The sequence below is a fragment of the Mycobacterium sp. IEC1808 genome (assembly GCF_002101935.1).
Lineage (GTDB): Bacteria > Actinomycetota > Actinomycetes > Mycobacteriales > Mycobacteriaceae > Mycobacterium.
Map to the genome: position 1 here is coordinate 1 of NZ_LQPV01000022.1, position 56,850 is coordinate 56,850.

General features: G+C 68.7%; 51 protein-coding genes and 4 pseudogenes (1 of these 55 only partly in view). 31 read left to right on the top strand and 24 right to left on the bottom strand.

Translation table 11 applies throughout. From position 1 onward, the window contains the following. Nucleotides 1-82: 82 nt before the first annotated feature. A pseudogene (locus AWB92_RS13915) lies at nt 83-562 on the top strand (IS481 family transposase); the annotation flags it as partial. On the opposite strand, the gene AWB92_RS13920 reads toward AWB92_RS13915, so the two are convergent. Together AWB92_RS13920 and AWB92_RS13925 are read right to left on the bottom strand one after the other, a co-directional pair. Continuing rightward, nucleotides 559-2,127 (bottom strand): MFS transporter, encoded by a 1,569-nt coding sequence (locus AWB92_RS13920; RefSeq protein WP_085186426.1) that lies wholly within the window; start codon nt 2,125-2,127, stop codon nt 559-561. The pseudogene AWB92_RS13915 and the gene AWB92_RS13920 sit on opposite strands and share 4 nt — an antisense overlap. Next, on the bottom strand, nt 2,124-2,831 hold the full coding sequence (locus AWB92_RS13925; RefSeq protein ID WP_068100604.1) for an LppX_LprAFG lipoprotein: 708 nt from the start codon (nt 2,829-2,831) through the stop codon (nt 2,124-2,126). The genes AWB92_RS13920 and AWB92_RS13925 overlap by 4 nt, the downstream gene beginning before the upstream one ends. Nucleotides 2,832-2,915: 84 nt before the next feature. On the opposite strand from AWB92_RS13925, the gene AWB92_RS13930 reads away from it, so the two are divergent. Continuing rightward, entirely contained in the window at nt 2,916-3,521 is a 606-nt protein-coding gene (locus AWB92_RS13930) for a riboflavin synthase (protein ID WP_085186427.1), read from the top strand. Between the two features lie 60 nt (nt 3,522-3,581). Here the strand turns inward: AWB92_RS13930 and AWB92_RS13935 are convergent, their stop codons facing one another. Next, on the bottom strand, nt 3,582-3,953 hold the full coding sequence (locus AWB92_RS13935) for a hypothetical protein (RefSeq protein WP_085186428.1): 372 nt from the start codon (nt 3,951-3,953) through the stop codon (nt 3,582-3,584). A gap of 192 nt (nt 3,954-4,145) precedes the next feature. Here AWB92_RS13935 and AWB92_RS13940 point away from each other — a divergent pair, with 192 nt between their 5' ends. The 4 genes from AWB92_RS13940 to AWB92_RS13955 are packed head-to-tail and all read left to right on the top strand — an operon-like array spanning nt 4,146 to nt 7,050. Beyond that, entirely contained in the window at nt 4,146-5,423 is a 1,278-nt protein-coding gene (locus AWB92_RS13940; protein ID WP_068100611.1) for a bifunctional 3,4-dihydroxy-2-butanone-4-phosphate synthase/GTP cyclohydrolase II, read from the top strand. Next, the gene (gene ribH / locus AWB92_RS13945) at nt 5,420-5,902 is read left to right on the top strand and encodes a 6,7-dimethyl-8-ribityllumazine synthase (RefSeq protein WP_068126446.1); all 483 of its coding nucleotides are present in this window, start codon (nt 5,420-5,422) and stop codon (nt 5,900-5,902) included. Before AWB92_RS13940 ends, ribH begins: the two co-directional genes overlap by 4 nt. Before the next feature lie 50 nt (nt 5,903-5,952). Further along, nucleotides 5,953-6,363, top strand: coding sequence for a PH domain-containing protein (locus AWB92_RS13950; RefSeq protein WP_085186429.1), 411 nt, complete (start codon nt 5,953-5,955; stop codon nt 6,361-6,363). A gap of 54 nt (nt 6,364-6,417) precedes the next feature. Next, nucleotides 6,418-7,050 carry a hypothetical protein gene (locus tag AWB92_RS13955; RefSeq protein WP_085186549.1) on the top strand — a complete coding sequence of 211 codons (633 nt, stop codon included), beginning with the start codon at nt 6,418-6,420 and terminating at the stop codon, nt 7,048-7,050. 73 nt (nt 7,051-7,123) lie between these two features. Here AWB92_RS13955 and AWB92_RS30525 read toward each other — a convergent pair. After that, a pseudogene (locus AWB92_RS30525) lies at nt 7,124-7,277 on the bottom strand (enoyl-CoA hydratase); the annotation flags it as partial. 1,172 nt (nt 7,278-8,449) lie between these two features. Here AWB92_RS30525 and uvrC point away from each other — a divergent pair. The 5 genes from uvrC to AWB92_RS13985 are packed head-to-tail and all read left to right on the top strand — an operon-like array spanning nt 8,450 to nt 14,700. Further along, the gene (gene uvrC, locus AWB92_RS13965) at nt 8,450-10,393 is read left to right on the top strand and encodes an excinuclease ABC subunit UvrC (RefSeq protein WP_085186430.1); all 1,944 of its coding nucleotides are present in this window, start codon (nt 8,450-8,452) and stop codon (nt 10,391-10,393) included. Continuing rightward, on the top strand, nt 10,390-11,265 hold the full coding sequence (gene rapZ / locus AWB92_RS13970; protein ID WP_068188613.1) for an RNase adapter RapZ: 876 nt from the start codon (nt 10,390-10,392) through the stop codon (nt 11,263-11,265). The genes uvrC and rapZ overlap by 4 nt, the downstream gene beginning before the upstream one ends. Continuing rightward, nucleotides 11,262-12,287 carry a YvcK family protein gene (locus AWB92_RS13975; RefSeq protein ID WP_068126439.1) on the top strand — a complete coding sequence of 342 codons (1,026 nt, stop codon included), beginning with the start codon at nt 11,262-11,264 and terminating at the stop codon, nt 12,285-12,287. Before rapZ ends, AWB92_RS13975 begins: the two co-directional genes overlap by 4 nt. Continuing rightward, a complete protein-coding gene (gene whiA, locus AWB92_RS13980; RefSeq protein WP_068100736.1) occupies nt 12,284-13,261 on the top strand; it encodes a DNA-binding protein WhiA in 978 nt (325 codons plus the stop codon). The genes AWB92_RS13975 and whiA overlap by 4 nt, the downstream gene beginning before the upstream one ends. A gap of 50 nt (nt 13,262-13,311) precedes the next feature. Continuing rightward, the gene (locus AWB92_RS13985) at nt 13,312-14,700 is read left to right on the top strand and encodes a wax ester/triacylglycerol synthase family O-acyltransferase (protein ID WP_085186551.1); all 1,389 of its coding nucleotides are present in this window, start codon (nt 13,312-13,314) and stop codon (nt 14,698-14,700) included. Nucleotides 14,701-14,728: 28 nt separating this feature from the next. Here the strand turns inward: AWB92_RS13985 and AWB92_RS13990 are convergent, their stop codons facing one another. Genes AWB92_RS13990 through AWB92_RS14000 form a run of 3 tightly spaced genes read right to left on the bottom strand, consistent with a single transcriptional unit; the run spans nt 14,729 to nt 18,360 of the window. Continuing rightward, complete coding sequence (locus tag AWB92_RS13990) at nt 14,729-15,997, bottom strand: alpha/beta hydrolase (protein WP_085186432.1); 1,269 nt, start codon at nt 15,995-15,997, stop codon at nt 14,729-14,731. Beyond that, nucleotides 15,997-17,616: an acyl-CoA ligase FadD12 gene (fadD12, locus tag AWB92_RS13995; protein WP_085186434.1), complete on the bottom strand. Its 1,620-nt coding sequence runs from the start codon at nt 17,614-17,616 to the stop codon at nt 15,997-15,999. The genes AWB92_RS13990 and fadD12 overlap by 1 nt, the downstream gene beginning before the upstream one ends. Nucleotides 17,617-17,619: 3 nt before the next feature. After that, entirely contained in the window at nt 17,620-18,360 is a 741-nt protein-coding gene (locus AWB92_RS14000) for a 1-acyl-sn-glycerol-3-phosphate acyltransferase (protein ID WP_142282097.1), read from the bottom strand. Nucleotides 18,361-18,619: 259 nt separating this feature from the next. Here AWB92_RS14000 and AWB92_RS14005 point away from each other — a divergent pair, with 259 nt between their 5' ends. The 3 genes from AWB92_RS14005 to AWB92_RS14015 all read left to right on the top strand — a co-directional run bounded on the left by AWB92_RS14005 (nt 18,620) and on the right by AWB92_RS14015 (nt 21,873). Further along, nucleotides 18,620-19,039, top strand: a complete 420-nt coding sequence (locus AWB92_RS14005) for a hypothetical protein (protein WP_085186437.1) — start codon at nt 18,620-18,622, stop codon at nt 19,037-19,039. 143 nt (nt 19,040-19,182) lie between these two features. Further along, nucleotides 19,183-20,910, top strand: coding sequence for a DUF3556 domain-containing protein (locus AWB92_RS14010; protein ID WP_085186439.1), 1,728 nt, complete (start codon nt 19,183-19,185; stop codon nt 20,908-20,910). Between the two features lie 102 nt (nt 20,911-21,012). Beyond that, the gene (locus AWB92_RS14015) at nt 21,013-21,873 is read left to right on the top strand and encodes a L,D-transpeptidase (RefSeq protein WP_085186441.1); all 861 of its coding nucleotides are present in this window, start codon (nt 21,013-21,015) and stop codon (nt 21,871-21,873) included. 67 nt (nt 21,874-21,940) lie between these two features. Here the strand turns inward: AWB92_RS14015 and AWB92_RS14020 are convergent, their stop codons facing one another. Next, nucleotides 21,941-22,687, bottom strand: coding sequence for a beta-xylosidase (locus tag AWB92_RS14020; RefSeq protein ID WP_085186443.1), 747 nt, complete (start codon nt 22,685-22,687; stop codon nt 21,941-21,943). 268 nt (nt 22,688-22,955) lie between these two features. Here AWB92_RS14020 and gap point away from each other — a divergent pair, with 268 nt between their 5' ends. The 6 genes from gap to AWB92_RS14050 all read left to right on the top strand — a co-directional run bounded on the left by gap (nt 22,956) and on the right by AWB92_RS14050 (nt 30,026). Further along, nucleotides 22,956-23,975: a type I glyceraldehyde-3-phosphate dehydrogenase gene (gap, locus tag AWB92_RS14025; protein WP_085186445.1), complete on the top strand. Its 1,020-nt coding sequence runs from the start codon at nt 22,956-22,958 to the stop codon at nt 23,973-23,975. Between the two features lie 3 nt (nt 23,976-23,978). Continuing rightward, entirely contained in the window at nt 23,979-25,214 is a 1,236-nt protein-coding gene (locus AWB92_RS14030) for a phosphoglycerate kinase (protein WP_085186447.1), read from the top strand. Next, nucleotides 25,211-25,996 carry a triose-phosphate isomerase gene (gene tpiA / locus AWB92_RS14035; RefSeq protein ID WP_085186449.1) on the top strand — a complete coding sequence of 262 codons (786 nt, stop codon included), beginning with the start codon at nt 25,211-25,213 and terminating at the stop codon, nt 25,994-25,996. The genes AWB92_RS14030 and tpiA overlap by 4 nt, the downstream gene beginning before the upstream one ends. A gap of 30 nt (nt 25,997-26,026) precedes the next feature. Continuing rightward, nucleotides 26,027-26,260, top strand: coding sequence for a preprotein translocase subunit SecG (gene secG / locus AWB92_RS14040; protein WP_066929551.1), 234 nt, complete (start codon nt 26,027-26,029; stop codon nt 26,258-26,260). A gap of 153 nt (nt 26,261-26,413) precedes the next feature. Further along, complete coding sequence (gene ppc, locus AWB92_RS14045; protein WP_085186451.1) at nt 26,414-29,221, top strand: phosphoenolpyruvate carboxylase; 2,808 nt, start codon at nt 26,414-26,416, stop codon at nt 29,219-29,221. A gap of 16 nt (nt 29,222-29,237) precedes the next feature. Next, nucleotides 29,238-30,026, top strand: coding sequence for a DUF1206 domain-containing protein (locus tag AWB92_RS14050; RefSeq protein WP_085186453.1), 789 nt, complete (start codon nt 29,238-29,240; stop codon nt 30,024-30,026). An 87-nt stretch (nt 30,027-30,113) separates the two neighbouring features. Here AWB92_RS14050 and AWB92_RS14055 read toward each other — a convergent pair whose 3' ends face one another. The 7 genes from AWB92_RS14055 to tkt form a co-directional block, all read right to left on the bottom strand. Continuing rightward, nucleotides 30,114-31,415, bottom strand: coding sequence for a cytochrome P450 (locus AWB92_RS14055; RefSeq protein WP_241523452.1), 1,302 nt, complete (start codon nt 31,413-31,415; stop codon nt 30,114-30,116). A 21-nt stretch (nt 31,416-31,436) separates the two neighbouring features. Beyond that, a complete protein-coding gene (locus AWB92_RS14060; protein WP_085186457.1) occupies nt 31,437-31,835 on the bottom strand; it encodes an ATPase in 399 nt (132 codons plus the stop codon). Between the two features lie 73 nt (nt 31,836-31,908). Then, complete coding sequence (gene pgl, locus AWB92_RS14065) at nt 31,909-32,652, bottom strand: 6-phosphogluconolactonase (protein WP_085186459.1); 744 nt, start codon at nt 32,650-32,652, stop codon at nt 31,909-31,911. Beyond that, nucleotides 32,649-33,560 carry a glucose-6-phosphate dehydrogenase assembly protein OpcA gene (gene opcA, locus AWB92_RS14070; protein WP_085186461.1) on the bottom strand — a complete coding sequence of 304 codons (912 nt, stop codon included), beginning with the start codon at nt 33,558-33,560 and terminating at the stop codon, nt 32,649-32,651. Before opcA ends, pgl begins: the two co-directional genes overlap by 4 nt. A 58-nt stretch (nt 33,561-33,618) precedes the next feature. Then, nucleotides 33,619-35,181, bottom strand: coding sequence for a glucose-6-phosphate dehydrogenase (gene zwf / locus AWB92_RS14075; RefSeq protein WP_085186463.1), 1,563 nt, complete (start codon nt 35,179-35,181; stop codon nt 33,619-33,621). Then, complete coding sequence (gene tal / locus AWB92_RS14080; RefSeq protein ID WP_085186465.1) at nt 35,178-36,299, bottom strand: transaldolase; 1,122 nt, start codon at nt 36,297-36,299, stop codon at nt 35,178-35,180. Before tal ends, zwf begins: the two co-directional genes overlap by 4 nt. 15 nt (nt 36,300-36,314) lie before the next feature. After that, nucleotides 36,315-38,405: a transketolase gene (tkt, locus tag AWB92_RS14085; RefSeq protein ID WP_085186467.1), complete on the bottom strand. Its 2,091-nt coding sequence runs from the start codon at nt 38,403-38,405 to the stop codon at nt 36,315-36,317. A 253-nt stretch (nt 38,406-38,658) separates the two neighbouring features. Here tkt and AWB92_RS14090 point away from each other — a divergent pair, with 253 nt between their 5' ends. Both AWB92_RS14090 and AWB92_RS14095 read left to right on the top strand, forming a co-directional pair. After that, the gene (locus AWB92_RS14090; protein ID WP_068100659.1) at nt 38,659-39,588 is read left to right on the top strand and encodes a heme o synthase; all 930 of its coding nucleotides are present in this window, start codon (nt 38,659-38,661) and stop codon (nt 39,586-39,588) included. 87 nt (nt 39,589-39,675) lie between these two features. Beyond that, the gene (locus AWB92_RS14095) at nt 39,676-40,017 is read left to right on the top strand and encodes a DUF3024 domain-containing protein (RefSeq protein ID WP_241523453.1); all 342 of its coding nucleotides are present in this window, start codon (nt 39,676-39,678) and stop codon (nt 40,015-40,017) included. A gap of 14 nt (nt 40,018-40,031) precedes the next feature. On the opposite strand, the pseudogene AWB92_RS14100 reads toward AWB92_RS14095, so the two are convergent. After that, nucleotides 40,032-41,037 (bottom strand): annotated as a pseudogene (locus AWB92_RS14100) (IS30 family transposase). 302 nt (nt 41,038-41,339) lie between these two features. Continuing rightward, nucleotides 41,340-42,314 (bottom strand): quinone oxidoreductase, encoded by a 975-nt coding sequence (locus AWB92_RS14105; RefSeq protein ID WP_085186469.1) that lies wholly within the window; start codon nt 42,312-42,314, stop codon nt 41,340-41,342. A gap of 19 nt (nt 42,315-42,333) precedes the next feature. Between AWB92_RS14105 and AWB92_RS14110 the strand changes: the two genes are divergently transcribed. Further along, on the top strand, nt 42,334-42,966 hold the full coding sequence (locus tag AWB92_RS14110) for a hypothetical protein (protein WP_085186471.1): 633 nt from the start codon (nt 42,334-42,336) through the stop codon (nt 42,964-42,966). On the opposite strand, the gene AWB92_RS14115 is transcribed toward AWB92_RS14110, so the two are convergent. The 4 genes from AWB92_RS14115 to mptB all read right to left on the bottom strand — a co-directional run bounded on the left by AWB92_RS14115 (nt 42,925) and on the right by mptB (nt 47,447). Continuing rightward, nucleotides 42,925-43,854, bottom strand: a complete 930-nt coding sequence (locus AWB92_RS14115; protein ID WP_241523457.1) for a heme A synthase — start codon at nt 43,852-43,854, stop codon at nt 42,925-42,927. The genes AWB92_RS14110 and AWB92_RS14115 overlap by 42 nt on opposite strands. A 154-nt stretch (nt 43,855-44,008) precedes the next feature. Continuing rightward, nucleotides 44,009-44,719 (bottom strand): ABC transporter permease, encoded by a 711-nt coding sequence (locus tag AWB92_RS14120; RefSeq protein WP_231981933.1) that lies wholly within the window; start codon nt 44,717-44,719, stop codon nt 44,009-44,011. Between the two features lie 77 nt (nt 44,720-44,796). Then, complete coding sequence (locus AWB92_RS14125) at nt 44,797-45,750, bottom strand: ABC transporter ATP-binding protein (RefSeq protein ID WP_142282095.1); 954 nt, start codon at nt 45,748-45,750, stop codon at nt 44,797-44,799. Continuing rightward, entirely contained in the window at nt 45,747-47,447 is a 1,701-nt protein-coding gene (gene mptB / locus AWB92_RS14130) for a polyprenol phosphomannose-dependent alpha 1,6 mannosyltransferase MptB (protein WP_085186475.1), read from the bottom strand. The genes AWB92_RS14125 and mptB overlap by 4 nt, the downstream gene beginning before the upstream one ends. Nucleotides 47,448-47,503: 56 nt before the next feature. Between mptB and AWB92_RS14135 the strand changes: the two genes are divergently transcribed. From AWB92_RS14135 to AWB92_RS14165, 7 genes and pseudogenes are all read left to right on the top strand, one after another. Beyond that, the gene (locus tag AWB92_RS14135) at nt 47,504-48,295 is read left to right on the top strand and encodes a metalloregulator ArsR/SmtB family transcription factor (RefSeq protein ID WP_085186477.1); all 792 of its coding nucleotides are present in this window, start codon (nt 47,504-47,506) and stop codon (nt 48,293-48,295) included. Then, entirely contained in the window at nt 48,292-49,740 is a 1,449-nt protein-coding gene (gene sufB / locus AWB92_RS14140) for a Fe-S cluster assembly protein SufB (RefSeq protein ID WP_085186479.1), read from the top strand. Before AWB92_RS14135 ends, sufB begins: the two co-directional genes overlap by 4 nt. Further along, nucleotides 49,737-50,894: a Fe-S cluster assembly protein SufD gene (gene sufD, locus AWB92_RS14145; RefSeq protein ID WP_085186482.1), complete on the top strand. Its 1,158-nt coding sequence runs from the start codon at nt 49,737-49,739 to the stop codon at nt 50,892-50,894. Before sufB ends, sufD begins: the two co-directional genes overlap by 4 nt. Then, nucleotides 50,891-51,673: a Fe-S cluster assembly ATPase SufC gene (sufC, locus tag AWB92_RS14150; RefSeq protein WP_085186493.1), complete on the top strand. Its 783-nt coding sequence runs from the start codon at nt 50,891-50,893 to the stop codon at nt 51,671-51,673. The genes sufD and sufC overlap by 4 nt, the downstream gene beginning before the upstream one ends. A gap of 1 nt (nt 51,674) precedes the next feature. After that, a complete protein-coding gene (locus tag AWB92_RS14155) occupies nt 51,675-52,910 on the top strand; it encodes a cysteine desulfurase (protein WP_085186495.1) in 1,236 nt (411 codons plus the stop codon). Next, nucleotides 52,907-53,390 (top strand): annotated as a pseudogene (gene sufU, locus AWB92_RS14160) (Fe-S cluster assembly sulfur transfer protein SufU); the annotation flags it as partial. The gene AWB92_RS14155 and the pseudogene sufU, both read left to right, overlap by 4 nt. Then, a complete protein-coding gene (locus tag AWB92_RS14165; protein WP_066929521.1) occupies nt 53,371-53,718 on the top strand; it encodes a metal-sulfur cluster assembly factor in 348 nt (115 codons plus the stop codon). The pseudogene sufU and the gene AWB92_RS14165, both read left to right, overlap by 20 nt. Here AWB92_RS14165 and AWB92_RS14170 read toward each other — a convergent pair. Beyond that, nucleotides 53,708-54,283: a TetR/AcrR family transcriptional regulator gene (locus AWB92_RS14170; protein ID WP_085186499.1), complete on the bottom strand. Its 576-nt coding sequence runs from the start codon at nt 54,281-54,283 to the stop codon at nt 53,708-53,710. The two genes, AWB92_RS14165 and AWB92_RS14170, sit on opposite strands and share 11 nt — an antisense overlap. Before the next feature lie 87 nt (nt 54,284-54,370). Between AWB92_RS14170 and AWB92_RS14175 the strand changes: the two genes are divergently transcribed. Continuing rightward, nucleotides 54,371-55,525 carry an alpha/beta fold hydrolase gene (locus AWB92_RS14175; RefSeq protein WP_085186501.1) on the top strand — a complete coding sequence of 385 codons (1,155 nt, stop codon included), beginning with the start codon at nt 54,371-54,373 and terminating at the stop codon, nt 55,523-55,525. Here the strand turns inward: AWB92_RS14175 and AWB92_RS14180 are convergent. Continuing rightward, the gene (locus AWB92_RS14180) at nt 55,522-56,268 is read right to left on the bottom strand and encodes a DUF5666 domain-containing protein (RefSeq protein WP_085186503.1); all 747 of its coding nucleotides are present in this window, start codon (nt 56,266-56,268) and stop codon (nt 55,522-55,524) included. The genes AWB92_RS14175 and AWB92_RS14180 overlap by 4 nt on opposite strands. A 78-nt stretch (nt 56,269-56,346) precedes the next feature. Further along, nucleotides 56,347-56,850, bottom strand: partial view of a DUF5666 domain-containing protein gene (locus tag AWB92_RS14185; RefSeq protein ID WP_241523454.1) — the 3' portion only. The gene runs 129 nt beyond the window's last position; the window shows 504 of its 633 coding nt (coding positions 130-633); the start codon falls outside the window, past its right edge; it ends in the stop codon at nt 56,347-56,349.

The window sequence follows — 56,850 nt, forward strand, 5'->3', positions numbered from 1 at the left end:
CCAATTCCCCGACCGACTCCCACTATGACCCAAAGATGAACGGCCGCAACATCTTACACAGTTATCTTGACAGCCCCATCGCAGCACCGGCGTCCTCGACAAGCACTACCGGCCCGTGCGCGGCTATCACTTCCTGCACACCGCTATCGATGCGCACTCGCGGCTGGCCTATAGCGAGCTGCTGACCGATGAGCGCAAAGAGACCGCAGCAGCGTTTTGGCTACGCGCCAACGCCTGGTTCGCACAGTGCGGCATCTGCGTTCGAAAAATATTGACCGACAACGGATCCTGCTATCGATCCTATGTGTTCCGCGACGCTCTTGGCGGGATCGAGCACCGCCGCACCCGACCGTATCGCCCCCAGACGAACGGCAAAGTGGAGAGATTCCACCGCACCCTGGCCGACGAATGGGCCTACGCCCGGCTCTACCGCAGTGACGCTGAACGATGCGCGGAATTCGCCATCTGGCTCCACACCTACAATCACCACCGCGGCCACACCGCACTCGGCGGCCAACCACCCGCCAGCCGCGTACCTAACCTCTCAGGTCAGTACAGCTAGCCCCTAGGGGCGGGCGCCGGGTTGACTTCGGCCGGCTCCTCGGCGACTTCCGGCTCCTCGGCGTGCTCCTGGCGCCCGCTGACCAACAGGCCCAGCAGCGCGCCCACCACACAGATGCCGACCGTGACCAGGAAAATGTCGCCGTACATCGCCGCGAAGGCCTTGATGTACATGGTGCCCTGGGCGAGCACGCGCTCCAGCAGGGTGGCGTCCGGCGGGATCGCCGCCGTCAGGCCGGCGACGATCTGGTTGAACCGGTAGAAACCCCACGCCGTCAGCGCGGCCACACCGATCAGCATGCCCGTCATGCGGGCCACCACCACCGCCGCCGAGGCGATGCCGTGTTGCGCGGCCGGGACCACCCGCAGGGCCGCCGACGACAGCGGCCCGATCACCAGGCCCAGTCCAAGGCCGGCCACCAACAGGTCGGCGTGGATCGTCGGCACGGTGAACAACCCGAAGACGTTGACCTTGTGCCCCAATATGTCTTCGCGCCAGTAGTGAATCAGCCAGTACCCGTAGGCGGCGATGAGCAGACCGACGAAGATCATGATCCGGTCGCCGACGCGGGTGGCGATCCAGCCGCCGAGCACCGCGCCGATCGGCAGGGCGATCAAGAACCACAGCAGCAGCCCGGCCGCCTGGTTCTGATTCATCTGCAGCACGCCCTGCCCGAACAGCTCGACGTCGACCAGCGTCACCATCAGCGCCGCGCCCGCGGTCAACGAGGCGCCCAGCGCCGCGAGGAAGGGGCGGAAGTGCACCCCGGCCGGGTCGATCAACCGGGTGCGGGAGAACCGCTCCCACACCACGAAGGCCACCGCGGCGACGATCGCGCCGATCACCAACGGCAACCCGTAGCTCGGCAGCACCTGCTTACCGTCGGGGTTGGGGTTGTACAGGCCGATCACCGCGAGCCCCAGCGCGACGGCCAACAGCAGCCCGCCGACCAGATCGATCCGTTCCGGCGCCTCGGTGCGATCGCGCGAGGGCAGGCTGAACTGGATCATCACCATCGCGATCAGCGTCAGCGGGACGTTGATCCAGAACACGTATCGCCAGTCGTGAAACAACCAGACGATGAAGATGCCGTACAGCGGGCCCAGCACGCTGCCGAGCTCCTGCGCGGCGCCGATGCCGCCCAGCACGCCGGCGCGGTTGCGTTGCGACCAGAGGTCGGCGCCCAGCGCCAGGGTGACGGGCAACAACGCGCCACTGGCCACGCCCTGGATCGTCCGGCCGGCGATCAGCATGTGGAAGTCGCCGAACTGACCGGCCAGCGCGGTGACCACCGACCCCACGATGAACAGGCCCAGAGCCGCCTGCAGCAGCAGCTTGCGGCCGAACCGGTCGGACGCCCGGCCTAAAAGCGGCATGGCCGCGATGTAGCCCAGCAGGTACATCGTCACGATCCAGGTGATCCGCTGCAGCTGGTTCACCGGGATCCCGACGTCGGACATGATGTCGCGCATGATGGTGACCACGACGTAGGTGTCGAGGGCCCCGAGCAGCACCGCAAGGCTGCCCGCGCTGATCGCGACGCGGCGTCCGGCCCGAACGCTCATGAGATCACCGGCGGCTTGGTGACGTTGACCGGCGCGCCCCAGTTGGACATGTTCATCTGCAGCGAATTGCCCGAGCTCTTTTCCAGGCTGGCCTGAACCAGCTGGTGGTCGCCGTTCTCCTGGATCCACACCGTGCCCGGCACCTGCCCCGACGCGGTGAACTGCGGAACGAGCTTGTTCACCGCGTCCGCGGAGAACTTCCCGCTGATCTTGACGGCGTCCTGCCCGTTGATGTTGTCGCGCCCCTCGGCCTTGGCGTCGGTGAAGTTGTTCAGCGCGTTGGCCAGCCCGGTGTCCGGGTTCAGGATCACCGAGACGTCGTAGATGTCGGACGCCTTCCCGAAATCGCTCCATTTGTTCGGTGTGAGCGTCGCGTACAAGTCGCCGTCGACGACGACGAAGTCGGCTTGAATGTCAGACCCCCCGACGGTGAGCGTGGCGTTTCCGGACGCGGCGGTGGCCGGCGCGTTGGTGAGGTCACCCGTCAGCACCTTGATGGGCAACCCCGGAATCTTTCCGTTCACCTTGATCACGAGGTGGGCGCTCTTAACGTTCTTGGTCGTTGCGGCGGATTGCTTGACCAGGGTCGTGCCGTCGGGGAGCGGCCCGCCGCTCACCTTCGAGCCCGAGGAGCAACCGGCGACCAGAGCGGTGGCGAGAGTCAGGGAAGCGAGGACGGCCAATAGACGGTGGCGAGTCGGCATACCCTGCATCGTAGAGGGTGCCCATGACCGGCTCGGGAAACGCGGGGCCCGCTCGGCCGCCCATCGGCCCGTTAACCTGGTGCAATGTTCACCGGAATTGTCGAGGAGCTCGGGGAGGTGACCGGCCGCGACGTCCTCGACGACGCCGCGCGGCTGACCATCCGCGGGCCGATGGTGACCGGCGACGCCGGGCATGGCGATTCGATCGCCGTCAACGGCGTGTGCCTGACGGTCGCCGAGCTGCTGCCGGACGGCCGATTCACCGCCGACGTGATGGGCGAGACCCTGAACCGGTCCAACCTGGGCGAGTTGCAGGTGGGCAGCCGGGTCAATCTCGAGCGCGCCGCGGCCGTCAACAGCCGGCTCGGCGGACACATCGTGCAGGGGCACGTCGACGGCACCGGCCGGATCGTCGCCCGCACGCCCTCGGAGAACTGGGAGGTCGTGCGGATCGAGGTGCCCGCAGCGGTGGCCCGCTACGTGGTCGAGAAGGGGTCGATCACTGTCGACGGGATCTCCCTCACGGTGTCCGGACTCGGCTCGGAGCCCCGGGACTGGTTCGAGGTATCGCTGATCCCGACGACGCGCGAACTGACCACCCTCGGTGCTGCCCCCGTCGGAACCCAGGTGAACCTCGAGGTCGACGTCATCGCCAAATATGTGGAGCGGCTGATGAAAGCAGGCCGCTAGCAGCGGCCGGGGTGATGCCGCTGCAGCGGCCTGCTCTCGGATCAGGTCGGCTGTGCCTGGTTACAGGCCGCGCCAGTTCGGGCCGTCCCAGTAGCCCCAGTCATTGAACTGGGCATTCCACACGACCTGGGCCCACGGCGCCCACGGCGGCGGCGGGGGCATCGGCCGCGCCCACGGCGGAGGTGCGCCGTAGCCGGCCGGACCGCCGTAGTTGTCGTCCCAATCGCGGCAGTTGTTCCAGTTCTGGTAGGGGCCCCACCCGTTATCCCACTGGTCGCCAGGGCACCAGTGGTGGTGATATGCGGGCGCCGGGGGAGGCGCCGCCTGGGCGGTGCCGGAAGTCAGCCCGAGCGCGGCCGCGGCCATCCCGCCGGCCGCCAACGCACCGGTGCACAGGCGGACCCATGTCTTGGTTTGCGTGTTTGTGTTCATGCCTCTCGCATTTCCCTTAATGGAGAGCCCAAAACACCTTCCGCCGTCTCGCGCGGCACCTCACACGTGGCTCATAGCTTGGGCTTACGCCGGGCTTATGCCGCGTGACCGGTTCGGCCAGAAAACCCGTGGCAATAACGGCGGCGGCGCGGTGGTTCATACTGAATGCAACTACGAGAGCAAGGCAGCAAGATGACGAGGTTGGACTCCGTCGAGAGGGCGGTTGCCGACATTGCGGCCGGTAAGGCCGTCGTCGTCATCGACGACGAGGAGCGCGAGAACGAGGGCGACCTGATCTTCGCGGCCGAGAAGGCGACGCCGGAGATGGTGGCCTTCATGGTCCGCTACACCTCGGGATACCTGTGCGTACCGCTGGACGGCTCGATCTGCGACCGGCTTGGGCTGCTGCCGATGTACGCGGTGAACCAGGACAAGCACGGGACCGCCTACACCGTCACCGTCGATGCGAGAAACGGTGTGGGAACCGGGATCTCGGCCTCCGACCGGGCCACGACGATGCGGCTGTTGGCCGATCCGGCCAGCGTTGCCGACGATTTCACCCGTCCCGGACACGTGGTTCCGTTGCGCGCCAAGGACGGTGGCGTGTTGCGCCGGCCGGGCCACACCGAGGCCGCCGTCGATCTGGCCCGGATGGCAGGGCTGCAACCCGCGGGCGCGATCTGCGAAATCGTCAGCCAGAAGGACGAGGGCTCGATGGCGCAAACCGACGAGTTGCGGGTCTTCGCCGACGAGCACGACCTCGCGCTGATCACCATCGCCGACCTGATCGAGTGGCGGCGCAAACACGAGAAGCACATCGAGCGCATCGCCGAGGCGCGGATACCGACCCGGCACGGGGAGTTTCGCGCCATCGGCTACTCCAGCATCTATGAGGACGTCGAGCACGTCGCGCTGGTTCGTGGCGAGATCGCCGGGCCCAACGCCGACGGCGACGACGTGTTGGTCCGCGTCCACTCCGAATGCCTGACCGGCGACGTGTTCGGTTCTCGCCGCTGCGATTGCGGGCCCCAACTGGACGCCGCGATGGCGATGGTCGCGCGCGAGGGGCGCGGCGTGGTGCTGTACATGCGCGGCCACGAGGGGCGCGGCATCGGCCTGATGCACAAGCTGCAGGCATACCAGCTGCAGGACGCCGGCGACGACACCGTCGACGCCAACCTCAAGCTCGGTTTACCTGCCGACGCAAGGGATTACGGGATCGGCGCGCAGATCCTCGTCGATCTCGGCGTGCGCTCCATGCGGCTGCTGACCAACAACCCGGCCAAGCGGGTCGGGTTGGACGGGTACGGCCTGCACATCATCGAGCGGGTGCCGCTTCCGGTGCGGGCCAACGCCGAGAACATCCGCTACCTGATGACCAAGCGCGACAAGATGGGCCACGACCTGGTCGGGCTGGACGACTTTCACGAATCCGTGCATCTGCCAGGCGAATTCGGGGGTGCTTTGTGAGTGGTGGTGCCGGTATTCCGGACGTGCCGCCGCTCGACGCCTCGGGCCTGCGGCTGGCCATCGTGGCGAGCACCTGGCACGCGGAAATCTGTGACGCGCTGCTGGCGGGTGCCCGCAAGGTGGCATCCGAGTCGGGCATCGACGACCCGACGGTGGTCCGGGTGATCGGGGCGATCGAGATCCCTGTGATCGCACAGGAACTGGCCCGCAACCACGACGCCGTCGTCGCCCTGGGCGTCGTAATCCGCGGTCAGACACCGCATTTCGACTACGTGTGCGACGCGGTGACGCAGGGGCTGACGCGGGTATCGCTGGACGCGTCGACGCCGGTGGCCAATGGGGTGCTGACCACCGACACCGAGGAGCAGGCGCTGGACCGCGCTGGCCTTCCGGAATCGGCCGAGGACAAGGGGGCCCAGGCCACCGGGGCGGCCCTCGCCACCGCGCTGACGTTGCGTGACCTGCGCGCTCGGTCGTGAGTTCGCCGTCGAGCAGCGAGGTATGGGATCTCGAGCTGCGTCCCCACCGCATGCCGGTATTCGTTTACATCGCCGCGTTTCTAATCGCCGCGGCGCACATCGTGGTGGGGCTGCTGCTGAAGATCAAGTCCAGCGGGGTGATCTTCCACACCTCTGATCAGGTGGCGGTCGGCCTCCTGGGCCTGGTGATCGCCGGGGGCGTGCTGTTGTTCGCGCGCCCGCGGCTGCGGGTGGGACCGGCGGGGCTGGCGGTGCGAAACCTGCTCGGATACAAGCTGATTCCCTGGGCCGACGTGGCCGGCGTGTCGTTTCCGCCCGGCCGGCGGTGGGCGCGCGTCGACCTGCCCGACGACGAGTACGTTCCCCTGATGGCGATCCAGGCCGTCGACAAGGAGCGCGCCGTGGAAGCGATGGACACGGTGCGGTCGCTGGTCGCGCGATATCGGCCGGACCTCGGCTAAGCGCTGTACCATCACCGGGTGGCGCGTCATCTGTGGGCGGCATCCGCGCTGGTCATGGCCGCGGTGATGGTGGGCGGTTGCGCAACCTCGGTGGCGGGTCGAGCGGTGCGGGCTGCCGGGCAACCCGGCGTCCCCGCGAATGCCCACCTGTCCATCTCGGCGCGCGAGCTGCTGTTGGCTGACGGGGATTCCACCCCGTTCGGCTCGGCGACGGCGACCCCGGTGGGCGACAACTACTTCACCAGCGCCCGACCACCGGAATGCTCGGCGGCCTTGCTGTTCAAGGGTTCCCCGCTGCTGCCTCCCGGCTCGGCGGAGCACGCCGAGTCCGCCTACCGTTTCGACGGCCCGGCGCTTTACGCCGAATCGGTCGACGTCTACGACAAGGCCATGAAGGCCCACGACGTGGTGTCAAAGGGCTTCGCCGCCATAGCCAAATGCCACGGCGACGCCGTCGGTGCGTCGCCCACCGGGGTGTATCCGCCGATGCGGCTCAGTTTCTTCGGCACCACCGACGACGGCGTCCTGGTCTGGACGATGACCCACCCGAAGTGGACGTGTGACTACGGGCTGGCGGTGTTACCGCGGGTGGCTCTGATGCTGTCGGCCTGTGACAGCAAGCCCGGGTTTCCAATGAAGGACTGGGCATCGAAACGCCGGGCGCAGATCGACCGACGGACCGCCTGAGCCGAAAACTTGGCGAATGGTCGTGGCATGCGAATACACGTTCGAATACTTGCTCGCTTCCGGCCGCGGAGTATCACGTCCTGGAGCCGTGTCGGCCCGCACCGAACCGCTTCGCGCCTGACTGCAATTCGGATGCCGAACGCGACAGGTTTGTCGAACTCGAAATCCATGGCCTCGGCCTCGCTTCGACCCCATTGGTAGAGCGCCGACAGGCGGTCCGAGCGCAAGCGCATTTGCGGCCCTTGGTTTCGGTCGTCGTGCCCACGACCTCGACGTTATCCGCACCACCCGGGTCTAACCGGCAAATTCGCTGCAACGTGCCCGCTGCGCCAATAGCGGATCTCACACCGGTATCTCTTGGGGCCGGCCGACAATTTGCCCACCCCTGAGCGACAATTCTCGCGGCCCCCGGAGCCGGTTGTCGCTCTGTGGCGGGCACAGAGCCACATCCTCCGAAGCCGGGACTGGTGTGTTTGACGTTGCGAATGCGGCAGCCGCCTACACGTTGAACCCTCTGAGGCCGCTGGGACCCACAGCTGCTCGACCGCACGGGCATTCTTGGAAGATACGAAGCTCTCATAACCCGAAAAGCGGAGCAGCCCACCTACTTTGGGCCCCGCGCCACCCGACCGGGATTACCCACCGCCGTTTTGTCGGGATTAGGGAAGGTCTGTTTGCGGTGTTTGCGGCGGCAATACCGGTCCTCCCGGCGGTTCTCCTACCGCTGCGGGAGGTGGGGCCGGAACTGGCATGCCCTCACCCGGAAGAACGGGTGCGCTGGCAAATCCAGCCGGTTCCATGTGATCTTTGCACGCATTCGGGACGGGAACCATGTACCACTTCCACGCGCCAGGGGGATTTGGCGCCGGTGCCATGCTGTTGTCGGGACACCGCCATGTGCAACTGACACCGCCGGCACCCGGACCGCCAAGGCCGAGCGTGGAACCGCCGGCAATAGCCGCGCCGGCGTCGACAGCCAGGCCCCCTGCCTCACAGTGCAAATGTGATCCATTGATTTCGGTAGGCCAATCACAATAAGCACCCTGGGCAAAGAAAACGTTGGCCCCGGTCAGGACAGCGGGATAATCACACAGGCCGGCATGGGCCCTCGGGGCCGGGAAAATAAAAATCACACCCGACACCATTATCGGAACGAGCCAAATTTTATTCATTGGGCGCCTCGCTTATGTTCCCAACATGGGCGCGGTTGAACTCCGTGCACCTCGATGCGTCGCCCGCCCATGCCATGCCTCCATCCCCACAGCTACGGGCAACATCGCTGGACTTCGGTGAAGTGTTACGCGATAGGCGACGCGCAAGTCTCCGTGGCACAAACCGGACCGTCGACACCCGACGCCGACGAGGCACCGCCGTCCTACCGGCCTACTAGCCTGGGTACGTGCCAGATCCCGCAACGTATCGCCCCGCGCCCGGGTCCATCCCGGTCGAGCCCGGCGTCTACCGCTTCCGGGACACGCACGGGCGGGTCATCTACGTCGGCAAGGCCAAGAGCCTGCGCAGCAGGCTGACGTCCTACTTCCAGGACATCGCCGCCCTGCACCCGCGAACCCGACAGATGGTGACCACCGCGGCCAAGGTCGAGTGGACCGTGGTCAACACCGAAGTCGAGGCGCTGCAGCTCGAATACAACTGGATCAAGGAATTCGATCCACGCTTCAACGTCCGCTACCGCGACGACAAGTCCTACCCGGTGCTGGCGGTCACCCTCAACGAGGAGTTCCCGCGGCTGATGGTGTACCGCGGCCCGCGGCGCAAGGGTGTCCGCTACTTCGGCCCCTACTCACACGCGTGGGCGATCCGGGAGACGCTGGACCTGCTCACCCGGGTGTTCCCGGCGCGCACCTGCTCGGCCGGAGTATTCAAGCGGCACAAGCAGATCGACCGGCCGTGCCTGCTCGGCTACATCGACAAGTGCTCGGCGCCGTGCATCGGCAGGGTCAGCGCCGAGCAGCACCGCCAGATCGTCGAGGACTTCTGCGACTTTCTGTCCGGCAAGACCGACCGCTTCGCCCGCGACCTGGAACACGAGATGAACGCCGCGGCCGAGCAACTCGACTTCGAACGGGCCGCGCGGCTGCGGGACGACCTGGGCGCCTTGAAGCGGGCCATGGAAAAGCAGGCCGTGGTGCTCGGCGACGGCACTGACGCCGACGTGGTCGCCTTCGCCGACGACGAGCTGGAAGCGGCGGTGCAGGTGTTCCACGTGCGCGGCGGGCGGGTCCGAGGCCAGCGCGGCTGGATCGTCGAAAAGTCCGGCGACCCAGGCGAATCCGGCGAGGAGCGGCTGGTCGAGCAGTTCCTGACGCAGTTCTACGGCGAACAGGCCGAGCTGGGCGGCTCCGCCGACGAGGCCGCCAACCCGGTGCCCCGCGAGGTGCTGGTGCCGTGCCTGCCGTCCAACTCCGAGGAGCTGACCGCGTGGCTGTCCGGCCTGCGCGGTTCGCGCGTTACCTTGAGGGTGCCGCGGCGCGGCGACAAGCGCGCGTTGGCCGAGACCGTGCAGCGCAACGCGAAAGAGGCGCTGCAGCAACACAAGCTGAAGCGCGCCGGCGACTTCAACGCGAGATCCGCCGCGCTGCAGAACATTCAGGACGCGCTCGGCTTGGCCGACGCGCCGCTGCGCATCGAATGCGTCGACATCAGCCACGTGCAGGGCACCGACGTGGTGGGCTCGCTGGTGGTGTTCGAGGACGGCCTGCCGCGCAAGTCCGACTACCGCCACTTCGGGATCCGGGAGGCGGCAGGGCAGGGGCGCTCCGACGACGTCGCATCGATCGCCGAGGTGACCCGCCGCCGTTTTGCGCGGCACCTCGCCGAACAGCAGGACCCCAATATGCTTTCCGCCGAAGGCAAATCGCGGCGTTTCGCCTATCCGCCCAACCTGTACGTCGTGGACGGCGGCGCGCCACAGGTCAACGCGGCCAGCGCCGTGCTCGACGAGCTCGGCATCACCGACGTCGCGGTGATCGGCCTGGCCAAGCGGCTAGAAGAGATCTGGGTGCCCTCGGAGCCGGACCCGATCATCATGCCCCGCAACAGCGAGGGCCTCTACCTGTTGCAGCGTGTGCGTGACGAGGCGCACCGGTTCGCCATCACCTACCATCGCAGCAAGCGATCCAAGCGAATGACCGCGTCAGCGCTCGACTCGGTGCCAGGATTGGGAGAGCATCGCCGCAAGGCGCTGGTAACGCATTTCGGATCGATAGCCCGCCTCAAGGAGGCCACCGTCGACCAGATCACCGCCGTTCCGGGCATCGGCGTGGCCACGGCCACGGCCGTCCTCGAGGCGCTGAGACCCGAACAGCCCGAGGGCGCGCAGTGACCAGTCAGGCCGGCATCGACGTCGTGCTGGTGACGGGATTGTCGGGGGCCGGGCGGGGCACCGCGGCCAAAGTGCTCGAGGACCTCGGCTGGTATGTCGCCGACAACCTGCCGCCCCAGCTTATTACGCGCATGGTGGATTTCGGGTTGGCGGCCGGTTCGCGCATCACCCAGCTGGCGGTGGTGATGGACGTGCGGTCGCGCGGCTTCACGGGCGACCTCGACGAGGTGCGCAACGAGTTGGCCACCCGCAACATCAGCCCGCGCGTGGTGTTCATGGAGGCGTCCGATGACATGCTGGTGCGCCGCTACGAGCAGAACCGGCGTAGCCACCCGCTGCAGGGCGACCAGACGCTGGCCGAGGGCATCGCCGCCGAGCGCAGGATGCTGGCCCCGGTCCGCGCCACCGCCGACCTGATCATCGACACGTCGACGCTGTCGGTGCGGGGCCTGCGGGAGAGCATCGAGCGCGCGTTCGGCGGCGACACCGGCGCGTCCACGGCCGTCACCGTCGAATCGTTCGGCTTCAAGTACGGCCTACCGATGGACGCCGACATGGTGATGGACGTCCGGTTCCTGCCCAACCCGCACTGGGTGGACGATCTGCGCCCCCTCACCGGCCAGCACCCCGCGGTGCGCGACTACGTATTGGACCAGCCGGGCGCGGGAGAGTTCCTCGACGCTTACCATCGATTGCTAAACCTGGTTGTCGACGGCTACCGCCGGGAGGGCAAGCGCTACATGACGGTCGCCATCGGCTGCACCGGCGGCAAGCATCGCAGCGTCGCGATCGCCGAGGCATTGATGCAGCGGCTGGGGGGTAACCCGCAGCTGACGGTGCGGGTGCTACATCGGGATCTGGGTCGCGAATGAATGAAGGCATCGTTGCGCTGGGGGGCGGGCACGGCCTGTACGCGACGCTGTCCGCCGCGCGCCGGCTGACGCCCTACGTCACCGCCGTGGTCACGGTCGCCGACGACGGCGGCTCGTCCGGCCGGCTGCGCAGCGAACTGGACGTGATCCCGCCCGGCGACCTGCGAATGGCGTTGGCGGCGTTGGCATCTGACAGCCCGTATGGCCGGCTGTGGGCGACCATCCTGCAGCACCGATTCGGCGGCACCGGCGCCCTGGCCGGGCACCCGATCGGCAACCTGCTGCTGGCCGGCCTGTCCGAGGTGCTGGCCGACCCCGTCGCCGCCCTGGACGAACTGGGCCGCATCCTCGGCGTCAAGGGCCGGGTGTTGCCGATGTGCCCGATCGCGCTGCAGATCGAGGCCGACGTGTCCGGCCTGGAGGCCGATCCCCGGATATTCCGGCTGATCCGCGGCCAGGTGGCGATCGCGACCACGCCCGGCAAGGTGCGGCGGGTGCGGCTGCTGCCGCCCGATCCGCCGGCGACCCGGCAGGCCGTCGACGCGATCATGGCCGCGGACCTGGTGGTGCTGGGTCCCGGGTCGTGGTTCACCAGCGTGATCCCGCACGTGCTGGTCCCGGGGCTGGCGACGGCGCTGCGGGCCACCACCGCCCGGCGCGCGCTGGTGCTCAACCTGGTGGCCGAGCCGGGGGAGACGGCCGGCTTCTCGGTGGAGCGCCACTTGCACGTGCTGGTCCAGCACGCACCCGGGTTCACCGTGCACGACATCATCATCGACGCCGAACGGGTGCCCAGCGAACGCGAACGCGAGCAACTGCGCCGCACCGCGACGCTGCTGGAAGCCGAGGTCCACTTCGCTGACGTGGCCCGACCTGGTACACCTTTACATGACCCGGGCAAGCTCGCCGCGGCGCTGGACGGGGTCCGAGCGGGTCACAAAGGTCGAGGAGCCCCTTTGGATCGGACCACCACGCAGCTGCCGGTCGAAGTTGAGACGAGGGGTGACGACGCGTGGCGATGACGACCGAAGTCAAGGACGAGCTGAGCCGCCTGGTGGTGAAATCGGTCAGCGCGCGGCGCGCTGAGGTCACGTCCCTGCTGAGGTTCGCCGGGGGGCTGCACATCGTCGGCGGCCGGGTGGTCGTCGAGGCCGAGGTGGACCTGGGTAACGTCGCGCGCCGGCTGCGCAAGGACATCTTCGAGCTCTACGGGTACAACGCCGTCGTGCATGTGTTGTCCGCCAGTGGGATTCGCAAGAGCACCCGGTACGTGCTGCGGGTGGCCAACGACGGCGAGGCGCTGGCGCGCCAGACGGGTCTGCTCGACATGCGGGGGCGTCCGGTCCGCGGGTTGCCGGCCCAGGTGGTCGGCGGCAGCGTCGCCGACGCCGAGGCCGCGTGGCGGGGGGCTTTTTTGGCGCACGGGTCGCTGACCGAGCCGGGACGCTCGTCGGCCCTCGAGGTCAGCTGCCCCGGCCCGGAGGCCGCGCTGGCGCTGGTCGGTGCCGCGCGCCGGCTCGGGGTCAGTGCGAAGGCGCGCGAGGTGCGCGGCGCGGACCGGGTGGTGGTGCGCGACGGCGAGGCGATCGGCGCCCTGCTGACCCGGATGGGGGCCCAGGACACCCGGCTGGTCTGGGAAGAACGGCGGATGCGCCGCGAGGTCCGCGCGACGGCCAACCGCCTGGCCAACTTCGACGACGCCAACCTGCGCCGGTCCGCGCGGGCGGCGGTCGCGGCGGCCGCCCGGGTGGAGCGCGCGCTGGAGATCCTCGGCGACAGCGTCCCGGACCATCTGGCGTCGGCGGGCCGGCTGCGCGTCGAGCACCGGCAGGCGTCGCTGGAGGAGCTGGGCCGCCTGGCCGACCCGCCGATGACGAAAGACGCTGTGGCCGGCCGTATTCGGCGCCTGCTATCGATGGCCGACCGCAAGGCGAAGGTCGAAGGCATCCCCGACACCGAGTCGGCGGTGACGCCCGATTTGCTGGAGGATGCTTAACTAGCAGCAAATTGCTGGGCGTGACGGTCGGGGAGGGCTACGGTCATCGCATGAAGCGGCTTTCGAGTGTCGATGCGGCGTTTTGGTCTGCGGAGACCGCGGGCTGGCACATGCATGTGGGTGCGCTGGCGATCTGCGATCTCACCGATGCCCCCGAATACAGCTTTGAACGCGTCCGCGAGCTGATCATCGAGCGGCTGCCCGAGCTGCCGCAGCTGCGGTGGCGAGTCACCGGCGCGCCCCTCGGGCTGGACCGGCCGTGGTTCGTCGAGGACGAAGAGCTCGATGTCGACTTCCACATCCGTCGCATCGCCGTTCCGGCCCCGGGCGGCAGGCGCGAGGTCGACGAGCTGGTGGGTCGGCTGATGTCCTACAAGCTGGACCGTTCCCGACCGTTGTGGGAGCTCTGGGTCATCGAGAACGTCAAGGGCAACCGGGTGGCGACGCTGACCAAGATGCACCACGCGATTGTCGACGGAGTCTCGGGCGCCGGGCTCGGCGAAATCCTGCTCGACGTCACACCGGAACCCCGTCCGCCGCAAACGGAGACGGTCGGGTCGCTGGTGGGATTCCAGCTTCCGGGGCTGGAGCGGCGCGCGATCGGCGCGCTTATCAACGTCGGCGTCAAGACGCCCTTCCGCATCGCCCGGCTGGTGGAGCAGACGCTGCGTCAGCAGGTCGCCGCGCTGGGCGTCAGCAGCAAGCCGCCGCGCTACTTCGAAGCGCCCAAGACGCGCTTCAACGCACCGGTGTCGCCGCACCGGCGGATCACCGGCTGCCGCGTCGAGCTGGACCGGGCCAAGGCCGTCAAGGACGCCTTCGGCGTCAAGCTCAACGACGTGGTGCTGGCGCTCGTGGCCGGGGCCGCCCGAACGTACTTGCTGAAGCACGACGAATTGCCCGCCAAACCGCTCATCGCGCAGATCCCAGTCTCGACGCGCACCGACGAAAGCAAGAGCGACATCGGCAACAAGATCAGCTCGATGACCGCGTCGCTGGCCACCAACATCGAAGACCCCGCCGATCGGCTGATGGCCATCCACGAAAGCACCCAGAGCGCCAAAGGGATGGCCAAGGCGCTGTCGGCACACCAGATCATGGGTCTTACCGAGACCACGCCCCCGGGATTGCTGCAGCTGGCCGCCCGCGCCTACACCGCTACCGGACTCTCGCGCAACCTGGCCCCCGTCAACCTCGTCGTATCCAATGTCCCGGGTCCGCCGATGCCGCTGTACATGGCGGGCGCCAAATTGGAGTCGCTGGTGCCGCTCGGCCCGCCCGTCATGGACATCGCCCTGAACATCACTTGCTTCTCCTACGAGAACTACTTGGACTTCGGCTTTGTCACCACCCCCGAAGTCGCCAATGACATCCACGAGATGGCCCGCGCCATCGAGCCCGCGCTGACCGAGCTGGAGAAGGCCGCGGCGCGGGAGTGATCGCCTAGACCGGCCGGCGCGACGCTAGTTACCGTCGGGGCGGATGCTTCGCGTACACCCAGGACAGGAATTGCGCGACGGCCTCCGCCGACTTGTGCGCCCGCGGGGAGCTGAAGATGTCGAAAGCGTGTTGGGCGTGCGGCAATTCGGCGTAGGCGACGGGGGACTTCGACACCGAACGCAACTCCTCGGCGAACTCCTGCGCCTCGCCGACCGGGATCAGGGAGTCGTCGTGGCCGTGCAGGATGAAAAACGGCGGCGCGTCGTCGCGCAGCTTGCAGATCGGCGAGGCGTCGGTGTAGATGTGCCGATGTGTCGCGAATTTCCTTTTGACGACGTACTTTTCGAGCAGCGCGACGAACTCCGGGCGGCCCTCGCCCTCGGTGGAAAACCAGTCGTAGCGCCCGTACACCGGAACCGCGGCGGTCACCGAGGTGTCGGCTTCCTCGAAGCCCGGCTGGAATTGCGGGTCGTTGGGCGTCAGCGCCGCCAGCGCGGACAGGTGCCCACCGGCGGAGCCGCCGGTGATCGCGACGAAGTCCGGGTCCCCGCCGAACCGCGCGATGTTCTCCTTGACCCAGGCCAGCGCCCGTTTGACGTCGACGATGTGGTCGGGCCAGGTGTGCACGGGTGACACCCGATAGCCGATCGACACGCACACCCAGCCGCGGGCGGCCAGGTGGCTCATCAGCGGGTAGGCCTGCGGGCGGCGCATTCCGATCACCCACGCGCCGCCGGGAACCTGCAGCAGGACGGGAGCCTTGGCGTCGCGCGGCAGGTCGCGGCGGCGCCAGATGTCGGCCAGGTTGGCGCGGCCGTGCGGGCCGTAGGACACCACGTTCGTCTTCTCGACGTAGCGCCGGCGGGCCACCGTGTTGCCCAGCGGCAGGCTGCGCCGCCCGCTGCGGGTGGGCTTCGTGTGCGGCAGCGCCTCCAGCGCCTCGGCGTAGTCGTGCCCCAGTTGTTCGCGCAGGCCCGCCTCCAGCACCGGGCCCGGCGTGGTGACGCCGCGATACTTGATCACACCCAGGATGGCCCAGGACGCGGCCGTCAGCGCCAGCGCGGCCTTGCCGCGGCGCCCAGCGAAGTCGCCGCGGCGCCCGCGGCGCAGCGCGTCCACCAGCGAGGCGGTGAAGTACACCCCGGGCACCTCCGACGTCGGCCAGCCGAACCAGAACACCAGGACGGTGCTGTAACCCTTGCGGGCCAGCGGCCGTAATCCGTTGGCGGCGTTGGCAAGTTCGACCGCGGCGCGCGCCAACGGGCGAGGCTTTCGCAGCGTCCGGGCGAGCCGCATCAGCCGCCGACCCGGGACAGCAGCTCGTTGCGCAGGATTTTGCCGGTGCTGCCGCGGGGCAGCTCGTCGAGGATGGCGATCTCGCGGGGCACCTTGTAGTTGGCCAGGTTGTCGCGCACGTGTTGCTTGAGCGTGTCGACCGTGGCGGACGCGCCCGGAGCCAGCACCACGAAGGCCGCCAGCCGCTGCCCGTACTGCTCGTCGTCCACGCCGATGACCGCCGCCTCGGCGACGTCGGGGTGCGCCGCCAGGGTCTTCTCCACCTCGATCGGGTAGACGTTCTCGCCGCCGGAGACGATCATCTCGTCGTCGCGCCCGACGACGAACAGGCGCCCGGCGTCGTCGAGGTATCCGACGTCGCCCGACGACATGAACCCGGCGTGGAAGTCTTTCGTGGTGCCGGAGGTGTAGCCCTCGAACTGGGTGTCGTTGCGGACGTAGATGGTGCCGACCTCGCCGGTGGGCAACTCGTTGAATTCCTTGTCCAGGATTCGGATTTCGGTTCCGCCCGCCGGCTTGCCCGCGGTGTCCGGCGCCGCCCGCAGGTCGGCCGGGGTGGCGGTGGCGATCATGCCGGCCTCGGTGGCGTTGTAGTTGTTGTAGATCACGTCGCCGAACTGGTCCATGAACGCGGTGACCACATCGGGTCGCATCCGCGAACCGGAGGCCGCGGCGAACCGTAATGACTTGCAGCTGTAGCGGTTTCGCACCTCGGGCGGCAGTTCCATGATCCGGTCGAACATCACCGGCACGACGGCCAGGCCGGTCGCCTGGTGCCGGTCGATGAGGTCGAGGGTGGCCTCCGGATCGAACTTGCGCCGGGTGATGATCGTGCAGGCCATCGACGCGGCGAAGATCAATTGCGAGAAGCCCCAGGCGTGGAACATCGGGGCCACGATCACGATGTTTTCCTCGGCCCGCCACGGCGTGCGGTCCAGGATGGCCTTGAGCGTGCCGATCCCCGCGTTGCCGCCGGTTTGGTTGGCGCCCTTGGGCGTTCCGGTGGTGCCCGAGGTGAGCAGGATCATCCGGCCCTTGCGGCTGCCGCGCCGAGGCTGCTGTCCGGCGTGGTCGGTGATGAGTTTCTCCACCGTCAATTCGTGCTGCCCGCTGGTCCACGCGACGATGCGGGTGGCGTCGGGCTTCTCGGCAAGCGCCCGGTCCACCGTCTCGGTGAACTCCTCGTCGTAGATGACGGCGTCGACGCCCTCGCGGCCGACCACCTCGGCCAGCGCCGGCCCGGCGAACGACGTGTTGAGCAGCACCACGTCGGAGCCGATCCGGCTGACGGCCACCACGGCCTCGACGAAACCGCGGTGGTTGCGGCACATGATCCCGACCACCTTGGGAGGCCCCTCGGGCAATCCCTGCAGGGCGGCCGCCAGCGCGTTGATCCGCTCGTCGAGCTGCCGCCAGGTCAGCGTGCCGAGCTCGTCGATCAGGCCGGGACGGTCCGGGCAGCGCTGCGCCGCGCTGGCGAAGCCCACGGTCATGCCCATGCCCTCGCGGCGCATCGCCGCGGCGATCTTGAGGTAGCGGTCGGGGCGCATCGGCGCGATCATCCCGGCGCGCCGTAACGTCCCAAAAATGCCGAGGGCCTCGTCTACTCGAGATGCCATGGCTCAGCCCAGGATCGGGAAACGGCGCTTGGCGGCGAGGTCGCGCAGGGCCTGCTGCATCACCGACCGCACGTGCTCGTCGACCTCGTCGACGTCCGGGTCGTCGCCGAACTGCGCGGCGATGTCGATCGGTTCGAGTACCTGCGTCACGATCTTGGTGGGCAGCGGCACATTGGGCGGGATCACGGCGCTGAACCCGAACGGGAAGCCGAACGACAGCGGCAGGATGGCGCTGCGCAGCAGGCGTTTCACGCCGAGCCGCTCGGCCAGCCACGTGCCGCGGGAGAGGTAGAGCTGGGTTTCCTGGCCGCCGATGGACACCGCCGGAACGATGGGCACGCCGGCCTCGATCGCCGTGCTGACGTATCCCTTGCGGCCGTTGAAGTCGATGACGTTCTCCGAGAGCGTGGGTCGGTAGGCGTCGTAGTCACCGCCGGGGAAGACGACCACGACGCCGCCGGACCGCAGGGCCTTGGCCGCGTTCTCCCTGTTGGCGCGGATGTAGCCGGTGCGCCGGAAGAATTGCCCGGTGGGGCCGGTCATGAGGATGTCGTGGCTCAGCGTGTACACCGGCCGGTCGTAGCCGAACTTCTTGTAGAAGTGGACGCTGAAAATCGGGACGTCCATGGGGAACATGCCGCCGGAGTGGTTGCCGACCACCAGCGCCCCGCCGGGCGGGAATGAATCCAAGCCGCGCACCTCGGACCGGAAGTACGTCTTCAGGAAGGGGCGCATCACGCCCATCACGCGCTGGGTCAGACCGGGATCGAACTTGTCGATGTCCTCGATGTCTTCGCTGTCGGTGTCGGTCACATTTCTCCCTTGAGCTGCCGGCGCGGCGGCACTGCCGCGTCGAGTCCCATGATGGTAGCGACCGAATACCCCTAGGACGGTTTGAGCCAACCTGCAACGGAGGTATCCAGTGCCAATGCCTATGGCGCCGGTCCGATGAGGGGGCTATTGTTACGTGGCCAATGACCCTGCCCAGCGAAAAGAGGCGAAAATGGACGTCGCCGGATTGTCCGATGAGCGCGGTACTCGCTCGATCGCTGGGCACGTGTCGAACGGCGTTCGCGACCGGCGCGGGCGCCGGCCCCGCAGCAGTGCGGTACGCCCCGGCCCGGTCAACGTCCGCCAACCGGTGGCCAGGCCGGAGTCCCCGACCGCGGCGGCCGCGACGGCCGACCGCCGCCAGGCCGACTACTTCCGCCGGGTGCTCGTGCAGAACCGTCGCCACATAGAGCACCGGCTCGCGGAGTACCAGAAGGCGATCGCGACCGCTGATGCCACCGGCGATGCCGAAGGCGCCGCCAGCGTTCGCCGCATGGCGCGCCTCGAGGAGCAGGAACGCCAAACCCTTGACGGGCTGATCGAGAAGCTGCAGCGTCGATTTCCGCCCCCGAATCGAGCCGCCACCCGTTAGGGGCCGGCGCCGCCCCGCCTCATTCAAGGCTCAATCACGCTGCGCGTCAGCGATTTTCGCCTGACCCATACCGTTGCCTCACAGGCTACGGATAGATTGTATTCGCACAACTGGTTTCATCTGCGACAGGAATGAGGCCGCCCATGGGATTCATGTCACCGGAACTTCCGGACGTCGACCCCGACACATGGTTGGCACGGCCACGGGCAGCGCGACTGCAGATCGTGACCCGGCACTGGGCCGAACATGGTTTCGGGACCCCGTATGCGGTCTATCTGCTGTACCTGTTCAAGATCGCCTTGTACGTCGCGATCCCGGCGGCGATCATCACGCTGACCCCCGGCCTGGGCGGGTTGGGCCGCATCGGCGAGTGGTGGACGCAGCCGATCGTGTACCAGAAGTTCATCGTCTTCACGCTGCTGTTCGAGGTGCTGGGCCTCGGCTGCGGGTCCGGCCCGCTGACCGGGCGGTTCATGCCGCCGGTCGGGGGATTCTTATATTGGTTGCGGCCCAACACGATTCGGTTGCCCGCGTGGCCGGGCAAGGTGCCGTTCACCCGCGGGGATGCCCGCACCGTCGTCGACGTCGCCCTCTATGCGGTCGTGCTGGCCGGCGGGGTGTGGGCGCTGCTGGCGCCCGGCCCGCTGATCGACCCCGTCCGGGTGCTGCCCACGATCGTGGCGCTGGCCGTGCTGGGTCTGCGCGACAAGACCATCTTCCTCGCGGCCCGCGGCGAACACTATTGGCTGAAACTGTTCGTGTTCTTCTTCCCGTTCACCGACCAGATCGCGGCCTACAAGCTCATCATGCTGTGCCTGTGGTGGGGGGCGGCGACCTCCAAGCTCAACCACCACTTTCCGTACGTCGTGTCGGTGATGACGAGCAACAACGCGCTGCTGCGGCCCAAGCTGTTCAGCCCGTTCAAGCACGCGCTGTACCTCGATCACGTCAACGACCTGCGACCCTCCTGGTTACCGAAGGTGATGGCCCACGTCGGTGGCACCACCGCGGAATTCGTCGTCCCGACCGTTCTGGTGTTCGTCGCCGGCGATGCGCCATGGCGATGGTTCCTGATCGCGTTCATGGTGATCTTCCACCTCAACATCATTTCCAACCTCCCGATGGGGGTCCCGTTGGAGTGGAACGTGTTCTTCATCTTCTCGCTGTTCTATCTGTTCGGGCATTACGGCGCGATCCGCGCCACCGACCTTCGGTCACCCTTACTGCTCGCCCTCATCCTCGCCGCCGTGGCCGTGGTGATCGCGGGAAACATGTTCCCCGAAAAGATTTCGTTTCTGCCCGCGATGCGCTACTACGCGGGCAACTGGGCCACAAGCATCTGGTGCTTCCGCGCCGGCGCCGAAGGCAAGATCGAAGCCGACATCGTGAAAAGCTCTGCGCTCGTGGTGAATCAGCTGGCCAAGCTGTACGGCGCCGGGACCGCCGAGGTGATGTCGGACAAGGTGGCGGCGTTCCGGGCGATGCACACGCACGGCCGGGCGCTCAACGGCCTGTTGCCCCGCGCCTTGGGGGGAGAGGCCAACGAGGCCGAATACAGCATCCGCGAGGGCGAAGTCGTCGCCGGGCCGTTGGTCGGCTGGAACTTCGGCGAGGGCCACCTGCACAACGAGCAGCTGCTCGAGGCGGTGCAACGGCGCTGCCAGTTCGAGGAGGGCGACGTCCGCGTCATCGTGCTCGAGGGCCAACCGATCCACATCCAAAAGCAGTGGTACCGCATCCTCGACGCCAAGGCCGGGGTGATCGAGGCTGGTTACGTCGACGTCGCGGACATGCTGAGCCGCCAGCCGTGGCCCGAGCCCGGCGACGAGTTCCCGGTCCACGTCACGACGCGCGCCGTAGCCGAAACGTGACTCAGGCTTGACCGAATCGCTAACGCGCCCTTGCACTTCCGCTGTTCGCGACGCCCGTACCATGGCTATTACAACCATGTCAGTTAAACAGGGACTGGAGCCATGCGAGCGGTCGTTCGGTGTGTTCTTGCGGTGAGCGCTGTCGCTGCGAGTGTGGCCACCGGGCCGACCGACATCCGCTTGGCCGCGGCCACCCGGTCGGATGGATCCGCCGTCGCGTCGGTGTCACCCGCGCGCGGCGAGGTGGTCGGGGTGGCGCACGCCGTGGTGGTGACGTTCAGCACTCCCGTAACCAACCGGCGCGCGGCCGAGCGCGCCGTCCGGGTCACATCGGCCCCTCCGATGACCGGGAAGTTCGAATGGCTCGACAACGAGGTCGTGCAGTGGGTTCCCGACCACTACTGGCCGGCGCACAGCACGGTCGCGCTCTCGGTGGGCGGACGGCCCACGGAATTCGCCACCGGCCCCGCCGTCGTCGGGACCGCCAACATCGCCGACCACACCTTCACGGTGACCGTTGACGGCGTCGAGTCGGGGCCGCTGCCGGCGCCGCACCACCGTCCCCACTGGGGTGAGGCAGGCGTGCTGCCGGCCTCGATGGGCAGGCCCGAGTACCCGACTCCGGTCGGCTCCTACACCGTCCTGTCCAAGGACCGCACGGTGGTCATGGACTCGAGCAGCGTCGGCATTCCCGTCGACGACCCCGACGGATATCGGATCCCGGTGGACTACGCCGTGCGCATCACCGGCCACGGCCTCTTCGTCCATTCGGCCCCGTGGGCCGTCAACGCGATGGGCCTGGAGAATGTCAGCCACGGCTGCATCAGCCTGAGCCCCGAGGACGCCGAGTGGTACTACAACACCGTCCACGTCGGCGACCCGGTGATCGTGGAGGACACGCCACGGCGCCAGCCACCGGCACGGCCGCAGCCGCCGCTGCTGTGGGAGGCCCCACCCAGCTGACAGATGACAAAGAAACCCGCCGGGCTCGGCCCGGCGGGTTCTTTCGTAACTGGGAAGGGGATCCGGGTCAGCGCGCGGGCCCGGGCGCGGTCGGCTGGCCGGGCGCGGGGCCGCCGGCGGGCGCCGGACCGGTCGGCGCGCCCTTGCCGGTCCCGGACATGTCGATGATCGGAGCGGCCGGCGCCGCGACATCCAGCGGACCACCGGCGAGCGCAATCAGCGGAGCGCCGACGGGCACCACCGGGATCGGGGCACCCACCGGGACCGGCGCACCCACCGGGATCGGTGCACCCACCGGGATCGGGGCACCCACGGGGACCGGAGCGCCCACCGGCACCGGGGCGCCGACGGGCACGGGGGCACCGACCGGGACCGGCGCACCGACCGGGACCGGCGCACCAGCCGGCACCGGCGGCCCGAGAGCGATCAGCGGGGCGCCGGCCGGGACCACCGGAACCGGCCCGGGCGCCACGACCGGTACGCCGGACATGTCGGTGAGCGGGGCGCTGGAGGTGCATACGGTGGCGGCCGGTGCCGGCCCGCCGGGTGCCGGCGCGCCGCCTCCCGGCCCGGCCACCGGTGTGCCGCCCGCTTCGGGTGCGCCAGCCAGCGGCGCGCCCGCGGCCAGTGGTCCGGCGGCGCCCACCGGCCCGCCGGCTGCCGGAGCGCCGACCTCGCCGGACTGACCCTGGATGCACGCGTAGCCGCCCGTCTTCAGCGGGGTGGCTGCCGCATCGGGGCTCAACGCTATGGCGGCCCCACACAGCCCAGCGATGGCACCAACTGTGATGTTGAACCGATCAAAGCCCGTCATCAACGTCGACTCCTTTTAGCGTTCGCTATCAAATGCGGCAGCAGAACCGCATAGCTGTCCCGCAGCCGTGTCGAATGTATGACCCCCCGGTGCTATTGCACACGCGACGATTCCGGGGCTTATCGAACCGATACGAACCAGACATGCTCCGGTTACCGCGGCTGTTCGCCGTGACCGGCAAGCGGTGGTGCGCGTCACTGATCTAGGCTGACGGCGAGCGCGTAATCAGCGGACTCGCCGAAGACATCAGAAGACAGGGAGAGATCAAGTGACGGTCCGAGTGGGTATCAACGGCTTCGGCCGAATCGGACGCAATTTCTACCGGGCGTTGCTGGCCCAGCAGGAGCAGGGGACGGCCGATGTCGAGGTGGTGGCCGTCAATGACATCACCGATAACGCCACATTGGCGCATTTACTCAAATTCGACTCGATTTTGGGTCGGTTGCCCGATGACGTGAGCCTGGAGGGCGAGGACACCATCGTGGTGGGCACCCGGCGGATCAAGGCGCTCGAGGTGCGCGAGGGTCCCGCGGCGATGCCGTGGAGCGATCTGGGCGTCGACGTGGTGGTGGAATCCACCGGGCTGTTCACCAACGCGGCCAAGGCCAAGGGCCATCTGGACGCCGGGGCCAAGAAGGTGATCATCTCCGCGCCGGCCACCGATCCCGACATCACCATCGTATTGGGCGTGAACGACGACAAGTACGACGGCAGCCAGAACATCATCTCCAACGCCTCGTGCACGACGAACTGCCTGGCGCCGGTGACCAAGGTCTTGCAGGACGAGTTCGGCATCGTCAAGGGCTTGATGACGACCATCCACGCCTACACCCAGGATCAGAACCTGCAGGACGGCCCGCACAAGGACCTGCGTCGGGCGCGGGCGGCGGCGCTGAACATCGTGCCGACCTCGACCGGGGCGGCCAAGGCGATCGGGCTGGTGATGCCCGAGCTGAAGGGCAAGCTGGACGGGTATGCGCTGCGGGTGCCGATCCCGACCGGCTCGGTGACCGACCTGACCGTGGAGCTGGCCAAGGCCGCCAGCGCCGAGGACATCAACGCCGCGTTCAAGGCCGCCGCGGAGGGCCGCCTCAAGGGCATCCTGAAGTACTACGGCGCCCCGATCGTGTCGTCCGACATCGTCACCGACCCGCACAGCTCGATCTTTGACTCCGGGCTGACCAAGGTCATCGACAACCAGGCCAAGGTGGTGTCCTGGTACGACAACGAATGGGGCTACTCCAACCGCCTCATCGACCTCGTCGCACTGGTCGGCAAGTCGCTGTAAACCGTGAGCATCCCCACTCTCGAAGACCTTCTGGCCGAGGGGGTTTCGGGCCGCGGCGTGCTGGTGCGCTCCGACCTGAACGTCCCCCTGGATGACGGGACCATCACCGACGCCGGCCGCATCACCGCGTCGGTGCCGACGCTGCAGGCGCTGCTCGAGGCCGGCGCCAAGGTCATCGTCACCGCGCATCTGGGTCGTCCCAAGAACGGCGCCGACCCGAAGCTGTCGCTGGCGCCGGTCGCCGCCGCGCTCGGTGACCAGCTCGGGCGGCACGTGCAGCTGGCCGGCGATGTCGTCGGGACCGACGCGCTGGCCCGCGCCGAGGGCCTCACCGACGGCGATATCCTGCTGCTGGAGAACATTCGCTTCGACCCGCGCGAAACCAGCAAGGACGACGGCGAGCGCCTGGCGCTGGGCCGGCAGCTGGTCGAATTGGTCGGGCCGGAGGGCGCTTTCGTCTCCGACGGCTTCGGCGTGGTGCACCGCAAGCAGGCCTCCGTCTATGACGTCGCGACCCTGCTGCCGCACTACGCGGGCACGCTGGTGGCCGAGGAGATCCGGGTCCTCGAGCAGCTGACCAGCTCGACCAAGCGGCCCTACGCGGTGGTGCTAGGCGGGTCGAAGGTGTCCGACAAGCTCGGCGTGATCGAGTCGCTGGCGACGAAGGCCGACAGCATCGTGATCGGTGGGGGCATGTGCTTCACCTTCCTTGCCGCGCATGGCCTTTCGGTCGGCACGTCGCTACTCGAGCCCGATATGGTCGACACCTGTCGCCGGCTGGGTGAGACCTACGCCGACGTGCTGCACCTTCCGGTGGACATCGTGGTGGCCGAGAAGTTCGCCGCCGATTCACCGGCGGAAACCGTTGCGGCGGACCGCATTCCGTCGGACAAGATGGGCCTGGACATCGGGCCGGAGTCGGTCCGGCGGTTCACCACGCTGCTGTCCAACGCCGAGACCATCTTCTGGAACGGCCCGATGGGGGTGTTCGAATTCCCGGCATTCGCCGCCGGAACCAAGGGCGTGGCCGAGGCCATCGCCGCGGCGACCGGCAAGGGCGCCTTCAGCGTGGTGGGCGGCGGCGACTCGGCGGCCGCGGTGCGCGCGCTCGGCATCCCGGAGGGTGACTTCTCGCACATCTCGACCGGCGGGGGAGCGTCGCTGGAATACCTGGAGGGCAAGACGCTGCCGGGCATCGAGGTGCTTGCCAGCCCCCAGCCAAGCCAAGGAGACTCGTGAGCCGCAAGCCACTGATCGCCGGCAACTGGAAGATGAACCTCAATCACTTCGAGGCGATCGCGCTGGTGCAAAAGATCGCGTTCGCGCTGCCGGACAAGTACTACGACAAGGTCGACGTAACTGTGCTCCCGCCGTTCACCGACCTGCGCAGCGTGCAGACCCTGGTCGACGGCGACAAGCTGCGGCTGACCTACGGCGCCCAGGACCTGTCCCCGCACGACTCGGGCGCCTACACCGGCGATATCAGCGGCGCCTTCCTGGCCAAGCTGGGCTGCCAGTTCGTCGTCGTCGGCCACTCCGAGCGGCGCACCTACCACCACGAGGACGACGCGCTGGTGGCCGCCAAGGCCGCCGCCGCGCTCAAGCACGAGCTCACCCCGATCGTGTGTATCGGCGAGCACCTGGAGACCCGGGAGGCGGGTGAGCACGTCAGTTACTGCGAAAACCAGCTGCGCGGCTCGCTGGCCGGGCTGTCGGCCGAGCAGATCGCCAACGTGGTGATCGCCTACGAGCCGGTCTGGGCGATCGGCACCGGCCGGGTGGCCAGCTCCGCCGACGCCCAGGAGGTTTGTGCGGCGATCCGCAAAGAGTTGGCGTCCCTCGCCTCGGCAAAGGTCGCCGAAACCGTGCGGGTGCTCTATGGCGGCTCGATGAACGCGAAGAACGTCGGCGAACTCGTCGCACAGGACGACGTCGACGGTGGGCTGGTCGGCGGCGCGTCGCTGGACGGCGAGCAGTTCGCGACCCTCGCGGCGATCGCCGCCGGCGGGCCCCTGCCGTGACGTCGCCGGGGCACCGGTAGGCTTTCTGGCATGCAATTGGCCCTGCAGATCACCCTGGTGGTCACGAGCATCCTGGTGGTGCTGCTGGTGCTGCTGCACCGCGCCAAGGGTGGCGGCCTGTCGACGCTGTTCGGCGGCGGCGTGCAGTCGAGCCTGTCCGGATCGACGGTCGTGGAGAAGAACCTCGACCGGCTGACGGTGTTCATCGTCGGCATCTGGCTGGTGTGCATCATCGGCATGGCCCTGCTGATCAAGTACCGCTGACCGCTCCATCCGCACCGTCGTCCCGCCGAGCGTGAAATTTACGACGCGACACGCCGATAGTGCGTCGTGAATTGCACACTCGGCCGCGATTGACGCCTACACCGCTGACCGCTCGACGGGCGGGCCGGGCGATCCGCCTCGATACTGGGACGCATGGCTGAGGCTTCCGACATCGCGCTGGAACCGATCGGCGCCGTCCAACGCACCCGGGTCGGCCGCGAGGCAACCGAGCCGATGCGCGCCGACATCAGGCTGCTGGGCACCATCCTCGGCGACACCGTGCGCGAGCAGAACGGCGACGAGGTGTTCGAGCTCGTGGAACGCGCGCGGGTGGAGTCCTTCCGGGTGCGGCGCTCCGAGATCGACCGGGCCGACATGGCGCGGATGTTCGACGGCATCGACATCCACCAGGCCATCCCGATCATCCGGGCGTTCAGCCACTTCGCGCTGCTGGCCAACGTCGCCGAAGACATCCACCGGGAACGCCGACGCGACGTCCACGTCGCCGCCGGCGAGCCACCGCAGGACAGCAGCCTGGCCGCGACGTACGCGAAACTCGATCGGGCAGAGCTCGATTCGGCGACGGTAGCCGACGCGCTGCGGGGCGCCCTGGTGTCCCCGGTGATCACCGCCCATCCCACCGAGACCCGCCGGCGCACCGTGTTCGTCACCCAGCACCGCATCACCGAATTGATGCGGCTGCGCGCCGCCGGGCACACCGAGACCGACGACGGTCGCAACATCGAGCTCGAGTTGCGCCGCCAGGTCCTTACGCTGTGGCAGACCGCGCTGATCCGGCTGTCCCGGCTGCAGATCACCGACGAGATCGACGTGGGCCTGCGGTATTACCCGGCCGCGCTGTTCAAGGTGATCCCGCAGGTCAACGCCGAGATCCGGGAGGCGCTGCGCGCGCGCTGGCCCGATGCCGACCTGCTTTCGTCACCCATCCTGCAGCCCGGATCCTGGATCGGCGGCGACCGCGACGGCAACCCGAACGTCACCGCCGACGTCGTGCGGCAGGCCACCGGCAGCGCCGCGTTCACCGCGCTGGCGCACTACCTGGCCGAGCTGACCGAGCTCGAACAGGAGCTGTCGATGTCGGCGCGGCTGATCACGGTCACCCCCGAGTTGACCGCCCTGGCCGAGGGCGGCAACGAGAGCGCCCGCGCCGACGAACCGTACCGGCGCGCGCTGCGGGTGGTCCGGGCCCGCCTCACCGCGACGGGCACCGAGATCCTGGACCGCCGCCCGCAGCACGAGCTCGACCTGGGCCTGCGGCCGTACTCCGCTCCGGCGGAACTGCGGGCCGACCTGGACATCATCGACGCGTCGCTGCGCACGCACGGCGCCGAGCTGCTGGCCGACGATCGGCTGGCCCGGCTGCGAGAAAGCGTGCATGTCTTCGGTTTTCATCTATCCGGTCTGGACATGCGGCAGAACTCCGACGTGCACGAGGAGGTGGTCGCCGAGCTGCTGGCCTGGGCCGGGGTGCATCCGGACTACGCCTCGCTGGCCGAAGACGAGCGGGTCGCGTTGCTGGCGGGGGAGCTGGCCACCCGCCGGCCGCTGGTCGGCGACCGCGCGCAACTGTCCGACCTGGCCCGCCGCGAGCTGGGTGTCGTCGCGGCCGCCGCCCGCGCCGTCGAACTCTACGGACCGGCGGCGGTGCCCAATTACATCATCTCGATGTGCCAGTCGGTGTCCGACGTCCTGGAGGCCGCGATCCTGTTGAAGGAGGCCGGGCTACTGGACGCGTCCGGCCCGGAACCCTATTGCCCCTTGGGCATTTCGCCGCTGTTCGAGACGATCGACGATCTGCACAATGGCGCGTCGATCCTGCAGGCGATGCTGGACCTGCCCATCTACCGGGCGTTGGTGGACGCCCGCGGCGGATGCCAGGAGGTGATGCTGGGCTACTCCGACTCCAACAAGGACGGCGGATACCTGGCCGCGAACTGGGCCGTCTACCGCGCCGAGCTCGCCCTCGTCGAGGTGGCCCGCAAGACCGGAATCCGGTTGCGGCTCTTCCACGGTCGCGGCGGCACCGTCGGCCGCGGTGGCGGCCCCAGCTACCAGGCGATCCTGGCGCAGCCGCCCGGCGCGGTGAACGGCTCGCTGCGCCTCACCGAGCAGGGCGAGGTGATCGCCGCCAAATACGCCGAACCGCAACTGGCCCGGCGCAACCTGGAGAGCTTGGTGGCGGCCACCGTGGAGTCGACGCTGCTCGACGTGGAGGGCCTCGGCGACGCCGCGGAACCGGCCTACGCGGTGCTCGACGAGGTGGCCGCGCTGGCGCACCGCGCCTACGCCGAATTGGTGCACGAGACACCGGGATTCGTCGAGTACTTCAAGGCGTCCACGCCCGTCAGCGAGATCGGGTCGCTGAACATCGGCAGCCGGCCGACCTCGCGCAAGCCCACCGAATCCATCTCCGACCTGCGCGCCATCCCGTGGGTGCTGGCCTGGAGCCAGTCGCGGGTGATGCTCCCCGGCTGGTACGGCACCGGCGCGGCCTTCGAGCAGTGGATCGCGGCGGGCCCCGAGAGCGAAACCGAGCGGGTGGCGATCCTGCACGAGCTGTACGAGCGGTGGCCATTCTTCCGCAGCGTGCTGTCCAACATGGCGCAGGTGCTGTCCAAGAGCGACCTGGGCCTGGCGGCCCACTACGCCGAGCTGGTGGCCGACGAATCGTTGCGGCACAGGGTGTTCGACAAGATCGCCGACGAGCACCGGCGCACCATCGCCATGCACAAGCTCATAACCGGTCAGGACGACCTGCTCGCCGACAACCCGGCGCTGGCCCGTTCGGTGTTCAACCGCTTCCCGTATCTGGAGCCGCTCAACCACCTGCAGGTCGAGCTGCTCCGCCGCTACCGCTCCGGCGACGACGACGAATTGGTGCAGCGCGGCATCCTGCTGACGATGAACGGACTGGCGAGCGCGTTACGTAACAGCGGCTGACGGGCATCCCCGTGCCATGGAACCGGCGCAAGCGGCCCAGAACGGCGTGTTCGAACGGATCGCCCGCGCCGGGTATGTGGTGAACGGGCTGCTGCACCTGATCGTCGGCTACCTCGCCTTCCGTGTCGCTTTCGGCGACGGTGGTACCGCCGATCAGACCGGCGCGCTGGCGGCGTTGGCGGGCAAACCGGGCGGCCCCGTCGTGCTCTGGGTCGCCGCGGCCGCCCTGCTGGCGATGGGCCTGTGGCGGCTCGTCGAGACGGCGCTCGGCCGGTCGTACGACCGGAAGAAGGACATGTCGTCGAGCGGGTGGGATCGGGCGAAGGCTTTTGGCCTGGCGGCGGTCTACTTGGCGTTCGCCTACTCGGCCTTCGGGTTCGCCCGAGGCTCCGGACGCCCTGCCGACCAACAGAATTCGACCATCAGCGCTCGCCTGATGCAGACCACCGTCGGCACGGTCGCGCTGATCGCGTGCGGCGCGATCATTGTCGTCATCGGCGGCTATCACGTGTACAAGGGCGCCAGCCGCAACTTCGTCGGCGACCTCAGAGGCAAGTCGGGCGCTCTGGTGCGACGGCTCGGAATGGCGGGCTACATCGGAAAGGGCGTGATCATCGCCGCCACGGGTGGGCTGGTAATTGTCGCCGCGTGCCGCTCGGAGCCGAAGAAGGCCACCGGACTCGACGGGGCGCTCAAAACCCTAGGGGCCCAGCCGTACGGGCCGGCGCTGTTGGTCGCGGCCGGGGCGGGGATCATCACATACGGCCTGTACAGCTTCGTGATGGCCCGATCGACCAAAATGTAGGGCTAGCGATTGCGCAGCCGGTCCAGGACGCCGCGCACGGCATGCTCGGTGGTGCCGCTGTGCACCCGAGCCATTTCAGCACGCGCTTCAGGTTTTCGACGAGATCGACCTGGAGAAGTAGTCGACCGGACACGGCCCGTCGGCGCGCGCGACGCCCCCGATCTGGGCCGGGACGGGTGAGGGGTGCGTGCTCCAGCGCGGCGTCATCTCGTACTCGCGGAGCAGGCGCGTGGTGGCCGCGGTCATCGCGGCCAGCGAAAACGGCTGGGCCGGACACGAATGCCGCCCGTGCCCGAACGCGGTCACCAGCATCGGCGACGGCAGGGCGTCCTGGTCGACCAGGCGGTGGCGGTTCCATCGATCGGGATCCCACTCGCCGAGCCCCGGCGCCGCCGACGTGTTGAGCAGGGGCAGCAGCGTGGCGATCGTCCAGCCCGGCGGCACCTCGTAGGTGACGTCGCCGGTGTCGAAGCGGACCGGGGACAGCACGGCGCGGGTCATGATCGAGCGCTGCGCCAGGCGCGTCGATTCCAGCGCGCACCGCTGGGCAAAGTCGGTGTCGCCGGAGCGGACCCGCGCCAGCTCGGCCGGGTGCTCGAGCAGGTCCACCATCGCCCAGCCGAGCGCGGCCGCCAGGTTCGACATGGACGCGATGTGGATGAGCGCGACGTCGAGCGCGATGCCGCGCAGCCGGGCCTCCGGCGCCTCGGCGGCCCACTCGGCCACGATCCTGCCGAACAGGCCGTGGTCGCCCCTGAGCGCGTCGTCGCCGGCGTCGTACGTGCGCACCGCGGCGGCGACGATGCCGGCGACCTCGTCCAGCGCGTCCCGCTCGGCGCGTTTGTCCGTCGCCGCCACCGCCGCCATCCGGTCGGGGTGCACGAACGCCTCGGAGCCGTCGAGCGTGTCAAGGGCGCCCACCAGGCGCTCGAAGGCCCGGCCGTCGGCCGACCCGGGTCCCGCCCACGAGGCCAGCCCCATGCGGTGGCCCAGCCGGCGCGCGAGATCGAAGACGTCGACCCGGCCGGCCGGTCCCAGCTCGGCGGCGGTCCGCTCGAGCGCCCGCTCCAGGTTGGCGAGGTAGGATGCCACGTCGTCGCGCCGAAACAGGTTGCTGGGCAAGGTCTTACGCCCGATGAAGATGTCGTCGGGAAGTTTGCGCCGCAGCATCAGGTAATCGGCGACCCCCTTGCTGGCCGTGTCCTCGGTGAGCGCGTAGAACGACTCGACGCCGACGGGGGAGAACGTGAACAGGTAGCGGTCCGGTCCGCTGTGCACGGCGAACGTGTCGCCGTGTCGTGCCCGGGCCCCGCCGATGGTTGCGACGGCGTCGACGACGGACACGTCCCAGGGCAGCCCCGTTCCCTCCGCGTACGGCGGAGTGGGCACCGGGCCGGCGCCGGGCACCTGCTAGTGCACGGTCCGGTTGCGCAGCCGGTCCAGCACGCCGCGCACCGCATGCTCCGTGACCGACAGCGGGGACAGCATCGTCTCGCCCACCTTCACCATGTCGTCGATCCGCGCGACGATGGCCTCCACCGGCTCGACCAGCACGATCAGCCGCTTGGCCAGGTCGTCGAGGCTCGCGAGGGTGCCGTCGAGGTGATCCAGCCCGGCCTCCATCCGTTCGACCGTGGCGTTGAGGTTGGTGAGCGAGCTGTTCAACTCCCTCATCGTGGTGCTCAGGCCGTCGAGCACGTCCTCGACCTGTTCGACGGTCTTGTCGGCGTTCAGCGCCGCCTGGGTGAGGGTTTTGATCCGGTTCCGCTCGGGCCCCCCGCGCGCGGTTCTGTCAGCCATGACGGTCATTATGCGCCGAGCGTCACGCCAGCGTGGCTACCGTCACCGAGCGTCACGCCAGCGTGACGCCCTGACGAGGCCGTCAGCCGGGAAGCTTGGACGCGGCCTCCTGGTCGAGCAGCCAGAGCGTGGTCTCGAGGCCGACGGCCCCGGCGGCCGGCACCGACGCCGGCGGGGCGCCACCGATTGCGGCGGCCGCCGCCTCGGCCTTGCCCGCCCCGGACACCATCAGCCACACCTCGCGGGAGCGCCGGATGGCGGGCAGCGTCAACGTGATTCGCTGCGGCGGCGGTTTGGGGGAGTCCTCGACGCCGACCACCATGCGGCTGGTCTCGTGCACGGCCGGGGTGTCCGGGAAGAGGGAGTTGATGTGGCCCTCCGGGCCCATTCCCAGCAGGTGGACGTCGAAGTTCGGCACCGGCTGGCCGGCTTTGGCGTTGGCGGCCAGCAGCTGCTCGTAGGCCAGCGCCGCGGCCGCGAGATCCGCGCCGAATTCGCCGTCGCTGGCCGGCATCGTGTGCACCTGGCTCGACGGGATGTCGACGTGATCGAGCAGGGCCTCCCGCGCCTGCTTGTCGTTGCGCTCGTCGTCGTCCTCGGGCACGTAGCGCTCGTCGCCCCAGAACAGGTGCACCTTGGACCAGTCGACCTGGTCGCGACGGGTGGCGAGGTAGCGCAGCAGGCCGATGCCGTTGCCGCCGCCGGTCAGCACGATCAGCGCCCGGCCCCGCGCCGCCGCGGCGTCCTGGATGGTCTTGACCAGCCGTTCGCCCGCGGCCTCGACGAGGGCGTCGCCGTCCTTGAAAACTTCGACGGTCGGGCTCATACGTACTGCACCTTCTTGATCCCCTCCAGCGCTGTTCGGTAGACCTCGTCGGCGTCCAGCCGGCGCAGGTCCTCGGCCAGGCATTCACCGGTTTCCCTGCGCGCCAACGGAACCAGGGCGTCCGGGCGCGCCGTGCGGCTCAGGGTGGCGGTCCTGCCCTCCTGGGGCCGGCTGAGTGTGATGGTCTCGCTCGGGCGGGTCAGCTCGACTTTGAGCTCACCGACCGCCCGGCGCACCGGACCGTCGATGCGGCTGGCCAGCCAGCCCGCCAGGATGTCGAGCGCGGGCTCGGTCTTGAGGCCGGAAACCACCGCCGACTCGATCGGTTCGTGCGGCGGCTGGTCCACGGCGGAGGTCAGCAGCGCCCGCCAGTAGGTGATGCGCGCCCAGCACAGGTCGGTGTCGCCGGCGCTGTACCCGGGCAGGCGGCTCTTGATCGCCGACAACGGGTCGACGCCGTTGGTTGCGTCGGTGATGCGCCGAATTGCCAACTTGCCCAACGGGTCCTGCGCCGGCTTCTCCGGGGCGATGTCGGGCCACCACGCCACGACCGGGATGTCGGGCAGCAGGAACGGGACGACCACGCTGGCAGCGTGGCCCGACAGCGGCCCGGACAGGTTGAGAATCACCACTTCGCTGGCGCCGGTGTCGCCGCCGGAGCGGAGCTGGGCGTCCAGGCGCGGTGCGTCGGCGTACGGGTCGCCCCGCATCGTGACGATGATGCGGCTCGGATGCTCGTGGCTGGCGTCGTTGGCCGCCTTGAGCGATTCCTCGAGCACTTCCTCGCTGTCGGGCGCGACGAGCAGCGTCAGCACCCGCCCCATCGTGACGGCGCCGGCCTTTTCGCGCAGCTCGCTCAGTTTCTTGTTGACCGCGGTGGTGGTCGTGTCGGGCAGGTCGACAATCATTGGCGCCGCTCCGCCTCGTCCGTTTGGTCGCTACGCGCCCTATCGTCGCCGGCGCGGATCACGGCCGCCGCCATTCCCTGCCCGTGCGGCGCAGCATCTCGAACGCCGATTCCGGGCCCCAGGTGCCGGCCTCGTAGGGGTCGGGCTTGCCGTGCGAAGCCCAGTTCTCGAGGACGGGATCGAGGATCTCCCAGGCCAATTCGACTTCCTCGTTGACCGGGAACAGGGATGGCTCGCCGAGCAGCACGTCGAGGATGAGCTGCTCGTAGGCCTCCGGTGATTCCTCGGCGAACGCCGATCCGTAGGAGAAGTCCATGTTGACGTCGCGGACCTCCATGGCGGTGCCCGGCACCTTGGAGCCGAACCGCAGGGTGGTGCCCTCGTCGGGCTGCACCCGGATGACCATCGCGTTGGCGCCGAGCTCGTCGGTCATGGTGGCGTCGAACGGCAGGTGCGGTGCGCGCTTGAAGACCAGGGCGATCTCGGTCACCCTGCGGCCCAGGCGTTTACCGGTTCGCAGGTAGAACGGCACGCCGGCCCAACGGCGGGTGTCGACCTCGAGCGTGATCGCGGCGAACGTCTCGGTGGTGGAGTCCTTGGAGAACCCCTCCTCGTCGAGCAGCCCGACGACCTTCTCGCCGCCCTGCCAGCCGCCGGTGTACTGGCCGCGGCTGGTGGTCTCGTCGAGCGGTTCGGCGAGCTGCGTCGCCGAGAGCACCTTGATCTTCTCGGTTTGCAGCGCAGCCGGATTGAAGCTCACCGGCTCCTCCATCGCGGTCAGCGCCAGCAGCTGCATGAGGTGGTTCTGGATGACGTCGCGGGCGGCGCCGATGCCGTCGTAGTAGCCGGCCCGGCCACCCAGGCCGATGTCCTCGGCCATGGTGATCTGCACGTGATCGACGTAGTGGGCGTTCCAGATCGGGTCGAACAACTGGTTAGCGAACCGCAGCGCCAGGATGTTGCGGACCGTCTCCTTGCCCAGATAGTGGTCAATGCGGAACACCGCCTCCTCCGGGAAGACGGCGTTGACGGTTTTGTTCAGCTCGCGGGCGCTTTCCAGATCGTGGCCGAACGGCTTTTCGATGACGACCCGGCTCCACCGGTCGCCCTGCGGGCGGGCCAGGCCGGACTTGTGCAGCTGCTCGCACACCACCGGGAAGGCATTCGGTGGGATGGCCAGGTAGAAGGCGTGGTTGCCCCCGGTGCCGCGCTCGGCGTCGAGCTTCTCCAGCGTCTCGGCGAGCCGGGCGAAGGCCTCGTCGTCATCGAAAGCGCCTGGCACGAAACGGAATCCCTCGGCCAGCCGCTCCCAGTTCTCCTCCCGGAACGGCGTGCGGCAGTGCTCCTTGACGGCCTGGTAGACCACCTTGCGGAAATCCTGCGTCTGCCAATCCCGGCGGGCGAAACCCACCAACGAGAAGGTGGGCGGCAGCAACCCGCGGTTGGCCAGGTCGTAGATGGCCGGCATCACCTTCTTGCGGGCCAGGTCACCGGTGACGCCGAAGATCACCATGCCGCACGGGCCGGCGATCCGGGGCAGTCGCTTGTCCTGCTTGTCCCGCAACGGGTTTCGCCACTGCGTGGCGTCGCGGGAGCCCGCCTTCGAGCCCGCCGGGCTCATTTGCCGAGGGAATCGAGTTGCTTCTGCGTCTCTTCCAACAGCTCGGTCCAGGACTCCACGAACTTTTCCACGCCCTCATTTTCCAGCACCACGAAGACGTCGGTCAGGTCGACGCCGACCGCGGCCAGCTTGTCGAACACCTCCTGAGCGGCTGATGCGGTGCCGCTGACGGTGTCGCCCTTGATCTCACCGTGATCGGCGACGGCGTCGATCGTCTTCTCCGGCATGGTGTTAACCGTGTTCGGCGCGACCAGCTCGGTGACGTAGAGGGTGTCGGAGTAGTCAGGGTTCTTGACGCCCGTCGACGCCCACAGCGGGCGCTGCACGCGGGCCCCGTCGGCCTTGAGCGACTCGTAGCGATCGCCGCCCTTGAAGACCTCTTCGTAGGCGGCGTACGCCAGCCGGGCGTTGGCGACGCCGGCCTTGCCGCGCAGCGCGAGCGCGTCCTCGGAGCCGATCTTTTCCAGCCGCTTGTCGACCTCGGTGTCCACGCGGGAGACGAAGAACGATGCCACCGAATGGATCTTGGACAGGTCGTGCCCGGCCTCGCGGGCCTTCTCCAGCCCGGCCAGGTAGGCGTCCATCACCTGGCGGTGCCGCTCGACGGAGAAGATCAGCGTGACGTTGACCGAAATCCCCTCCGCCAGAACGGAAGTGATGGCCGGAATGCCGGCCTTGGTCGCCGGGATCTTGATGAACAAGTTGGGCCGGTCGACGATCTTCCACAGCTCGACGGCCTGCGCGGTGGTCTTGTCGGTCTCGGCGGCCAGTCGCGGGTCGACCTCGATGGACACCCGGCCGTCGACACCGTCGGAGGCCTCCCACTGCGGCCGCAGCACGTCGCACGCGTTGCGGACGTCGTCGGTGGTGACCGTGCGAATGGTGGCGTCCACGTCGGCACCGCGCTCGGCCAACTCGGAGATCTGCTCGTCGTAGGTGTCGCTGTCGGCGAGCGCCTTCTGGAAGATCGAGGGGTTGGTGGTCACGCCGACAACGCTTTTCGTGTCGATCAGCTCCTGCAGGTTGCCCGACTGCAGCCGCTCGCGCGACAAGTCATCCAGCCAAACGGACACCCCGGCTGCGCTCAACGCCGCGAGGTTGGGGTTCTGACCGGCCATGTGAATCACCCTTTCTCAGTTATCGACTACCTGCTCCGCGGCCGCCGCGACGGCTTCGGCGGTAAAGCCGAACTCACGGAACAAAGTCTTGTAATCGGCGGATTCGCCGTAGTGCTCGATCGACACGATGCGACCGGTGTCGCCGACGAGCTTGTGCCAGGACTGCGCGACCCCCGCCTCGACGGCCACCCGTGCCGACACCGACGGGGGCAGCACGCTGTCGCGGTATTCCTCGGGCTGCGACTCGAACCACTCGACGCACGGCATGGACACCACCCGTGCCACGATGTCCCTGTCCGCCAGCAGGTTTCGCGCCTCGACGGCGAGCTGAACCTCGGAGCCCGTGGCGATCAGCACGACGTCCGGCTCGTCGCCGCCGTCATCGCCGAGGATGTAGCCGCCGCGCCCGACTCCCTCGAAGTTGGTGCCCTCCAGGACCGGCACGCCCTGGCGGGTCAGGATCAGCCCGACCGGGCCGCTGCCGTTGCCGCGGGCCAGGATCGTCCGCCAGGCGTACGCGGTCTCGTTGGCGTCGGCCGGGCGCACCACCGACAGGTGGGGGATGGCGCGCAGCGCGGCCAGGTGCTCGATCGGCTGGTGCGTCGGGCCGTCCTCGCCCAGCCCGATCGAATCGTGCGTCCACACGTAGATGGTGTCGATGTTCATCAGCGACGCCAGGCGCACGGCCGGGCGCATGTAGTCGGAGAACTGCAGGAACGTGCCGCCGTAGGCGCGGGTGGGGCCGTGCAGCACGATGCCGGACAGGATGGCGCCCATCGCGTGTTCGCGAACGCCGAAGTGCAGCGTGCGACCGTACCAGTCGGCGGTGTAGTCCTTCGTCGAAATCGACGGGGGCCCAAACGATTTGACGTTGTCCATGGTGGTGTTGTTGCTACCCGCCAGGTCGGCCGAACCGCCCCAAAGCTCGGGCAGTTTCGGCCCCACCGCGTTGAGCACCTTCCCGGACGCCGCGCGGGTGGCCAGCGGCTTGTCCTCCGGGGTCCAGGTCGGGATGTCGGCGTCCCAGCCGTCGGGCAGCTTCTCGGCGGTCAGCCGGTCCAGCAGCGCTTTGCGTTCGGGTTCGCGCTGCGCCCAGGCGTCGAATTCGGGTTGCCACTTTTCGTGTGCTTCCTTGCCCCGGTCCACCAACTTGCGGGTGTGGGCGAGCACCTCGTCGCGCACCTCGAAGTTCTTATCCGGGTCGAAGCCCAGGATCTTCTTGACGGCTGCGACCTCTTCGTCGCCGAGGGCGGCGCCGTGCGCCTTGCCGGTGTTCATCAGCTTGGGCGCGGGGTAGCCGATGATGGTGCGCAGCTCGATGAACGACGGCCGATCGGTGACGGCCTTGGCGTTGGCGATGGCCTCCTCGATGCCGACGACGTTCTCGCCGCCCTCCACCCGCTGCACGTGCCAGCCGTAGGCCTCGTAGCGCGCGGCGGTGTCCTCGCACAGCGCGATGTTGGTGTCGTCCTCGATGGAGATCTGGTTGTGGTCGTAGAACACGATCAGGTTGCCTAGCTGCTGCACGGCCGCCAGCGACGACGCCTCGGACGTCACGCCCTCCTCGATGTCCCCGTCGGAGGCGATCACGAAGATGAAATGGTCGAACGGGCTGGTGCCCGGCTCGGCGTCCGGGTCGAACAGGCCGCGCTCGTAGCGCGACGCCATCGCCATCCCGACCGAGGACGCCAGGCCCTGACCGAGCGGGCCGGTGGTGATCTCAACGCCCTTGGTGTGCCGGAACTCCGGGTGTCCGGGCGTCTTGGATCCCCACGTGCGCAACGACTCGATGTCCGACAGCTCCAGGCCGAACCCGCCGAGGTACAGCTGCAGGTACAGCGTGAGGCTGCTGTGCCCGGCCGACAGCACGAACCGGTCACGACCCAGCCAGTAGGTGTCGCTGGGGTCGTGGCGCATCGTGCGCTGAAACAGGGTGTAGGCCAGCGGGGCCAGGCTCATCGCCGTTCCGGGGTGGCCGTTGCCGACTTTTTGGACCGCGTCGGCGGCCAGCACCCGGATCGTGTCGACCGCGGCCGAATCGATCTCGGTCCAGTCGTCGGGGAGGTGCGGTTGGGTCAGCGTGGAGATCTCTTCGAGTGTCGTCACAGCCTCAGTCCTTGGGTCATCAAGCTGATATTGCCTACCCTAATGCGGGAGTGCCGGCTCCTGCAGTGCAGAGTTCTCTAGTACCCAACGCCGGCCGCTGTGAAAATACGCCCCGGTCGCCTGGGCTTTGCAATCTGTTCGGAATTCTCGGAAGAATCCCTTTCGGACCCTCCGGGCAGGCGGCCGCCGGCACGCGGTCTACCATCGTGCGTAGTAGATGCTGCGCGCTGCTGCGACCCCGAGGAGTTATTGCGTGAGCGTTCGCGGGCGCGTCGCGCCGAGTCGAGAGGCACCGGGCCGGGTACAAGGCACGGTCCTGGCGTACCTGGCGCTCACCAAGCCGCGGGTCATCGAGTTGCTGCTCGTCACCGCGATCCCGGCGATGCTGCTCGCCCACCGCGGCACCGTGAACCCGCTGCTGATCCTCAACACGCTCATCGGCGGGATGCTGGCCGCCGGCGGCGCCAACACGCTCAACTGCGTGGCCGACGCCGACATCGACAAGGTGATGAAGCGCACCGCGCGCAGGCCGTTGGCGCGCGCCGCGGTGCCGACGCGAAACGCCCTGGTCCTGGGGCTGGTGCTCAGCGTTGGCTCGTTCTTCTGGCTCTGGTGGACGACCAACCTGCTGTCCGGGCTGCTGGCCGTGGCCACCATCGCGTTCTACGTGTTCGTCTACACACTGTTGCTCAAGCGCCGCACCTCGCAAAACGTCGTGTGGGGCGGGGCGGCGGGCTGCATGCCGGTGATGATCGGCTGGTCCGCGGTCACCGGCACCATCTCCTGGCCGGCGTTGGTGATGTTCGCGATCATCTTCTTCTGGACGCCGCCGCACACCTGGGCCTTGGCGATGCGGTACAAGGACGACTACAAGGCGGCCGGCGTCCCGATGCTGCCGGCGGTGGCGACCGAGCGTCAGGTCACCAAGCAGATCCTGATCTACACCTGGCTGACCGTGCTCGCGACGCTGGCGCTGGCGCTGGCCACCGGCTGGCTCTACGCGGCGGTCGCCCTGTTGGCCGGGGTGTGGTTCCTGGCGATGGCGCATCAGCTGTACGCCGGCGTGCGCGCCGGCGAGCCGGTCAAGCCGCTGCGGCTGTTCCTGCAGTCGAACAACTACCTGGCGGTGGTGTTCTGCGCGCTGGCGGTCGACTCGGTGATCGCGCTGCCGACGCTGCTGTAGCCGTATTGCCGAGCAGACGTAAAAGCCCCCTTTTCGACGGGCGGATTCCAGTGAACGTCGCCACGGGACGAGTTGCTCACTAGTGCAGTGACAGGTCTGCCGGAGACGGATGTGGCGCGAGTGCAGCGATGGTGTCACGACAAGGTGCCCGAGCATGTGCGTGACGAGGTCCGCATCGAGGTGGACGTCGCGGAGCGTCATCTGACGATCGTCGAGTGTCGGCCGCCGTGGCATGCGGATGCGGACTCGGAGTGGACCCGCTTCCCGATCGCTCGGCTGCGCTATGCGAAGACCCGCGGTGTGTGGTCACTGTATTGGCGCGACCGCAACTTGCGTTTTCACACCTACGATCTGGTGTCACCCACGGCCCGTATTGAGGAGTTGCTCGCTGAAGTGGATCGGGACCCCACAGCGATCTTTTGGGGCTGACGGACCTGGCGGTGTTATGCCGTCTTTAGCGCGGCACCGGTGATCAGGTCAGCGGGCCGAGCCCAGCCCAGAATTTTACGGGGCCGGTCATTGAGTTCGTCAGCAACTCGCTGCAGTTCCTCGGGTGAGATGCGGTCCAGATCAACACCTTTGGGAAAATAATCGCGCAGCAAGCCGTTGGTGTTCTCGTTGGAGCCACGCTGCCAGGGTGAGTGCGCGTCACAGAAGAACACCCGTGTGCCGGTGCGGGCGGTGATCTGTTGATGCAGCGCAAGCTCTTTACCCTGATCCCAGGTCAGTGTCCGACGCAGATGGGGGGCAAAAGCGCCCAGGGCATCGACGATGCCGTCACACATGGCCTGCGCGGTCGGCCGCCCAGTAGACACATGGATCAGGACCACGAAGCGAGTGACGCGTTCCACCAAAGTGCCTATCGCCGAACGATTTCCGGGCCCCACGATGCAATCGCCCTCCCAATGGCCGACCTGTATCCGGTCTTCGACCTCAGCGGGCCGATCAGCGATCATCGTCATACCGGTAAGCCGACCACGGCGTTCTAGCCCCTGGACTCGGCGGCGACGCCGCCGACGCCGCCGTTTGGCCGGACGAGTCAAATCGGTGCGGGGATCGTAGATCGCCTGATAGATCGACTCGGTACACAGATGGCGCTCGGGTTGATCGGGGAAGCGCGCCGGCAGCTCATGGGCAACCTGCTCGGGACTCCACCGCTTGCCCAACAACTCGGCAACCACATCATGGAGCTGCTCGTCACGCGTTACACGGCGGGCGCGACGGCCGGGATTGCCGCTCGACCGCAAGCCGCTCCGCCGTAGCAGGCAGGTAGCGGCCCTGATCATCGGCGTTGCGGTCCAGCTCCCGTGAGACCGTCGAGGCCGCCCGGCCTAGCTCGTCGGCGATGGCGCATACACCGACACCCGCACGGTGCAAGTCGGCGATCGTCGTCCTCTCCTCAACCGAGAGATATCGAGGATGCCGCGGTTTGGGTGCTGTGAGACTCACCGGTGGATAGTGCACCGCCTCGCCGGCACTATTGCGCACCGTGCGCCCATAGCGCCAGCGTGTCCCCGTCCTGCGGTCGATTCCCACAATGCGGCACGCCTCGCAGGGACCTAGCCCCTGCGCAATCAGCCAGCCGAACCACTCCCGCTCCTCCACCAGCATTCCGCCACTTGGGCGTCCACGTGGCCGGATCTTCCGCTCTGCTCCCACCGCAACCTCCCGAATAACCTCGGTGTTGCGACGTTTACTGGAATTCACCGCGCCGAAATGGGGCTTTTACGACTGCTCGCGGGATGAAAGCCCTACGGCAGCAGCACGATCGAGCCCGTCGTCTTGCGGCCCTGCAGGTCCTGGTGCGCGCGCGCCGCTTCGGCGAGCGGGTAGCGGCCGCCGACCTCGATGGTGATGCCGCCGCCGGCGATCGCGTCAAACAGTTCGCCTGCGCGCCAATGGAATTCGTCGCCGGTGCGGATGAAGTGCGCCAGCGACGGCCGGGTCAAGAACACCGACCCCGCGGCGTTGAGGCGCTGCGGGTCGAACGGCGGAACGGGCCCACTGGCGGCGCCGAACAGCGCGAGGGTGCCCCGGACGGCCAGGCTGGCCAGGCTGGCGTCGAAGGTCGTCGCGCCGACGCCGTCGTACACCGCGGCCACCCCTCCGCCGCCCGTCAATTCGCGGATCTTCTGGGCGAATTCGCCTGGGTCGTCGGGGTAGGAGAGCACCTCGGCGGCGCCGGCCTCCTTGGACATCCGCTCCTTCTCCGGCGTCGAGACGGTGGTGATGACCCGCGCCCCGAGCAACGTGGCCCACTGCGTCAGGATCAGCCCGACCCCGCCGGCGCCCGCGTGCACCAGCACGGTGTCACCGCTTTTGACCGGATACACCGACTTCAGCAGGTAGTGCGCGGTCAGGCCCTTGAGCATCACCGAGGCGGCCACCTCGGACGTCACGCCGTCGGGCACCTTCGCTGTCAAAGCCGCTGGGGCGGTGGCGAATTCGGCGTAGGCGCCCGTCGCCGCGGCGGTGCCCACCCGGTCACCCTCGCTGAAATCGTCGACCCCGTCGCCCGTGGCGACGACGGTGCCGGCGGTCTCCTGGCCGAGGATGAACGGCACCTCGCGCGGGTACTGCCCGGAGCGGAAATAGGTGTCGATGTAGTTGACGCCGATCGCCTCGGCCTTGATCAAGAGTTCGCCGGGGCCGGGCGTGGGCTCGGGGACGTCGACATAGCGCAGGACTTCGGGACCACCGGTTTCGCTGATTTCGATTGCGTGCATGTGGATATCATGCCCGGGCATGAAGCTGGCCCGCCCGGACGTCTTCCATCCGCGCATTGTGCTGGCGGGTGATCCCCGACACTCCGACGATGCGGGGCTGGTGCCCGCGCTGCGAACCCGCGGGCTGCACGCGCGCTGGTTGCCCTGGGACGACCCGCGGACCGTCGGCGCCGACCTGGTGATCCTGCGCCGCGCCCCCGACCCACGCGACGAGTTCCTGGCCTGGATCCGCCGGGTGCGCCACCTGCTCAACCCGCCCGACGCGGTCGCGTGGAACCTCGGCGAGCGGTACCTGCGCGACCTCGAGGACGACGGGGTACCGGTGCTGACGGGCGGGACGGCTCGGTCGGCGTTGGTATTCATCGGCGGGCAGCGGTCGCACGCGTGGCCGGGCGAGCCGGAGTTCGAGTCGTGGGACCTCGGATACGCCGCCATCGCGTCGGCCGCGCAACGCGCCGGAATCGGCTCGCGCGAGCTGCTTTACGCGCGCGCCGACCTGGCAGGGGACCGGCTGGTGGGGCTCGACCTGGTGGCGCCGTCGCTGGGCTGGTCGCAGCTTGACGCCGACTCCCGCGGGCGGGCCCAGCGCGAGTTCGCTCTCGCCGTGGAGTCAGCCTGCGAGCGGCTGGGCCTCGGTCCGTTGTCGCATTGAGGCCCATAGCGCCGCCGTCGCCGCCGTGCAGGCAGCCGCGCCGGCCACGTGCACCGCGACCAGGGCGGCGGGCACCCCGGTGTAGTACTGGGCGGTGCCGACCGCGGCCTGGGCGCACACCAGGGCGACCAGCACGCCCAGCCGCAGCCGGATGGCCCGGCCGGCGCCCACCGCCAGCAGCCCGAAGCCGAGCCCGACCAGCAACGCCAGGTAGGAAACCAGCAGCGACGAATGCGCGTGCACCAGCGTTGTGATCTCGACCTTCAGTCGGGGCACGGTGCGGCTGGGGCTGCGGTCGCCGGCGTGCGGGCCGGCGGCGGTCACCAGCGTGCCGGCGACCAGCACCGCCGCCAAGTTCACCGCGCTCAGCGCGGTCAGCGCGCGCAGCGGCCGCGCCACCGCGTAGTGGACCACGCCATCGTCTGGCTCGCCCACCTTGACGTAGAGCAGCACCGACAGCCACACCATCGTCATCGACGTCAGCAGGTGCACGGCGACGGTCCACCACAGCAACCCGGTGCGCACGGTGATGCCGCCGATCACCGCCTGCACCACCGTCGACACCGGCATCAGCCACGCGTAGACCAGGACCTCGGTGCGCCGGCGCGCGCGGGTCACGGCCAGCACGGCCAACGCAGCGGTGATCACCACGGCGAAGGTGATCATCCGGTTGCCGAACTCGACGGCCTGGTGGATCCGTGGCACCTCGGCCACCGCGACCGGGGTGAAGCTGCCGGGAAAGCACTGCGGCCAGGTGGGGCAGCCCAGCCCCGAGGCGGTGACGCGCACGATCGCGCCGGTGACCGCGATGCCGCCCTGGGTGAGGATGACGAGCGCGGCGACGATCCGCTGGGCGCGCAGGCTGGGGTCGGGGAGCAGGTCCACCAACCGCCGCAGCGTTGGTCGTAGCACCGCCCGATGGTAAGCCAAGAAAAACTACGGCCTGTAGTACGGGCCCGTTGCGCCGAAATTGCCCCCATGGCTGTGAAAGGGCGCGATCCGCGACCAAAGCCGCAATCTCGGCGACCTCAGGGCGATGCCGTCAGGTAAAGCGGAACCAGCGCCGGGCGGCCAGCGCGGCCAGCGCCCCCCATACCGCCAGCACGACGACCCCGAACCAGTCCACCGACAGCGTCATCGCCTGGGAGAGGGCCTCGGTGAGCGCGCCCGACGGGGTGAGCCGGGAAAGCCATTTCACCACCGGCGGGATCATCCTTGTTTCCAGGGTCAGCGCGCCCAGGCCGGCGAAGACGAACCACATCAGGTTGGCTACCGCCAGCACGATCTCGGCGCGCAGCGTCCCGCCGAGCAACAGCCCGAGGGCCGCGAAGCCCGCGGTGCCCAGCGCGATGACGGCCGCGCCCAACAGCAACGCCGCGGGTGCGGGTCGCCAGCCGAGCGCGAAACCGATGGCGCCCAACAGGATTGCCTGCAAGAACACCACCGTGACGACCGCCAGCGACTTTCCGGCGATGATGCCCCAGACCGGCAGCGGGGTGGCACCGAGCCGCTTCAGCGCGCCGTAGCGGCGGTCGAACGCGACGGCGATCGCCTGCCCGGTGAAGGCGGTCGAGATCACCGCGAGGGCCATGATCACCGGGACGAACGTGGCCGCGCGGTTGCGGCCGAAGTCGCCGAAGGGCAGCAGGGTCAGCCCCACCAACAGCGTGATCGGGATGAACATGGTCAGCAGCAATTGCTCGCCGTTGCGCAGCAGCAGCTTGAGCTCCAGGCCGAACTGCGCCGCGAGCATCCGCGGCACGGGGCTGGGGCGCGGGTCGGGTTTGAAGGTCCCCGCGGGAAAGGTGTTCGACTGGGTCCCTGAATGAGTCACGGCCGTAGGTTCCTGCCGGTGAGGTCGAGGAAGACGTCCTCGAGGCTGCGTTGCTCGACTCGCATGTCGGTGGCCAGCACGTCGATCTGCGCGCACCACGCCGTGACGGTCGCCAGCACCTGCGGGTCGACCGGGCCCTCGACCAGGTACTCGCCCGGCGTCACCTCGGTGGCCTTGTAGTCCTCCGGCAGCGCGGACGCCAGCAGGGACAGGTCGAGGCGCGGCGGCGCGGTGAACCGCAGCTGGTCCTTGGCGCCCGCCCGCATCAGTTCGGTCGGGGTGCCCGATGCCACCGTCACCCCGTGGTCGATGATCACCAGCCGATCGGCGAGTTCCTCGGCCTCCTTGAGCTGGTGCGTGGTCAGCAGCACGGTCACGCCATCGCGGCGCAGCGCGTCGATGAGCTCCCAGACCAGCAACCGTGCGTGGGCGTCCATGCCGGCGGTGGGCTCGTCGAGGAACACCAGCTCGGGCCGGCCGACCAGTGCACAGGCGAGGGCCAGCCGTTGCTGCTGCCCGCCGGAGAGCCGCCGGTAGGTGGTGCGGGCGGCGTCGGTCAGGCCGAGGGTGTCCATCAGCCACGCCGGGTCCAGCGGGTCGGCGGAATAGGCGGCTACCAGGTTGAGCATTTCGCCCGCCCGCGCCGCGGGGTAGCCGCCGCCGCCCTGCAGCATCACCCCGATCCGCGCGCGCAGGCGCGCGTTGTCGGCGACGGGGTCCAGGCCGAGCACCCGGATCGTGCCGGCGTCGGGACGCGCGAAGCCCTCGCACATCTCGACCGTCGTGGTCTTACCGGCGCCGTTGGGCCCGAGCAGGGCCAGCACCTCGGCGGCGTGCACCTCCAGATCGAGGTTGGAGACGGCCTCGACGGCGGCCGCGCCGGACCCGTATTGCTTGGTGACCCCTCGCAGCCGCACGACAGTGTCGGGCGTTTCGGGGAGCGGGCTCACGTGGAATCAGCGTAGGCGTCGGGCGCCGCCTCGGAGCGTGGGGCGGTCCTGGGGGGCTCGGCGGGCAGCGTGACGGCCGTCTGGCCGTTGGTTTCCGGGCCCGTCGGCCGCAGTTGGCGCCACGGCAGACGGGTGTAGGTAAACGCGATGAGCACGGCCACGATCAGGCTGCTGGCCAGCGTGGCGTCCACGATCTGAAAGAGGGCGAAACGGTCACCGTTGGCCGTCGGGCCGAAGATGCCGACGACGAGGGTGATGACGATCACCGCCACCCGGAAGCCCGGGCGGGTCGCCCACGCGGCCAGCGGGATGATGGCCCACAGCAGATACCAGGGCTGCACCACCGGGAACAGCAACACGCAGATGCCCAGCGCGACGCCCAGGCCGCCGATCGGGTGCAGCCGGCCGCGGAAGACGGCCACCAGCAACCAGGCCACCAACACCATGATGATCAGCACGCCGATGCCACGGGTCAGCCCCAGCACCGCGGTGGTGTGATCGCCCAGGCCCAGCAGGATCCCCACCTGCCCGGTGCCCAGGGCCAGCAGCGTCGGCGGCGACATCCAGCTGCGCACCACGTTGGCGGTGCCCAGCGTGTAGATCCAACCGAATCCCAGCCCGCTGGCCCAGCCGACCAGGGCCATCACCGCCAGTGCCAGCGCCGCCATCCCACCGCCCGCCAGCAGCAGGGCGCGCAGGTTGCCGCCGCAGCGGTAGGCCAGCGCCATCGTGACGAACCCGAGCGCCAGCAGCGACGGCAGCTTCACCTGCGAGGACAGGGTGATCAGGATCGCGCCCGCGAGCAGCATCCCCAACGGCTCCCAGCTCGGGCCCGGCCGCCACGACGTGGGCAGCAGTCGCGGAGAGTCGATGCCGCGCAGCGCGAACTCGGCGCCGGCCAGCATCAGCCCGAGCATCAGCGCCTCGTTGTGGACGCCTGCGACCAGGTGCATGATCAGCAGCGGATTGGCGGCCCCCAGCCACAGCGCGCTCACCTCGGCGACGCCGCAGCGCCGGGCCAGCCGCGGGGTGGCCCACACGATGAGGCCGACCCCGATCAGCACCACGATCCGGTGGCACAGCACGGCGGCGACGATGTTCTCCCCGGTCAGCGCCGAGATGCCGCGCCCGATCCACAGGAACAACGGGCCGTACGGTGCGGGCGTCTCGCGCCACAGCGTCGGCACCGACAGCGTGAACACGTGGCCGAGGCCCAGCCCCGACGCCGGGCCCACCTTGTAGGGGTCGAGCCCCTCCAGCGAGATCTGGCTCTGGGCCAGGTACGAGTAGACGTCCTTGCTGTACATCGGCGGCGCGATCAGCAGCGGCAGCGTCCACAGCAGCAGGGTGCGATCCAGGTCCCCGCGCGACATTTTCCGGTTGCCCAGCGCAAACCGCCCCAGCATCAGCCAGGCCAGCGCCATCATCACCGCGCCCGTCGTCGTCATCGTCAGCGACACCGTCTGGATGCGCGACGGCAGGTTGAGCAGCCGGACCCCGAACGTCGGGTCCTGCACGACGGGCCGCGCCCCGGCGCCCAGCGCGCCGATCGCCATCAGGACGGTGCCGGTAGCGCCGAACAGGCGGGTGCGCTGCAGCGCGGTGAGCTCGGTATCGTTCAGCGGCGAACCCACCGCTTGCTCGTCGCCGTGCAGGCTGGCGATCGACGAGCTCAGCGTGTGGTGGCGGGCTGCCATCAGAGCAGCGTAACGGCACGCCCTTGTGACCAGCGCAACGCGCAGACAGGGGACCCTTGGTGGACCGATCCCCGGAATTGCGTCACACTGGTGTTGTGAAAATCCGAACCAGCCTCGATAAGGCGCCCGTGGCTCCTGTCGGCGCCGCGGTGCCGGACGGTCACACCCGCCGCGCCATCGTGCGCCTGCTGCTGGAATCCGGATCGATCACGGCCGTCGAGATCGGGGATCGGCTCGGGCTGACGCCCGCCGGCGTGCGTCGTCACCTCGACGCGCTGATCGAGGCGGGTGACGCCGAGTCGGTGGCCGCCGAGCCGTGGCAGCAGGTGGGCCGCGGGCGCCCCGCCAAGCGCTTCCGCCTGACCGGGGCCGGCCGGGCCAAGCTCGACCACGCCTACGACGACCTGGCCGCGGCGGCCATGCGCCAGTTGCGGGAGATCGGCGGCGAGGACGCCGTCCGCACCTTCGCCCGGCGGCGCATCGACGCGATCCTGGCCGGGGTCGAGGCGGCCGACAGCGGCGACGACGCCGAGGTCGAGGCGGCGGCCGAGCGGGTCGCCGGCGCGCTGACCAAGGCCGGTTACGTCGCGACCACGACGCGGGTGGGCGGGCCGATCCACGGTGTGCAGATCTGCCAGCACCACTGCCCGGTGTCCCACGTCGCCGAGGAATTCCCCGAGTTGTGTGAAGCCGAGCAGCAGGCCATGGCCGAGGTGCTCGGAACCCACGTGCAGCGGTTGGCGACCATCGTCAACGGAAACTGCGCCTGCACCACCCATGTACCACTCACGGTTCCGGCGGCCAGCCCACGTCGCGACACCACGAACACCGAAGGAGCGTCCTTATGACCCTCACGCCCGAGGCCAGCAAGACAGCGGTAGCGCCGCTGACCCAGGAGGAGGCGATCGCCTCGCTGGGGCGGTATGGCTACGGCTGGGCGGACTCCGACGTCGCGGGCGCCAGCGCGCAGCGCGGACTGTCCGAGGCGGTGGTGCGCGACATCTCGGCGAAGAAGAACGAGCCGGAGTGGATGCTGCAGACCCGGCTCAAGGCGCTGCGCATCTTCGAGCGCAAGCCCATGCCGAACTGGGGCTCCAACCTCGAGGGCATCGACTTCGACAACATCAAGTACTTCGTGCGTTCTACCGAGAAGCAGGCCGCAACCTGGGATGACCTCCCCGAGGACATCCGCAACACCTATGACCGGCTGGGCATCCCGGAGGCGGAGAAGCAGCGGCTGGTGGCGGGCGTCGCGGCCCAATATGAGTCCGAGGTGGTGTACCACCAGATTCGGGAAGACCTTGAGGCGCAAGGGGTTATCTTCCTCGACACCGACACGGGCCTGCGCGAGCATCCCGAGGTCTTCAAGGAGTACTTCGGCACGGTGATCCCGGCGGGGGACAACAAGTTCTCCGCGCTGAACACCGCGGTGTGGAGCGGGGGCTCGTTCATCTACGTGCCGCCGGGCGTGCACGTCGACATCCCGCTGCAGGCCTACTTCCGGATCAACACCGAGAACATGGGCCAGTTCGAACGCACACTGATCATCGTCGACGAGAATGCCTACGTCCACTACATCGAGGGCTGTACCGCTCCGATCTACAAGTCGGATTCGCTGCACTCCGCGGTGGTGGAGATCATCGTAAAGCCCGGTGGCCGTTGCCGTTACACGACAATCCAGAACTGGTCGGGCAACGTCTACAACCTGGTCACCAAGCGAGCCCGCGCCGAGGCCGGCGCCACCATGGAGTGGGTCGACGGCAACATCGGCTCCAAGGTGACGATGAAGTACCCGGCGGTCTGGATGACCGGCGAGCACGCCAAAGGCGAGGTGCTGTCGGTGGCGTTCGCCGGCGAGGACCAGCACCAGGACACCGGCGCCAAGATGCTGCACCTGGCGCCCAACACCTCGAGCAACATCGTGTCCAAGTCGGTCGCCCGTGGCGGCGGCCGTACCTCTTACCGCGGCCTGGTGCAGGTGAACAAGGGCGCGCACGGATCGCGCTCGAGCGTGAAATGCGATGCGCTGCTGGTCGATACGATCAGTCGCAGCGACACCTACCCCTATGTCGACATCCGCGAGGACGACGTCACCATGGGCCACGAGGCCACGGTGTCGAAGGTCAGCGAAAACCAGCTGTTCTACCTGATGAGCCGCGGGCTGACCGAGGACGAGGCGATGGCGATGGTGGTGCGCGGCTTCGTGGAGCCGATCGCCAAAGAGCTGCCGATGGAGTACGCGCTGGAGCTCAACCGCCTGATCGAGCTGCAGATGGAGGGCGCGGTCGGATGACCGCTACTGCTCTGAATAAAGGCGAGCTTTTCGCGTCCTTCGACGTTGACGCCTTCGAGGTTCCGCACGGCCGCGACGAGCTCTGGCGGTTCACCCCGCTGCGGCGGCTGCGCGGCCTGCACGACGGTTCTGCAAAGGCCACCGGCCGCGCCGAGGTCGCCGTCGACCAGCGGCCCGGCGTGCAGGTCGAGATCGTCCGCCGCGGCGACGAGCGGCTCGGGCAGGGCGGTGCCCCCGCCGATCGCGTTGCCGCCCAAGCGTTTTCGTCCTTCAATTCCGCGACCGTCGTCACCGTCGGCCGGGACACCAGGATCGCCGAGCCGATCAACATCACCGTCACCGGCCCCGGTGAAGGCGCCGTGGCCTACGGGCACCTGCAGATCCGCGTGGAAGAGCTCGGCGAGGCGGTGGTCGTCATCGACCAGCGCGGCAGCGGAACCTATGCCGACAACGTCGAATTCGTCGTCGACGACGCCGCCCGGCTGACGGTCGTGTGGATCGCCGACTGGGCCGACGACATGGTGCACCTGAGCGCGCATCACGCCAGGCTGGGCAAGGACTCGGTGCTGCGGCACGTCACCGTCACGCTGGGCGGTGAGGTGGTGCGGATGTCGGCCAACGTGCGGTTTTCCGGTCCCGGGGGGGACGCTGAGTTGCTGGGCCTGTACTTCGCCGACGACGGCCAGCACCTCGAGTCGCGGCTGCTGGTGGACCACGCGCGGCCCGACTGCAAGTCGAATGTGCTGTACAAGGGTGCGCTGCAAGGGGATCCGGATTCCGCGCTGCCCGACGCGCACACGGTTTGGGTGGGCGACGTGCTGATCCGTGCCGAAGCCACCGGCACCGACACCTTCGAGGTGAATCGCAACCTGGTGCTCACCGACGGCGCGCGCGCCGACTCGGTGCCCAATCTCGAAATCGAGACCGGCGAGATCGCCGGCGCCGGACACGCCAGCGCCACCGGGCGTTTCGACGACGAGCAACTGTTCTACCTGCGTTCGCGCGGCATCCCGGAGGATCAGGCCCGCCGCCTGGTGGTCCGCGGGTTCTTCGGGCAGATCATTTCGAAGATCGCGGTGCCCGAGGTACGCGAACGCCTGACCGCAGCCATCGAACACGAACTGGCCATTACGGAGAAAACAACCACATCATGACGACCCTGGAAATCAAAGACCTGCACGTCAGCGTCGATGACCCCAACGCCGCCGAGGGCGAGCGCGAGATCCCCATCCTCAAGGGCGTGGACCTGACGGTGAAATCCGGTGAGACGCATGCGCTGATGGGCCCCAACGGGTCCGGTAAGTCGACGCTGTCCTACGCGATCGCCGGTCACCCCAAGTACCGCGTCACCTCCGGGTCGATCACGCTGGACGGCGAGGACGTGCTGGCGATGAGCGTCGACGAGCGCGCGCGTGCCGGGATATTCCTTGCGATGCAGTACCCCGTCGAGGTGCCCGGCGTGTCGGTGTCGAACTTCCTGCGCTCGGCCGCGACGGCCATCCGCGGCGAGGCCCCGAAGCTGCGCCACTGGGTCAAAGAGGTCAAGGGGGCGATGACGTCCCTCGAGATCGACCCGGTCTTCGCCGAGCGCAGCGTCAACGAAGGTTTCTCCGGCGGCGAGAAGAAGCGCCACGAGATCCTGCAGCTGGAGCTGCTCAAGCCCAAGATCGCGATCCTCGATGAAACCGACTCGGGGCTGGACGTCGACGCGCTGCGGGTGGTCAGCGACGGCGTGAACCGCTACGCCGAAACCGAGCACGGCGGAATCCTGTTGATCACGCACTACACCCGCATCCTGCGCTACATCCACCCGGAGTACGTGCACGTGTTCGTGGGCGGCCGCATCGCCGAGTCCGGCGGTCCGGAGCTGGCCGACGAGCTCGAGCAGAACGGGTATGTGCGCTTCTCCCAAGCGGCGGCCGCCGGGGCCTGAGATGTTGGACGTCACGGCCATCCGTGCCGACTTCCCGATCCTCAAGCGCATCATGCGCGGGGGAAACCAGTTGGCGTACTTGGATTCCGGCGCGACCTCGCAGCGTCCGCTGCAGGTGCTCGACGCCGAGCGGGAATTTCTGCTGACCTCCAATGGCGCGGTGCATCGCGGGGCGCACCAGCTGATGGAGGAGGCCACGGACGCCTACGAGCAGGGGCGGTCCGACATCGCGGCCTTCGTGGGCGCCGACGCCGACGAGCTGGTGTTCACCAAGAACGCGACCGAGGCGCTCAACCTGGTGTCATACGTGCTGGGGGACAACCGTTTCGAGCGTGCCGTCGGGCCCGGGGACGTCATCGTCACCACCGAGCTCGAGCACCACGCCAACCTGGTCCCGTGGCAGGAGCTGGCCCGGCGCACCGGGGCGACGTTGCGCTGGTACGGCGTCACGGATGACGGGCGCATCGATCTCGACTCGCTGCGACTCGACGAGCGAGTCAAAGTCGTTGCGTTCAGCCACCATTCCAACGTCACCGGCGCGCTGGCGCCGGTGGGCGAGCTGGTCGGCCGCGCCAAGGCCGTGGGCGCGCTGACCGTGCTGGACGCCTGCCAGTCGGTGCCGCACCGGCCGGTCGATTTTCATGCGCTCGACGTCGACTTCGCGGGTTTCTCCGGCCACAAGATGTTGGGCCCCACCGGGATCGGGGTGCTGTACGGGCGCGGCGAGTTGTTGGCGGCCGCGCCGCCGTTCCTCACCGGCGGGTCGATGATCGAGACGGTCGCCATGGCGGCCAGCACCTACGCGGCGCCGCCGCAGCGCTTCGAGGCCGGCACCCCGATGACCTCTCAGGTGGTCGGATTGGCCGCCGCCGCACGCTATCTCGGCGACATCGGCATGGACGCCGTGGAAGCCCACGAACGCGAGCTGGTGGCCGCGGCCCTCGAGGGCCTGTCCGGCATCGACGGCCTGCGCATCGTCGGACCGACGTCGGCGGAGAACCGGGGCTCGCCGGTGGCGTTCGTCGTCGACGGCGTGCACGCCCACGACGTCGGCCAGGTGCTCGACGACGACGGCGTCGCGGTGCGGGTGGGCCACCACTGCGCGTTGCCGCTGCACCGCCGGTTCGGCGTGGCGGCCACCGCGCGGGCGTCGTTCGCGGTCTACAACACCCGCGACGAGGTGGATCGCCTGGTGGCCGGCGTGCGACGCGCGCTGGATTTCTTTGGGAGAGACTGACGTTGCGCCTCGAACAGATCTATCAGGACGTGATCCTCGATCACTACAAGCACCCGCAGCACCGGGGGCTGCGGGAGCCGTTCGGCGCGCAGGTGTACCACGTCAACCCGGTCTGCGGTGACGAGGTCACCCTGCGGGTCGCGCTGTCCGACGACGGCGAAACCATCACCGACGTCTCGTACGACGGGCAGGGCTGTTCGATCAGCCAGGCGTCGACGTCGGTGTTGACACAGCAGGTGATCGGCCGCAGCGTCGGGGAGGCGCTCAAGACCACCACCGCGTTCAGCGAGATGGTGTCCTCGCGAGGCACGATCGACGGTGACGAGGACGTGTTGGGCGACGGGGTCGCGTTCGCCGGCGTCGCCAAATACCCGGCGCGGGTGAAGTGCGCGCTGCTCGGCTGGATGGCTTTCAAGGACGCCCTGGCTCAGGCCAGCGCAGGCTTCGAGGAGGACCAAAAATGAGCGAAACCACCGCACCGAACGACGAGTTCCTCGCCGACGTCGAGGAGGCGATGCGCGACGTCGTCGATCCCGAATTGGGCATCAACGTCGTCGATCTCGGCCTGGTTTACGGCCTCAACGTGGAAGAGGGCGACGAGGGAACCGTCGCCCTGATCGACATGACGTTGACGTCGGCGGCCTGTCCGCTGACCGACGTCATCGAGGACCAGTCGCGCAGCGCGCTGGTCGGCAGCGGTCTGGTCGACGACCTGCGGATCAACTGGGTGTGGAACCCGCCGTGGGGACCCGACAAGATCACCGAGGACGGTCGCGAGCAGCTGCGCGCCCTCGGCTTCACCGTCTAGTCGCCGCCCCGCCGAGCAAGATGTCGACGAGGCATTCGGGCATGTCGTCGGGGATCGGCTCGTCGGAGAAGAGGACCCGGCCCTGCAGCGGCGTCAGCAACATCCCCAGCACTAGCCGCGGGTCGGCTTCGGCACGCAGATCCCCGCGCGCGACGCCGCGCCGCACGACGGGCGTGAGCGCCTCGATACGGCCCTCCCAGAAGGCGAGGCGCGCCCTGTCGTATTCGGCATCGGCGCGCAGGGTTCCCGCGTAGAGCGCCGCCTTCCCGGCCGCGGAGTTGAGGTACGCCGCGAGGGAGCGGGCGACGGCCAGCAGATCGTCGCGGGTGGATCCGGTGTCGGGGTCGGGGATCGAATGGGCGCCGCGCCTCAGCATGGCGTCGACCAAGAGGTTTTCCCGGGTGGTCCAGCGGCGGTAGATCGTGGTCTCGTGGACGCCGCAGCGGCGCGCCACGCCCGCCACCGTCGCGGCCTCGACGCCGTTCTCGACGAGTTCGTCGAACGCGGCGTCCAGCACGAGTTGCCGCACGTGTTCCCCGCGCCGGTGCGACACAGCCGATGCCATGCCCGCGAGTCTATCGCAACTTCTCTTGCGTTATGCGCCCGGCGGTGCGAAGCTATTGCAAGTCAACTTGCGATAAGGGGATTGGCCATGCGATTCATGTTCGACACCGACGAGTCGTTCTCGTTCGAGACGTTGCGGGCCGTCGGATACACCGTCTACGGCGGGGCGGACATCGGTGAGGTGATGGCCACCGCGGCGCGGATCACGCCCGGCGACCGGGAGTCCTGGCACCGGGAATGGAGGGCGCTGGCGGACCGGATCGCCGGCATCGCCGACGATTGTGCCGCCAAGGGTCACTCCGCCAGCGCCGGCAGCGCCTACCTGCGGGCCGCGAACTACTACCGGACTGCTGAGTTCTACCTGCGCGACGACCCGGTCAACGACCCGCGGGTGGCGGACACCTCGGCGCGCGCGATCGAGGCGTTCCGGGCCGCACCCGAGGTCCGCGAGCATTGGCGGCGCGTCGGCATCCCCTACGAGGGCATCGAGCTGAGCGGCTACTACCTCAATGTCAGCGGCGACGAGCCCGGGCCGACGCTGGTCGCGCACGGCGGCTTCGACTCGACGGTCGAAGAGATGTTCTTCGCCGCGGGGGAGGCGGCCCGCAGGCACGGCTGGAACTGCCTGATCTTCGAGGGCCCCGGCCAGGGGGCGGCGCTGCGGGTCCACCAATTGCCGTTCCGGCACGACTGGGAGGCCGTGGTCACCCCGGCGCTCGACTTCGCCGTCACGCTGCCCGGGGTCGACGTCGACCGGATCGCGCTGCTTGGGATGAGCATGGGCGGCTACCTCGCCCCGCGGGCGGCGGCGTTCGACAAGAGGATCGCCGCGTGCGTCGCCTACGACGGGGTCTTCGACTTCGCCTCGGCGCTGCCGCCCGCCGCGGTGATCGACGCGGCGATCGCCCACCCCGACCAGGTGCCGACGTCCCTACGCTGGGCGCTGCTCAACGGCCTGTGGACGCTCGGCGTGGCGGACATCCGGGAGTTGGCCGACGCGTTTGCCAAGTACGACCTCACGACGGTCGTTGACCAGATCACCTGCCCCACTCTGGTCTGCGAGGCCGAGCAAGACCAGTTCTTCCAGGGGCAGCCGCAGAAGCTCTACGACGCGCTGCGCTGCCCGAAGACGCTGCTGAAGTTCACCGCCGCCGAGGGCGCCGAAGAACACTGCCACGAGGGCGCGATGACCCTGTTCCATCAGCGGTTGTTCGACTGGCTCGACGAGACGCTCGTCGGCTAAAGGTGGAAGGGGAGGTGGGGCAGGTGCAGGTGGTGGTGCGGATGCCCCATCGGCGGGCATGTCTCGAGGCTGATGGTCATCGCGTGCAGTACGCCGGCGTCCTGAGTTCCCTGCGCCCCCATGCACTTTCCGTTCGTGATCGCCTGGGCGTCCGAAGCCGTCTGCTTCTGATAGGACGTCGTGTCCGCGACGGTCACGTTCGTGGGCGTCGGTTGGGGGCCGATACCGCTGACCGCGATCGTGTTGCCGGAAACCGAGCTGACCGTGCCATAAAACCCGGCGGGCGGCGGGCACTTGCCGTCGACGGCCGGGGTGACCGTCACCGATTGGGCGGTGACCGCGCCGGGGGTGGGCGCGCTCTGCGGGGTGGCGCGCACGTTGACGCAGCTGCCGGGGGTGACGTCGGCGAGCTGGGCCGGCGAGGTCTCGACGACCCGGGTCTGCGGCGTGAAGTCCACGGTGGCAGACCCGGTCCGCGTCCTGAGCTGGATCGTGCCGCCGGACACCGACTGGACTAGGCCCTCGACGTAGTCCTTGGCGGGAGGCGGCGGAGCGGGGGCCGGCGGCGGCACCGGGGCGGCGGCCGGGCTGCGCGGGGTCGCCGTCACGGTCGGTTTCCCGGTGGTGCCGGTGTTGCTTGCAGTGCCACCCGAGTGGCACATGGCGACACTCAACGCGATGAAAGCCACGACCGCGACGAGCGCGATCTGGGCCAGCCGAGGCTTAACCGTGCTGGCAGACATCGACGCGGCTCCGATCGTGAGGCGGGTGGGAGCGGGGTACCCGCTCGCACCCGAATATTCACTCTCCCGTAACCGGGATCACCCGCGCGGCTTGCCCGGGCACTTCCCGTCAACGGCCGCCCGCACGTTGATGCTGGTCGCCTGGAGCGTGCCGCCGTTGTCCAGGCTGCCGCGCGCGTTGATGCACTTGCCCTGCGCGATCGCGTCGGGTGTGGCGGTCGCCAGCTTGGAGTACTTGGTCTGATCGTCGACGGTCACGGGCGTCTGCGTGCTGTTACCGCTGGCGTCGGTGCCCGCGACGGTGATGGTGTTACCGGTCACCGACGCGACCGAGCCCAGCAACGGCTTTGGCTTGGCGGGCGCCGGCGACGGTGAGCCGGAGGGCGGCGTGGTGGTCGAACCCTGACCGGACCCTTTGGCCGGCGGGCAGGTGCCGTTGACGGAGGGGCTGACGCGGACCGACGCCGCGGTGGCCGGCTGCCCGCTCTGGATCTCCTTGGTGGGCCGCACAGTGACGCAGCTGCCCTGGGTGACGTCGCTCAGCGTGGCCGGAGCGACCTCGGTGATCTTGGTCGTGGACGT

Bases quoted from the DNA above. Each gene is read 5' to 3' on its own strand.
- AWB92_RS14155 (WP_085186495.1), top strand. From the start codon at position 51,675: ATGTTGGACGTCACGGCCATCCGTGCCGACTTCCCGATCCTCAAGCGC.
- AWB92_RS13975 (WP_068126439.1), top strand. From the start codon at position 11,262: ATGAATGAAGGCATCGTTGCGCTGGGGGGCGGGCACGGCCTGTACGCG.
- fadD12 (WP_085186434.1), bottom strand. From the start codon at position 17,616: ATGGCATCTCGAGTAGACGAGGCCCTCGGCATTTTTGGGACGTTACGG.
- AWB92_RS14120 (WP_231981933.1), bottom strand. From the start codon at position 44,719: ATGCTCGCGGCGCAGTTCGGCCTGGAGCTCAAGCTGCTGCTGCGCAAC.
- AWB92_RS14005 (WP_085186437.1), top strand. From the start codon at position 18,620: ATGGACGTCGCCGGATTGTCCGATGAGCGCGGTACTCGCTCGATCGCT.
- AWB92_RS14175 (WP_085186501.1), top strand. From the start codon at position 54,371: ATGCGATTCATGTTCGACACCGACGAGTCGTTCTCGTTCGAGACGTTG.
- AWB92_RS14060 (WP_085186457.1), bottom strand. From the start codon at position 31,835: ATGACCGTCATGGCTGACAGAACCGCGCGCGGGGGGCCCGAGCGGAAC.
- AWB92_RS13925 (WP_068100604.1), bottom strand. From the start codon at position 2,831: ATGCCGACTCGCCACCGTCTATTGGCCGTCCTCGCTTCCCTGACTCTC.
- tal (WP_085186465.1), bottom strand. From the start codon at position 36,299: ATGGCCGGTCAGAACCCCAACCTCGCGGCGTTGAGCGCAGCCGGGGTG.
- AWB92_RS14050 (WP_085186453.1), top strand. From the start codon at position 29,238: ATGGAACCGGCGCAAGCGGCCCAGAACGGCGTGTTCGAACGGATCGCC.
- AWB92_RS13990 (WP_085186432.1), bottom strand. From the start codon at position 15,997: ATGCGGCTCGCCCGGACGCTGCGAAAGCCTCGCCCGTTGGCGCGCGCC.
- AWB92_RS13955 (WP_085186549.1), top strand. From the start codon at position 6,418: ATGGCCGCGGTGATGGTGGGCGGTTGCGCAACCTCGGTGGCGGGTCGA.
- AWB92_RS14110 (WP_085186471.1), top strand. From the start codon at position 42,334: ATGAAGCTGGCCCGCCCGGACGTCTTCCATCCGCGCATTGTGCTGGCG.
- AWB92_RS13930 (WP_085186427.1), top strand. From the start codon at position 2,916: ATGTTCACCGGAATTGTCGAGGAGCTCGGGGAGGTGACCGGCCGCGAC.
- AWB92_RS13920 (WP_085186426.1), bottom strand. From the start codon at position 2,127: ATGAGCGTTCGGGCCGGACGCCGCGTCGCGATCAGCGCGGGCAGCCTT.
- AWB92_RS14180 (WP_085186503.1), bottom strand. From the start codon at position 56,268: ATGTCTGCCAGCACGGTTAAGCCTCGGCTGGCCCAGATCGCGCTCGTC.
- AWB92_RS14165 (WP_066929521.1), top strand. From the start codon at position 53,371: ATGAGCGAAACCACCGCACCGAACGACGAGTTCCTCGCCGACGTCGAG.
- AWB92_RS13950 (WP_085186429.1), top strand. From the start codon at position 5,953: ATGCCGGTATTCGTTTACATCGCCGCGTTTCTAATCGCCGCGGCGCAC.
- AWB92_RS14010 (WP_085186439.1), top strand. From the start codon at position 19,183: ATGGGATTCATGTCACCGGAACTTCCGGACGTCGACCCCGACACATGG.
- zwf (WP_085186463.1), bottom strand. From the start codon at position 35,181: ATGAGCCCGGCGGGCTCGAAGGCGGGCTCCCGCGACGCCACGCAGTGG.
- sufB (WP_085186479.1), top strand. From the start codon at position 48,292: ATGACCCTCACGCCCGAGGCCAGCAAGACAGCGGTAGCGCCGCTGACC.
- secG (WP_066929551.1), top strand. From the start codon at position 26,027: ATGCAATTGGCCCTGCAGATCACCCTGGTGGTCACGAGCATCCTGGTG.
- sufD (WP_085186482.1), top strand. From the start codon at position 49,737: ATGACCGCTACTGCTCTGAATAAAGGCGAGCTTTTCGCGTCCTTCGAC.
- mptB (WP_085186475.1), bottom strand. From the start codon at position 47,447: ATGGCAGCCCGCCACCACACGCTGAGCTCGTCGATCGCCAGCCTGCAC.
- AWB92_RS13935 (WP_085186428.1), bottom strand. From the start codon at position 3,953: ATGAACACAAACACGCAAACCAAGACATGGGTCCGCCTGTGCACCGGT.
- pgl (WP_085186459.1), bottom strand. From the start codon at position 32,652: ATGAGCCCGACCGTCGAAGTTTTCAAGGACGGCGACGCCCTCGTCGAG.
- AWB92_RS13940 (WP_068100611.1), top strand. From the start codon at position 4,146: ATGACGAGGTTGGACTCCGTCGAGAGGGCGGTTGCCGACATTGCGGCC.
- opcA (WP_085186461.1), bottom strand. From the start codon at position 33,560: ATGATTGTCGACCTGCCCGACACGACCACCACCGCGGTCAACAAGAAA.
- AWB92_RS14020 (WP_085186443.1), bottom strand. From the start codon at position 22,687: ATGACGGGCTTTGATCGGTTCAACATCACAGTTGGTGCCATCGCTGGG.
- ppc (WP_085186451.1), top strand. From the start codon at position 26,414: ATGGCTGAGGCTTCCGACATCGCGCTGGAACCGATCGGCGCCGTCCAA.
- AWB92_RS14170 (WP_085186499.1), bottom strand. From the start codon at position 54,283: ATGGCATCGGCTGTGTCGCACCGGCGCGGGGAACACGTGCGGCAACTC.
- AWB92_RS14000 (WP_142282097.1), bottom strand. From the start codon at position 18,360: ATGGGCGTGATGCGCCCCTTCCTGAAGACGTACTTCCGGTCCGAGGTG.
- AWB92_RS14015 (WP_085186441.1), top strand. From the start codon at position 21,013: ATGCGAGCGGTCGTTCGGTGTGTTCTTGCGGTGAGCGCTGTCGCTGCG.
- whiA (WP_068100736.1), top strand. From the start codon at position 12,284: ATGACGACCGAAGTCAAGGACGAGCTGAGCCGCCTGGTGGTGAAATCG.
- AWB92_RS14105 (WP_085186469.1), bottom strand. From the start codon at position 42,314: ATGCACGCAATCGAAATCAGCGAAACCGGTGGTCCCGAAGTCCTGCGC.
- sufC (WP_085186493.1), top strand. From the start codon at position 50,891: ATGACGACCCTGGAAATCAAAGACCTGCACGTCAGCGTCGATGACCCC.
- AWB92_RS13985 (WP_085186551.1), top strand. From the start codon at position 13,312: ATGAAGCGGCTTTCGAGTGTCGATGCGGCGTTTTGGTCTGCGGAGACC.